At 72.7% G+C, this 57040-nt stretch carries 43 protein-coding genes, 1 tRNA gene and 6 pseudogenes (2 of these 50 cut by a window edge); 24 read left to right on the top strand and 26 right to left on the bottom strand.

The genetic code is table 11. The annotated features are described in order from the left end of the window. From ACIP5W_RS03485 to ACIP5W_RS03470, 4 genes are all read left to right on the top strand, one after another. Nucleotides 1-236: the 3' portion of a PspA/IM30 family protein gene (locus tag ACIP5W_RS03485; RefSeq protein ID WP_401466056.1), read on the top strand. It extends 541 nt beyond the left edge of the window; 236 of the gene's 777 nt are visible here — the last part of the coding sequence; the start codon falls outside the window, past its left edge; the stop codon is at nt 234-236. Next, nucleotides 233-511, top strand: a complete 279-nt coding sequence (locus ACIP5W_RS03480) for a hypothetical protein (RefSeq protein WP_390848353.1) — start codon at nt 233-235, stop codon at nt 509-511. The genes ACIP5W_RS03485 and ACIP5W_RS03480 overlap by 4 nt, the downstream gene beginning before the upstream one ends. 5 nt (nt 512-516) lie before the next feature. After that, on the top strand, nt 517-1419 hold the full coding sequence (gene htpX / locus ACIP5W_RS03475) for a zinc metalloprotease HtpX (protein WP_401466954.1): 903 nt from the start codon (nt 517-519) through the stop codon (nt 1417-1419). 78 nt (nt 1420-1497) lie between these two features. Beyond that, entirely contained in the window at nt 1498-2076 is a 579-nt protein-coding gene (locus ACIP5W_RS03470) for a hypothetical protein (protein ID WP_401466053.1), read from the top strand. Between the two features lie 122 nt (nt 2077-2198). Here the strand turns inward: ACIP5W_RS03470 and ACIP5W_RS03465 are convergent. The 4 genes and pseudogenes from ACIP5W_RS03465 to ACIP5W_RS03450 all read right to left on the bottom strand — a co-directional run. After that, nucleotides 2199-2854, bottom strand: a pseudogene (locus ACIP5W_RS03465) (multicopper oxidase domain-containing protein); the annotation flags it as partial. A 73-nt stretch (nt 2855-2927) separates the two neighbouring features. Beyond that, entirely contained in the window at nt 2928-3374 is a 447-nt protein-coding gene (locus tag ACIP5W_RS03460; RefSeq protein ID WP_401466050.1) for a DUF6153 family protein, read from the bottom strand. Nucleotides 3375-3478: 104 nt separating this feature from the next. After that, on the bottom strand, nt 3479-3814 hold the full coding sequence (locus ACIP5W_RS03455; RefSeq protein WP_401466047.1) for a metal-sensitive transcriptional regulator: 336 nt from the start codon (nt 3812-3814) through the stop codon (nt 3479-3481). Next, nucleotides 3811-3969, bottom strand: coding sequence for a hypothetical protein (locus ACIP5W_RS03450; protein ID WP_401467011.1), 159 nt, complete (start codon nt 3967-3969; stop codon nt 3811-3813). The genes ACIP5W_RS03455 and ACIP5W_RS03450 overlap by 4 nt, the downstream gene beginning before the upstream one ends. A gap of 215 nt (nt 3970-4184) precedes the next feature. Here ACIP5W_RS03450 and ACIP5W_RS03445 point away from each other — a divergent pair, with 215 nt between their 5' ends. Continuing rightward, nucleotides 4185-5630, top strand: coding sequence for an MFS transporter (locus ACIP5W_RS03445; RefSeq protein WP_401466044.1), 1446 nt, complete (start codon nt 4185-4187; stop codon nt 5628-5630). Between the two features lie 145 nt (nt 5631-5775). On the opposite strand, the gene ACIP5W_RS03440 is transcribed toward ACIP5W_RS03445, so the two are convergent. Further along, nucleotides 5776-6000 (bottom strand): hypothetical protein, encoded by a 225-nt coding sequence (locus ACIP5W_RS03440; RefSeq protein ID WP_401466041.1) that lies wholly within the window; start codon nt 5998-6000, stop codon nt 5776-5778. A gap of 369 nt (nt 6001-6369) precedes the next feature. Here ACIP5W_RS03440 and ACIP5W_RS03435 point away from each other — a divergent pair, with 369 nt between their 5' ends. Further along, nucleotides 6370-8100, top strand: a complete 1731-nt coding sequence (locus ACIP5W_RS03435; RefSeq protein WP_401466038.1) for an endo-1,4-beta-xylanase — start codon at nt 6370-6372, stop codon at nt 8098-8100. Nucleotides 8101-8938: 838 nt separating this feature from the next. Continuing rightward, the gene (locus ACIP5W_RS03430; RefSeq protein ID WP_401466035.1) at nt 8939-10291 is read left to right on the top strand and encodes a carbohydrate binding domain-containing protein; all 1353 of its coding nucleotides are present in this window, start codon (nt 8939-8941) and stop codon (nt 10289-10291) included. Between the two features lie 373 nt (nt 10292-10664). Here the strand turns inward: ACIP5W_RS03430 and ACIP5W_RS03425 are convergent, their stop codons facing one another. The 4 genes from ACIP5W_RS03425 to ACIP5W_RS03410 all read right to left on the bottom strand — a co-directional run bounded on the left by ACIP5W_RS03425 (nt 10665) and on the right by ACIP5W_RS03410 (nt 15715). Beyond that, nucleotides 10665-11042 (bottom strand): hypothetical protein, encoded by a 378-nt coding sequence (locus ACIP5W_RS03425; protein WP_401466032.1) that lies wholly within the window; start codon nt 11040-11042, stop codon nt 10665-10667. 288 nt (nt 11043-11330) lie between these two features. Beyond that, nucleotides 11331-13139, bottom strand: coding sequence for a histidine ammonia-lyase (gene hutH, locus ACIP5W_RS03420; protein WP_401466029.1), 1809 nt, complete (start codon nt 13137-13139; stop codon nt 11331-11333). Nucleotides 13140-13909: 770 nt separating this feature from the next. Further along, nucleotides 13910-14326 (bottom strand): AbfB domain-containing protein, encoded by a 417-nt coding sequence (locus ACIP5W_RS03415; protein WP_401466026.1) that lies wholly within the window; start codon nt 14324-14326, stop codon nt 13910-13912. A gap of 429 nt (nt 14327-14755) precedes the next feature. Further along, nucleotides 14756-15715, bottom strand: a complete 960-nt coding sequence (locus tag ACIP5W_RS03410) for a glutathione S-transferase C-terminal domain-containing protein (protein WP_401466023.1) — start codon at nt 15713-15715, stop codon at nt 14756-14758. Nucleotides 15716-16209: 494 nt separating this feature from the next. On the opposite strand from ACIP5W_RS03410, the pseudogene ACIP5W_RS03405 reads away from it, so the two are divergent. Together ACIP5W_RS03405 and ACIP5W_RS03400 are read left to right on the top strand one after the other, a co-directional pair. Further along, a pseudogene (locus ACIP5W_RS03405) lies at nt 16210-16335 on the top strand (TauD/TfdA family dioxygenase); the annotation flags it as partial. Between the two features lie 93 nt (nt 16336-16428). Beyond that, a complete protein-coding gene (locus tag ACIP5W_RS03400) occupies nt 16429-16887 on the top strand; it encodes an RrF2 family transcriptional regulator (RefSeq protein WP_401466951.1) in 459 nt (152 codons plus the stop codon). Here the strand turns inward: ACIP5W_RS03400 and ACIP5W_RS03395 are convergent. Continuing rightward, nucleotides 16877-17173, bottom strand: a complete 297-nt coding sequence (locus ACIP5W_RS03395) for a helix-turn-helix domain-containing protein (protein WP_401466020.1) — start codon at nt 17171-17173, stop codon at nt 16877-16879. The two genes, ACIP5W_RS03400 and ACIP5W_RS03395, sit on opposite strands and share 11 nt — an antisense overlap. Nucleotides 17174-17181: 8 nt before the next feature. Between ACIP5W_RS03395 and ACIP5W_RS03390 the strand changes: the two genes are divergently transcribed. Beyond that, nucleotides 17182-17775: a maleylpyruvate isomerase N-terminal domain-containing protein gene (locus tag ACIP5W_RS03390; RefSeq protein WP_401466948.1), complete on the top strand. Its 594-nt coding sequence runs from the start codon at nt 17182-17184 to the stop codon at nt 17773-17775. An 8-nt stretch (nt 17776-17783) separates the two neighbouring features. Here ACIP5W_RS03390 and ACIP5W_RS03385 read toward each other — a convergent pair. The 4 genes and pseudogenes from ACIP5W_RS03385 to ACIP5W_RS03370 form a co-directional block, all read right to left on the bottom strand. Beyond that, a pseudogene (locus ACIP5W_RS03385) lies at nt 17784-17951 on the bottom strand (ATP-binding protein); the annotation flags it as partial. Nucleotides 17952-18053: 102 nt separating this feature from the next. Further along, nucleotides 18054-18349, bottom strand: a pseudogene (locus ACIP5W_RS03380) (hypothetical protein). Between the two features lie 8 nt (nt 18350-18357). Beyond that, on the bottom strand, nt 18358-19887 hold the full coding sequence (locus ACIP5W_RS03375; RefSeq protein ID WP_401466017.1) for a S1 RNA-binding domain-containing protein: 1530 nt from the start codon (nt 19885-19887) through the stop codon (nt 18358-18360). Continuing rightward, nucleotides 19838-20440 carry a recombinase family protein gene (locus ACIP5W_RS03370; protein ID WP_401466013.1) on the bottom strand — a complete coding sequence of 201 codons (603 nt, stop codon included), beginning with the start codon at nt 20438-20440 and terminating at the stop codon, nt 19838-19840. The genes ACIP5W_RS03375 and ACIP5W_RS03370 overlap by 50 nt, the downstream gene beginning before the upstream one ends. A gap of 713 nt (nt 20441-21153) precedes the next feature. Between ACIP5W_RS03370 and ACIP5W_RS03365 the strand changes: the two genes are divergently transcribed. The 6 genes and pseudogenes from ACIP5W_RS03365 to ACIP5W_RS03340 all read left to right on the top strand — a co-directional run. Further along, nucleotides 21154-21357, top strand: coding sequence for a hypothetical protein (locus ACIP5W_RS03365; RefSeq protein ID WP_401466011.1), 204 nt, complete (start codon nt 21154-21156; stop codon nt 21355-21357). After that, nucleotides 21357-21707 (top strand): hypothetical protein, encoded by a 351-nt coding sequence (locus ACIP5W_RS03360; protein WP_401466008.1) that lies wholly within the window; start codon nt 21357-21359, stop codon nt 21705-21707. Before ACIP5W_RS03365 ends, ACIP5W_RS03360 begins: the two co-directional genes overlap by 1 nt. A gap of 33 nt (nt 21708-21740) precedes the next feature. Then, nucleotides 21741-22199 carry a pyridoxamine 5'-phosphate oxidase family protein gene (locus ACIP5W_RS03355; RefSeq protein WP_401466945.1) on the top strand — a complete coding sequence of 153 codons (459 nt, stop codon included), beginning with the start codon at nt 21741-21743 and terminating at the stop codon, nt 22197-22199. A 422-nt stretch (nt 22200-22621) separates the two neighbouring features. Continuing rightward, nucleotides 22622-22780 carry a hypothetical protein gene (locus ACIP5W_RS03350; protein ID WP_401466005.1) on the top strand — a complete coding sequence of 53 codons (159 nt, stop codon included), beginning with the start codon at nt 22622-22624 and terminating at the stop codon, nt 22778-22780. Continuing rightward, the gene (locus tag ACIP5W_RS03345; RefSeq protein WP_401466002.1) at nt 22777-23550 is read left to right on the top strand and encodes a hypothetical protein; all 774 of its coding nucleotides are present in this window, start codon (nt 22777-22779) and stop codon (nt 23548-23550) included. Before ACIP5W_RS03350 ends, ACIP5W_RS03345 begins: the two co-directional genes overlap by 4 nt. Nucleotides 23551-23599: 49 nt before the next feature. Continuing rightward, nucleotides 23600-23788: pseudogene (locus ACIP5W_RS03340) on the top strand (hypothetical protein); the annotation flags it as partial. A gap of 9 nt (nt 23789-23797) precedes the next feature. Here the strand turns inward: ACIP5W_RS03340 and ACIP5W_RS03335 are convergent. Then, a pseudogene (locus ACIP5W_RS03335) lies at nt 23798-24145 on the bottom strand (SAM-dependent methyltransferase); the annotation flags it as partial. 268 nt (nt 24146-24413) lie between these two features. On the opposite strand from ACIP5W_RS03335, the gene ACIP5W_RS03330 reads away from it, so the two are divergent. After that, entirely contained in the window at nt 24414-25502 is a 1089-nt protein-coding gene (locus ACIP5W_RS03330; RefSeq protein ID WP_401465999.1) for a MerR family transcriptional regulator, read from the top strand. A gap of 97 nt (nt 25503-25599) precedes the next feature. On the opposite strand, the gene ACIP5W_RS03325 is transcribed toward ACIP5W_RS03330, so the two are convergent. From ACIP5W_RS03325 to ACIP5W_RS03305, 5 genes are all read right to left on the bottom strand, one after another. Beyond that, the gene (locus ACIP5W_RS03325; protein WP_401465996.1) at nt 25600-25947 is read right to left on the bottom strand and encodes a deoxyxylulose-5-phosphate synthase; all 348 of its coding nucleotides are present in this window, start codon (nt 25945-25947) and stop codon (nt 25600-25602) included. A 179-nt stretch (nt 25948-26126) separates the two neighbouring features. Continuing rightward, complete coding sequence (locus ACIP5W_RS03320) at nt 26127-28040, bottom strand: ABC transporter ATP-binding protein (RefSeq protein WP_401466942.1); 1914 nt, start codon at nt 28038-28040, stop codon at nt 26127-26129. A 2-nt stretch (nt 28041-28042) separates the two neighbouring features. Continuing rightward, on the bottom strand, nt 28043-29374 hold the full coding sequence (locus ACIP5W_RS03315; protein WP_401465993.1) for an NAD(P)/FAD-dependent oxidoreductase: 1332 nt from the start codon (nt 29372-29374) through the stop codon (nt 28043-28045). Nucleotides 29375-29558: 184 nt separating this feature from the next. Beyond that, the gene (locus ACIP5W_RS03310) at nt 29559-30977 is read right to left on the bottom strand and encodes an FAD-dependent oxidoreductase (RefSeq protein WP_401465990.1); all 1419 of its coding nucleotides are present in this window, start codon (nt 30975-30977) and stop codon (nt 29559-29561) included. 415 nt (nt 30978-31392) lie between these two features. Continuing rightward, nucleotides 31393-32832, bottom strand: coding sequence for an FGGY family carbohydrate kinase (locus tag ACIP5W_RS03305; RefSeq protein ID WP_401465987.1), 1440 nt, complete (start codon nt 32830-32832; stop codon nt 31393-31395). Nucleotides 32833-33128: 296 nt separating this feature from the next. Here ACIP5W_RS03305 and ACIP5W_RS03300 point away from each other — a divergent pair, with 296 nt between their 5' ends. From ACIP5W_RS03300 to ACIP5W_RS03285, 4 genes are all read left to right on the top strand, one after another. Continuing rightward, nucleotides 33129-34124, top strand: a complete 996-nt coding sequence (locus ACIP5W_RS03300; RefSeq protein WP_401465984.1) for a hypothetical protein — start codon at nt 33129-33131, stop codon at nt 34122-34124. 47 nt (nt 34125-34171) lie between these two features. Then, nucleotides 34172-35704 (top strand): amino acid permease, encoded by a 1533-nt coding sequence (locus ACIP5W_RS03295; RefSeq protein WP_401465981.1) that lies wholly within the window; start codon nt 34172-34174, stop codon nt 35702-35704. A 183-nt stretch (nt 35705-35887) separates the two neighbouring features. Then, nucleotides 35888-36979: a mechanosensitive ion channel family protein gene (locus ACIP5W_RS03290; RefSeq protein WP_401465978.1), complete on the top strand. Its 1092-nt coding sequence runs from the start codon at nt 35888-35890 to the stop codon at nt 36977-36979. Between the two features lie 318 nt (nt 36980-37297). After that, the gene (locus tag ACIP5W_RS03285; RefSeq protein WP_401465975.1) at nt 37298-39517 is read left to right on the top strand and encodes an NADP-dependent isocitrate dehydrogenase; all 2220 of its coding nucleotides are present in this window, start codon (nt 37298-37300) and stop codon (nt 39515-39517) included. Between the two features lie 92 nt (nt 39518-39609). On the opposite strand, the gene ACIP5W_RS03280 is transcribed toward ACIP5W_RS03285, so the two are convergent. From ACIP5W_RS03280 to ACIP5W_RS03270, 3 genes are read right to left on the bottom strand one after another with little or no spacing between them, the layout of a single operon-like run. Continuing rightward, a complete protein-coding gene (locus tag ACIP5W_RS03280; RefSeq protein WP_401465972.1) occupies nt 39610-40110 on the bottom strand; it encodes a hypothetical protein in 501 nt (166 codons plus the stop codon). 5 nt (nt 40111-40115) lie between these two features. Then, nucleotides 40116-40754 (bottom strand): RNA polymerase sigma factor, encoded by a 639-nt coding sequence (locus ACIP5W_RS03275; protein ID WP_401465969.1) that lies wholly within the window; start codon nt 40752-40754, stop codon nt 40116-40118. Nucleotides 40755-40761: 7 nt separating this feature from the next. Beyond that, entirely contained in the window at nt 40762-42198 is a 1437-nt protein-coding gene (locus tag ACIP5W_RS03270) for a S8/S53 family peptidase (protein ID WP_401465966.1), read from the bottom strand. Between the two features lie 353 nt (nt 42199-42551). On the opposite strand from ACIP5W_RS03270, the gene ACIP5W_RS03265 reads away from it, so the two are divergent. Beyond that, the gene (locus tag ACIP5W_RS03265; RefSeq protein WP_401466939.1) at nt 42552-45116 is read left to right on the top strand and encodes a CHAT domain-containing protein; all 2565 of its coding nucleotides are present in this window, start codon (nt 42552-42554) and stop codon (nt 45114-45116) included. Between the two features lie 275 nt (nt 45117-45391). Here ACIP5W_RS03265 and ACIP5W_RS03260 read toward each other — a convergent pair whose 3' ends face one another. Next, complete coding sequence (locus tag ACIP5W_RS03260; RefSeq protein ID WP_401465963.1) at nt 45392-47242, bottom strand: LuxR C-terminal-related transcriptional regulator; 1851 nt, start codon at nt 47240-47242, stop codon at nt 45392-45394. 95 nt (nt 47243-47337) lie between these two features. Here ACIP5W_RS03260 and ACIP5W_RS03255 point away from each other — a divergent pair, with 95 nt between their 5' ends. After that, nucleotides 47338-48423, top strand: a complete 1086-nt coding sequence (locus ACIP5W_RS03255) for a M12 family metallopeptidase (protein WP_401465960.1) — start codon at nt 47338-47340, stop codon at nt 48421-48423. 430 nt (nt 48424-48853) lie between these two features. Here ACIP5W_RS03255 and ACIP5W_RS03250 read toward each other — a convergent pair whose 3' ends face one another. Together ACIP5W_RS03250 and ACIP5W_RS03245 are read right to left on the bottom strand one after the other, a co-directional pair. Beyond that, nucleotides 48854-49609 carry a class I SAM-dependent methyltransferase gene (locus ACIP5W_RS03250; protein WP_401465958.1) on the bottom strand — a complete coding sequence of 252 codons (756 nt, stop codon included), beginning with the start codon at nt 49607-49609 and terminating at the stop codon, nt 48854-48856. A gap of 238 nt (nt 49610-49847) precedes the next feature. Then, nucleotides 49848-49924, bottom strand: a tRNA-Pro gene (locus tag ACIP5W_RS03245). A gap of 514 nt (nt 49925-50438) precedes the next feature. On the opposite strand from ACIP5W_RS03245, the gene ACIP5W_RS03240 reads away from it, so the two are divergent. After that, nucleotides 50439-57040 carry the 5' portion of an SDR family oxidoreductase gene (locus ACIP5W_RS03240; RefSeq protein WP_401465956.1) on the top strand. Its footprint extends 301 nt past the window's final position, so 6602 of the gene's 6903 nt are visible here — the first part of the coding sequence; the start codon lies at nt 50439-50441; its stop codon lies off the right edge, out of view.

The following is a 57040-nucleotide window of genomic DNA, read 5'->3' as shown; positions in this document are numbered from 1 at the left end:
TGCAGGCCCGCGCCGGTGCGCTGGACGAACTGCTCGCCTCCGGCGCGCTGGAGGACGCCACCCTGCCGGCCGGCCGTGACGACATCCAGGCCGAACTCGAGCGCGTCACCGCAGGCAGCGACGTGGACAAGGAACTGGCCATGATGAAGGCGCGGCTCCCGGCGGCTTCCACCCCGCCGGCCGTGGAGGGCGGCGGGGCCAGGCAGGCACCGCCGGACCAGGAGGCAACGCCATGATCATGAGGATTCTCGGCGAAGGCCAGTACGAGATCACCGAAGAGCACCTGGACCGGCTCAACGAGCTGGACGCGGCGCTGCAGTCGGCCGCGGACGCGGACGACGAGACCGCGTTCACCGCCGCCCTGTCAGACCTGCTGGACGCGGTACGCAGCCTCGGCACACCCCTACCGGACGAAAGGATCACACCGTCCGATCTGGTGCTGCCCGATGCGGACACCAGCCTCACGCAGGTGCGCGAACTGCTCTCCGACGAGGGCCTGATCCCGGGGTGATGACGATGCGCAGCCGTTTCGAGCCCGACCGGCAGCTGACCGCCCGCATGGCGGTCACGATGTTCCGGCTCGGGCTGGTGTACGTGGCGTTCGTCGCCGCGCTGATCGTGCTGCTCAAGTCCGTCGTCCTGGTGGTCGTCATCGCCGCCGCCCTGCTGGTCGCGCAGTTCTGGTTCTCCGACCGGATCGCCCTGTACGCCATGCACGGCCACCTCGTCAGCCGCGAGGAACAACCCGAGCTGCACGGCGTCATCGACCGGCTGTGCGCCACCGCGGACATGCCCAAACCCCGGGTGGCCGTCTCCGAGATGGACCTGCCCAACGCGTTCGCCACCGGCCGCAACGCCGACCACGCCGTCGTCTGCGTGACCACCGGGCTACTGCGCCGCCTGGAGACCGATGAACTGGAAGGCGTCCTCGCCCATGAGCTCTCCCATGTCGCACATCGCGACGTCGCGGTGATCACCATCGCCTCGTTCCTGGGCGTGATCGCCGGGCTCATCGTCCGCTTCGCCTTCTACTCCCAGCTGTTCGGCGGACGCAACCGCGACCAGAACACCGCCGCCCTGCTCGCGCTCGTCATGGCGGTCTCCGCGCTCGTCTACGCCCTCAGCTTCCTGCTCATCCGGGCGCTGTCCCGCTACCGCGAGCTGGCCGCCGACCGCGCCGCGGCCATGCTCACCGGGAAACCCTCCGTACTGGCCTCGGCGCTGACCAAGGTCAGCGGCGACATCGCCCGCATTCCCACCCAGGATCTGCGCACCGCCCAGGCGTTCAACGCGTTCTTCTTCACCCCCGCCCTCGGGCCCGGCACGGCGGTGGCCAACCTGTTCTCCACCCACCCCAGCCTGGAACGCCGTCTGGAGGCGCTCGCGGCCATCTCAGTGGAGCTGGGTGAGGCGGCATGACCACCCGCCACCGTCCCGGCCGCCCACCCCGGTGTATCCCGCCCGAGCCGGGCCCGGGCAGAAGGAGCTGAGGGCCCCGTGGGTTTCCTGGACGTCCTGTTCGGCCGGTCCAAGCCGGTCAAGCCCGACCTGGACCAGGTCTTCGGCCTGCCCTCGGCCGCGATCACCCTCCAGGCCGCGCTCGGCTTCACCCCGACCGGAGTGGGCTCGGTGTGCTTCGCCGCCATCGAGGGCGGGGCATTCGCCCAAGTCCAGCAAGACGTACGGGCCCTGCTGGACGCGGACTCCGAACGGGCTGGCTTGCCGGTGGAGTTCAGCAGTGACAGCTACGGCTACTCATGGCTGCTCTCCCGTCGCGACCCCGGCGACCTGCCTGCCCTTGTGAGCGACCTGCACGCGGTGAACACCGCCCTGCAGGACAGCGGCTTCGGCCCGCAACTCCTGTGCTCCCTGGTCACGTTCCACGACGCCGAGCTGCGCCCCCTCGCGCTGGTCTACCTCTACAAGCGCGGCACCTTCTACCCGTTCGCTCCGCTACCCGGCCAGAATCGCGACAACCCGCTGGAACTCCAGGTCAAGGCCACCATCAAGGACGACCTGCGCATCGAGGAGGACCTGACCCGCTGGTTCCCGCTCTGGGGCGCCCCCGGCCTGTAAACCTGCGGCCATCTCCTGACGGGTGCACCCGGGCCGCGTTCCGGCGGTCTGAAGCCAACGCGAACCCCGAAGGGAGTGCACGGGGGAAGCGTGGAAGGACGTGTCGTTCAGTGCGGGCAGGCGCCGCCCATGTCCATGCCGCCCATGCCCTGCCTGAGCTCGGCGAAGACCTCGTCGGGGGTACCGGTGACACCGTCGACCCAGTCATCGAGGACGACGACCCATTCGTCGTCGTACGCCAACGGCTCGTGCGGGTCCTCCACGATCAGCGGCGCGTACAGCCCGCGGTCGAGCTGGACGCCGACGTGCGGGTGGAAGAAGTACGTGCCGAGGGCATCGGCGATGAAGCGGTGGGTGAAGGTGCTCCCGGCCCGCACTGCGGTCTGGGTGGCGGACGGTACGCCGTCCATGTCGTTGCGCAACGCGATGCCGTGCCAGTGGATCGAGGTGGTGGTCTTGCCCGGCAGTTGGTTGGACAGCTCGGCCACCAGGGTGTCCCCGGTGGAGAGCCGGACCTCCCTGCCCGGCGTCCGGCCCTCGAAGGCCCAGGTCTTGGTCCTGACGCCACCGCCCAGGTCGAGCCTGGCGGGCGCCGCGGTCAGGGTGATCTTGTGCTCACTGCCGGTGCCGCCCCGCTTTTCCCGGCGGCGGCGATGGCGGAGCCGGAGGGGCCGACCAGGGCGGGGGCGGTGCTGGTGGTGCTGCAGGCGGCGAGCGCGCCCGCGCCGGCGGCGCCGAGTCCGGCGAGCAGGACGGAGCGGCGGTTGATGCTGTTCACGATGTGAGTCCTCTTGTTCGAGCTGCATGTGGGTCGCGGACACAAGACGGCACACGGGTGCCGTGGGCGCGGCCTAGATACGCAGCTGGGAGAGAACCGACAGGTCGGGTGGCGCGCGGCCGATCGTCCCGGCGGACACCGGACCGGATCGGGCCTGGTACGGGTTTGCCGACTGCCCGGCAAACCCCTGCAGCGGCACGGCGAGCTTGACCACCTCGACGCTCGCTGTGGTGCAGTGCTGCATGCCCGTGGTGGCGCAGCCGCTGTGGGGGGAACTGTGCGTGGACGGAATCGCGCCGGGCTCGTCCGCGTGACCGGTGGCGGAACTCGTCGGCATCGCGTCGGCGGGCGAGGATGCCGTGCCCGGCATGACGTGTCCGGCATGCCGGCCGGAGGACGCGGAGGTGACCGCGATCGCGGCGGTCTCATGGTGGACCAGCACGGCCAGGGCGGCACACAGGACGATGACGACGCCGCGCGCCCAGCGCACGGCGCCCGCGCGGGCTGTCTGTGTCGCCATCGCCTCCACCCGGGTTTCTGCCCGGCGAGTCCCGTGAGTGGGGACTCGCCGCCCGCTCAATATACCCCCGTGGGGTTTGCCCGGCTCGTGGATCGCGGAAGCGGTCACAGGCGCAGTGTGCGGCGCAGGGCGAGGGCGAGTTCGCCGAGCTTGGCCTCACCCGCGGCGGGGTCCGAGCGGGCGGCGTCGCTCACGCAGTGCCGCACGTGGTCGTCGAGCAGGCCGAGTGCGACTTCCTGCAGGGCTCGGGTGACGGCGCCGATCTGGGTGAGGACGTCGATGCAGTACCGGTCGTCGTCCACCATCCGGGTCGCCCCGCGCACCTGGCCTCCGGCCTTGTGCAGCCGGGTGAGATGGTCGGACTTGTGGTCGGCACAGCCGTGCGGGGCCGCGCCTCGCGCCGGGTCCGGCGTACCTGCGGGGCGGGAGACGGTGGTCACCTGGTCTCATCTCCTCGTGACGTGCCGTGTGCAGTGGCGGCCTCGTTCTGGGCCTTCGGCTGCAACGTCGCGACCCTGCCGCTCGCGGCCTTCGGGATGCTCAACCCGATGATCGCGGGCGCCGCGATGGCCTTCTCGTCGGTCTTCGTCGTCACCGACAGCCTGCGGCTGCGCTCCTTCAGGTGGCCCCTTCAAATCACTGACCGCCGTTTGGTCGCTGTCCGCGAAGACAGCGACCAAACGGCCTTTTTGCATGGGGAAACTCAAGCCACGACACCCCTTGCATACCCCCTAGGGGTATGTTAACTTCCCGCCTAGATACCCCCCAGGGGTATATAGACGCACAGGTGATCCTGAAAAGGGGAAGGCAATGCCAACCGTCAGTCCCAAGCGCTGGTGGGCACTCGCAGTGCTCGCCACAGCCCAGTTCATGGTGATCATGGACACCTCGATCATCGGGGTCGCGCTCCCCGAGATACAGAAGGACCTCGGCTTTTCCCAGGGCGAGCTGCAGTGGGTGTTCAACGCCTACGTCATCGCCTTCGGTGGTCTGCTACTCCTCGGCGGGCGCCTCTCCGACCTGCTCGGCGCCCGCCGGGTCTTCACTGCCGGCTGGAGCGTGCTCATCGGCGGGTCGATCGTCGCGGCGGCCGCTCAGACCGCCTGGGTCGAGGTCGTCGGCCGCGCGGTACAGGGTGTCGGGGGTGCGCTCATAGCCCCGGCCGCGATGACCCTGTTGATGACTCTCTTCGCACACGACCCGAGGGAACTCGGCAAGGCCATGGCCCTCTACGGCGCCGCCGCGCCGGCGGGCGGCACCGCGGGCGTCTTCCTCGGCGGCGTGTTCACCGAGTGGCTCAGCTGGCCGTGGGTGTTCATCATCTACATACCCATCGGCATCGCCACGCTCGCCGCCACCGGGCTTCTGCCGGCGGTCGCCCCGCGCCGCGGCGCCATCGACGTCATGGGAGCCGTCGCAGTCACCGCCGGTCTCGCGCTCGCCGTCTTCTCCCTCGTACGCGCCCCGGAGATCGGCTGGGGATCCACTCAGACAGTGGTCCAACTCCTTGGTGCCGCAGCCCTGCTGGCCCTCTTCTTCGTCGTCCAGCGGACCGTGCGTCAGCCGCTGATGCCGCTGGGCATCTGGCGCGTGCCGCGGCTCGGCTCGGCCAACCTGGGGATGACGCTGCTGGGGGCCGCGTGGATCCCGATGTGGTACTTCCTCAACCTCTACCTCCAGCAAGTCCTCGGCTACGGGGCATTCGCCTCGGGCGCCGCGTTGCTGCCGATGACCGTGTTGCTGATGGTCTTCATGACCGCGATCACGGCGCGTCTGCTGGGCCGGTTCGGTGCCAAGCCGCTGATCGGCGGAGGGCTGCTGGTCCTTGCTCTGGGTCTGGTGTGGCTGTCGGCAGTGGAATCGGGCGGCTCCTTCGCCGTCGATGTCCTGCCGGCTTCGCTGGTCGCGTCGCTCGGCATGTCGCTGGCGTACATCCCGGCGATGATGGCAGCCATGTCCGGGGCACCGCAGGAACAGGCGGGTCTGGCCTCTGGCATCGTCAACACGACGTACCAGATCGGCTCGGCTCTCGGCCTGGCCGCACTCACCGCACTGGCCACGTCGCAGGGCGCGGGCCGGCTCGGCGATTTGCCGGCCCTGACCGAGGGTTTCAGCGCGGCGTTCACCGCAGCAGCGGTCATCGCCGCGGCCGGTGGACTCATCACTCTGCTGGTGATGCGCACCGAGAAGCCCTCTGCCGCCGCCGGCCAGGAGCAGTCCGAGCAGACGGAGACGGGTGAGCAGGTCGGGGTCTGACCGATGGACTGCCGATCTGAGACAGGTCGACGTCAGGGCCGACGGTCCGCCGGATCCGCACAGAGGTTCGGCGGACCGTCGGCATACACCGGCGTATTAGCGGTTCGAGCAAGCCGACAAGAGCGAGGACCGCACGTGTCCACGATCAAGGGGAAGGTCCACCGGCCTCGGCTTCGTCGGCCTGGACGACCAGCCCGACGACGCCCCCGTGATCATCACCGGCCGCAGGGCCACCCGGAACCACCGACTCACCGATGCCGAGAAGGAAGCGAACCGGCTGATCAGCCGCGAACGCGCCGCCGTCGAGCACGGGTTCGCCCACCTCGAGTCCCGGCGCATCCTGACCGAGGTCCGCATGGACGCCCGCCACGCGACCACCCTCCTGCGGGCCCTCCTCGTCCTCGCGAACACCGGGTCCAGAGTGACCGACGACCACCCCCGCAGTGATCATGATGCCGACCGGCAGGAGTCCGTCACTCCCGGACCACACCAGCCCCACGAGCTGCGGAACCAGGATGAAACGATCCCACCGCCGACCGTACCGACCGCTCTCCGGCCGTCGTTCCCGAACGGTCCTCGGCCGACGGTCCCTCACTCGCACCTGAAACAATGACGATCAGTCACAGCGGGGCGGCGCGATCGGTTGCGCACCGTTCTTGCCGTGGCTGGGGAGGACGGTGCTCGGCGACGGTGTGGCTGAGGGCGGCGATGCCGTCGGAAGACGGGCTGAGGATACGGAGTGCTGCTGTTCATGCGGTTTCGAAAGAACGCTGTCATCGCGGTTGTGTGTGCCTTGGTCGCTGGTGTCCCGGGGGACCGTGCCGGCACCTCCGCGCCCCCGGGGGGACCTGTGGAGGACCTCCTGAACGGCAGGGACTGGGCTCACTTCGCCGGCGGGAAGCCCACGCACACAGGAGTACGGGTCACACCCCTCGACCGGCGCATCACACGCCAGGACGGTACCGGCGGACAGCCGAACCCACCGGTGAACCTGCGCGGTCCCCACCTGGTGTTCCGAGGGGATGTCCGGATCGAAGCCGGCCTGCAGCGCACGGATGACACGGATGCCTACCTGCATCTGTACGGTGAGACGCCGGTCATCTACGACGAATGGCGCTACGAACGGCGCGGCGTGCGCATCGGGGTGGCCGGCGGGAGGCTCCGGATCGACCGCTGGGACGGGGACTCCGACAGACCCGCGATGACCCGGACCTTCGGGAGCGGCCTGGGGCCCGAAGTCCGCCTCGCCGTCGAAGTCCGCGCGAACAGGCTCGTGCTGGAGGCCGACGGCAGGGTCGTGGGAACCGTTCCCGCGCGGGACGTCTTCGGCCACGGCCGCATCTGGTTCGGCGCGGACGCGGGAGCCCGCGGGAAGGGCTGGACCCTCAGCGATCTCCACGCGCGGTCACTGGGGCGGGGCCGGATGTCCGTCGTGGACGCGCCTGGCCTGCGAGTGCCCCGGTCCAGCGATGCGATGCGTGATCTGGCGGCGGTTCTCCCACGCCCGATCCGTATGGGAACCGCCCTGGCCGCGGGCCCCTTGCTGACTGACAGCGCCTACCGCCGGACGGCGGGTGAGGAGTTCTCCATGCTTACGCCGGAGAACGACTTCAAGCCGCAGTTCGTCCAGCCTCGACGCGGCGTGTTCGCGTTCGCGGAAGGCGATACCTTGGTGGACTTCGCCGAAGCCAACAGGATGAAGGTGCACGGCCACACCCTTGTCTGGTTCGAAGCCCTGCCCGCATGGATGCGTGCCGAGATGACGCACGAGCAACGCAGGCGCGTCATGGTGGAGCACATACGCGCGGTAGCGGGCCACTTCCGGGGGAAGGTGGCGGAATGGGACGTGGTGAACGAGCCCATGTCCGACGAGGATGAGGACTACTCCAACGGCAACCGGGGCGTGCGGCCACAGTTGTGGTTCGAAGCGATGGGTGAGCAGTACATCGACATTGCCTTCCGTGCTGCCCGCGAGGCCGACCCGCACGCGGTGCTGTACCTCAACGAGTACGGGGTGGAGGAGGACGGTCCACGCTGGGATGCCCTCTACGCGCTGCTGATCCGGTTGAAGGAGCGGGGCGTTCCGATCGATGGCGTCGGTTTCCAGGACCACGAATACGCCGTCGGCGACCGTACCGACCCCGAGGTCTTCCGACGCAAGGTCCGGGCTTTGGCCGGGCTCGGCCTGAAGGCACGGGTCTCGGAGGCGGACGTCCTCGTCGACGAGGACGAAGAAGACGTCCAGGCCCGCCAGTTGGCGGGGAAACTCGCAGTCTGCGGCGAAGAACCCAACTGCACCTCGTTCTCGACCTGGGGTTTCACCGACAAGTACGGCTCCACGGCTGACCTGCGACACTATCCCCCGAGTCCGGGAAACGCTCTTCCCTGGGACGCGACGTACGAGGTGAAACCCGCCTACTGGGCACTGCGTGACGTCCTGGACGACGCTCACCGCTCAGGTACTGGATAGGTACGGCGAACACCTACAGGTCAGCAAACCCGACACCCTCCGGCCCGATGCTGACCATTTGCCGACCTCGATGCGGCGATCAGGCCCCTGAACTGCGGAAACAATCGAACGCCAGATCTTTTACCGGAACAGAGTGCGCAGCACTTCGGACTCCTGGAAGACGGCTCCCCGAACGGTGCGGCCCGGGTGTCCGACCTGGACCTGACCACCGTGTCACGCGTCCTGATCACACGCCACGGCGCCGCCGGCCCGGTGGAGACCCGGGCCGCCGGCCTCGTCACCATCGACGACGTCGCGTTCGCCGGCACCGGCACACGCCGCGGAGACCCGGTCGCTGAAATTTTCCGCAAGAGCTGCCGACACCTGCTCCCCGTCCGGATTCCGCGTCGGCCGGCCCCGGCCCCCCTCTCCCCGACGGCATGGGCGCCCGTCGGGGACCTGAGCCGCCGCGGACTTCCGATGGCCGGCCTCTGTCCTGCAGCGATGTCTCGAGCGGGCCGTCAGCGGCACGGAGCGCCGACGGCGACCGGAATATGATCGTTTACCTGACGTGTCGTCAATTAGTTTACTCGTCAAGAGACTTGGTGCTGCCGATCCCCTTTACGCCCTTGCCGCGAGCCGGTAATTTCCTGGGCACGCAAGCGCTTGCAGCAAATTTCAGGATCGTCTCGAAGTCGCGGGGCACGGCACAGGAATTCCGCGACGCCCCCGGCTTTCCGCAGGAGTTCAGCACAGGCGTCACACCGGCGCCTGCCGTGTCTGTCGGTAGCCGCGGTCACGACCGCGGCTCTTCCCCCCACCCTGGAGCATTCCTGTGAGACCCCTCATGCACCGGCTGATGAAGCGTCCCCTGGCAGCCGCGGCGGCGGCGTCGGGAGCGATGGCGCTCCTCGCCGCGGTACCCGCCGCCGGCACTGCGACCGCCGCCCCCGCGGCCGGCAACTCGGCGACCGTCTTCTACTCCACCGCCTCCAACTGGACGCAGCACTACCTGCATTACCAACCCGTCGGCGGCGCCTGGACCACGGTCCCCGGCGTGGCCATGGAAGCGGCCTGCACGGGCTGGGTGAAGAAGACCGTCGATCTGGGCAGCGCCTCCGGCCTGCGGGCGACGTTCAACAACGGCTCGGGCACCTGGGACAACAACGGCGGCCGCAACTACTCGCTCTCCTCCGGCATCGTGACGGTCGCGGGCGGCGTGACAGGCTCCACCGACCCGTGCGCCGGTTCCGGCACGGACCCGGCCCCGGACCCCGGGGGTACCGATCCACAGGGCCCGTACTACGCGACCAACCCCGGCGGGCAGGTCGGACGCGCCGCTGCCGTCACGGTGGACGGCAACCCCGCCGAGTGGACCAAGAACATGATCGTCGCCCAGGGCGTCGCCAACGACGACCCGCGCATATTCCGCGGCAGCCACGAGGGGCCGGTCTACGACCTCTACTCCCTCTCCGCTGCCTGGGACGACGCCAACCTGTACCTGATGTGGCAGTTCACCAACGTGACGGACGTGACGGACCCCGCCCAGGGGTACCCCACCAGCGACAACGGCAAGCCGTACCAGGGCGACATCCCCCAGTCCATCGCCCTGGACGTCGACCCGGGGCGGGGCAGCAAGGGGCTGCTGGAGAACGGCCCTGCGGGCCCCTGGGGCCTGCGCACCTCGTTCACCGGCGGCCAGGTCGACCACATCGCCGACTTCTCCAGCAAGCCGGGCGTCGGCCAGCCCGCCCTGTTCTCCCTGAACGCGGCCGGCACCTTCGACTACGCCCCCGCCAACGTCCAGCACTTCACCGCCGCCGGCATCACCTACCGCCACGCCGACGGCCTGGCCTCCGCCGAGGTCACCGGCATCAAGGCCACCGGCAACGCCGGCTATCGCCCCGCCGACCTGGCCGACGCCGGAAAGTACCAGAACCTGCTCGCGGCCGGGCACGACCCGGACCAGGACACCACGTACGAGATGAAGATCCCCCTCACCTCCCTGAAGATCGACCGGGCCACCCTGGAGAGCCGGGGCCTGGGCGTCATGCTCGTCTCCACCTTCGGCCAGTCGGCCATCGGCTCGCTGCCGCACGACCCGGCCGTGCTCGACAAGGCGACCGAGCCGTACAGCTCGGACAACTCCACCTCCCAGGAGAAGGAGGACTACGACGCCTTCGGCGTGCCCTTCGCCCGAGTGGGCCGTTAGCCCGCCGACTGTGACGGCCCGTCAGTGCGACTGACGAGCCGTCACCAAGCTTCTTTCCCGAGACGTTCGCCGCGGTACGGCGGAACTCCCGGCCGACGGAGGTGACTCCCCTCTCCTCGGCCGCACGGCGCATCGGGTCCTGACACTACGGGCGCAACGGTTTCGTGCCGCGAACGACTCCCTTCTTCACCGGGCAGGGCATCGGCGCAGTCACACGGCCTCCGTTTCGTGATCATGTGAGTTCGCGGAGGGGGCGAGCGACCTGCCGGTGTCACGGCGTTGCGCCGGACGCAGGTGGCGGTGTTCGCGTGCAAGGCGGGGCTGGTGCGGCCGAGCGGGCGGTGATCCGTACCGGGCTACGACCGGGTATCGCTCACGAACTCCCGCCGGAGGGGAGGCCGCCGTTTTCGAGAATGTCGTCCAGAGCGTCTCCCGCCGCTTGGTCGATCGCCGCCATGGCGCTCCGGTAGGCGTACCCGTATTCGGTCTCCGACAGCGACTCGCAGCCGGCCGGCCGGTTCTCCGGCGGGCTCGTCCGCGACCAGTCCCCGGTGGCGACCGAGGTGATGCCCGCCATGCAGGCGCGGATCGCCTCGGCGTCGGCCGGGGGCGCGGTGGTGGCCGTGGCGGCCCTCGAGGAGGAAGCCGTGGCACCGTCCGCCGGGCTGCCGGAGTCCCCTGGTCCGTCCGAACAGGCGGCAAGTGTCAGCAGCAGGACTGCCGTGGATATGAGCGCTGCCGTATTCCGCATGACCCCAGCCCCCCAGGTGATGTCGAAGAAGACTTCACATGGTGGCAGATACGAGGAGGGGGCGCACCGGTGTGCGCCGTGCCCGGCCCGCGCTCCGGCAACGGAGCCGGAGCGCGGGAACGGTGGTCGTGGTGCCGGTCCCCTTCGACGGGGACGGCATCGGCGGTCGCTCCTACGGGCGTTGCCGTGACCGTGCCCCACGAGCCGCCCCTGGGCCAGGGGTTCCAAGTGGTCGTGCGACGCCCGGTTGGTGGTGGACCGCAAGCTCGGCGGCGGTGATCCGGGTGCTCAGGCCGCCCGGCAGAGCGCCTCCGGTTCGGCCTCGTGGACGGTCCCGTGGACGGTGGCGAGAAGCGCGTCCCCCTGCACCAACCGGATCATCTCGTTCAGGTCGGGGGACATCCAGCGGTCGTTCCCGAGGGGAGGGATGTGACGGCGGATCTCCCGATGGATGACCGACGTGCCGCACCCCAGGGGAAGTCCGTGCATGCGGGCGCGGATCAGGTCGATGCCCTGCGCGGACATCAGCATCTGCACCGCGAGGACGGTGTCCATGCGGTCGAGGTTCTCGTGGAGGCCGCGGGCGGAGGCCATGGCCATGGTGTTGTGGTCCTCCTGGCCGGCCTTCGCCGGCCTCGACAGCACACTCGGCGGGGAGGCCCGCACCTGCATCTCCGGTACGAGGGCGGTGGCGACGGTCTGCACCTGCACCATGCCGGAGTTCAGGCCCACACGGCCCCCGGCGAGGTTGGCGGGCAGGCCGTAGCTCCAAGCCGGCGCCAGGAGCCGGGCCGACAGTTGCTCGAACAGGACGCCCACGTCGGCGATGTTGCCGTTCAGCCTGTCGATCTCGTGCGCCATCAGGTCGGCGTCGTAGTTCCCGCCCATGACGAACTCATGGCCGCCACCGGAGCGCGGGAACACCAGGGGGTTGCTCGTGGAGGAGTTCACCTCGCGTTCGAGGACCCCGCGCTCGTCGCCGAGCGTCTCGCGCAGCGCGCCGAGGATGTGCGGCGCGGCACGCACCGAGACGGCGTCCTGTACACGGTCGTGGGTCTCCCCGAGCCGGCGGCGCCCCGCCTCGGTCATCCATCCGCTGCCCGCGACGAGCGCACGCAGCCGGGCCGCCACGTCGGTCTCACCGGGAACTCGGCGCTCCTCGTGGGTGCGGGCGTCCAGGGCCTGCTTCTCGGCGCGGGTGGCGTCCATGAAAAGAGCGAGGCCGCCCTCGGTGAGGTCCGCCAGTCGCTCCGCGTGCGCGACCGCATCGGCGAAGGAGGCGGCGACGACCGCGCTTCCGCTGATGATCGGGAGGGCCTCCCCCTGTTCGAGCGTGAAGGAGGGTGTCAGACCCGCCAGGGGCAGCAGCCGCGAAGCCGGGGCCACCTTGCCGTTGAACCGGGCCGGAACGGCCTCGCCCAGGGCGACCAGACCGGCCTCCGCCATCGGCTGGAGGTCGCCGATGCCGAGTGACCCGATCTGCGGCATCTCGGGGACGACTCCGGCGTTCACCAGGTCGAGCAGTCTTTCGGCGAGCTGCGGACGCACCCCCATCCGGGCCCGGGCCATCTGGTTCGCGCGGATGACCAGCGCGAGCCTGGCCACCGCCGGCGGGAAGGCAGGTCCGACGCCCGCCGCGTTGGACAGCAGGATGTTGCGCTGGAACTGGCGCTGCTCGGCAGGGGTGAGCGGACGGTCCTTCAAGGGTCCCAGTGCCTGGTTCCATCCGTAGACGCGCTGGCCGGAACCCAGGGCGGCGATCGCATCCGCGCGGTTCTGCCGCATCCGCTCCCGGGCCTGTGGCGCCAGGCGCACGGAGACCGCGGGGGCGTCGAGGACGGCGAACATCTGCTCGAGGGTCAGGGAGTTGCCGTCGAGGACCACACGCACCGTTGCGGGGCCGCCCGCGGCGGCCGGAATCCGTGCGTGCGGCGCGGCCCCGCAGGTGGTGAGGGAGAAGAGGAGCGTGCCCATGAGAGGCAGGATCAGCCAGGTACGGCGGCGTGTCACCGACTCCTGTCCGCGGCGCCGTCGCGGCGGCGGGCCGCCGCGCCGGGCCGCGCCGGCCCTCTCCTCGTCTATGTCGGCTTTCTCCATGCTGTCCCTCCACGAGAACGGGGTAGGGGGCCGTCGTGTGCCTCGCACTCACTGGACCGGCAGTCCGCGGCCACCGAGGGGTGGGACGGGCTTCGGTCACGGATCGACGCATGATGCCGGCGCCTGCGAGGCTGTGGTCGCCAGGCAGCCGGTGTCGCCCCTCCGGCTACACCGTCGCACCGTGCACAAGGGCCCACAACTCGGTGCAGCCATCCGGGGCAGGACGGCGACGCCCGCCCCGGGGCGTCTGCCTCAACGCGTGCGGACGAGAGGCGTGTTCCGGCGGGCCGGGGGCGGGCGCGATCCGTCCCGGACGCTCCTCAGCCGCACCGGTGGGGACCGTCGAGGGCCCGGATCACCCCAAGGTGCGTCATGACGCCCGGCTTGTCGTCGTCCTGCGTGCCGTATGCCGTAGCCGTCCTCTTCGCGCTGTTCGCCGACGGATTCGCCGGCGTCGCCTTCGAGGACGGTCACGCTCTCGGGGCAGACGTGGGTGCGCAGGGCGATGCCGGCGCCGCCCTCGAAGAGGGTCCGGCCGGCGGGGAAGGCTTCCGCGCCGACGGCCCGGGTGACCAGGGGGACGGTACGGGTGCCGCCGCGGCTGAAGGAGGCCGGGGAGGAGCGCGGCCCGCTGCCGGCGAAGGGCACCGGCCGCGCCCGGCGCGCGCCGTCGTCCAGGAGTGTCGTCCAGGAGTACCGGACCCGAACGATCGGCCGCGCCGGCTCGTCAGCCGGCGCGGCGTCACCGTGGTCCGGTGGGAGGCGAGAGGTCAGGCCCGGGGCTGGGCCACGGCCCAGCTGGTGTCGTCGTTCCAGGAGATGGTGCTGTCCCACTCGTGGGACCCGCCCCGGCCGGCGACGTAGACACCGTGGTCGTAGTGGCGCAGGTAGTCGCTCGGGTAGTTGGCCGAGCGGAAGGAGTAACCATGGCCGTTGTGGCCGGCGTCGGCACAGAACGTGGCGTCCTCGGCGAACTGCGAGGTGCCGTCGTTGGTGCTCAGCTGCACCTTGAAGTTCGCATGACGCAGGTAGTGACCGGGCCTGTTGGCGGATTCCAACGAGACGCAGGAGGAGTTGGCCAGTCCTGCCCGTACGGTCCAGGTGGCGTCGGACTTGGCGGTGAAGCCGCTGGACGCGGAGACCGGCAGCGACGACGACGCCGGAGCCGGCGTCGTCGCTGCCGGCATCGCCGTACGGCTGACTCGCACGGGACTTGACGGCCGATCCGACGCCGTCCATGTCCGTGCCGGCGTCGTCGTGCTGCCGGGCCTGCCCGGTCGTGCCTGCCTTGACCCGGTAGCCGTCCGAGCCCACCCTGCCTCCCCCGGGCTGCGCGGGAGGCAGGGTGGGTGCTCACCGGTCCGCACAGCCGTCCGGGGGCGTGTCGCGCTCCGGCGTGGTGGGCCTCGTAGCGTCGCAGGCTAGGGCGTGTTTCGAAAGTCCCTCCCCCAGAGGGGGTGCCCCCAGCCCGGCGGCGTCTGGCACGCACGCTCGCCGCGTTGTCGGGATCACCCCGATACAACCAGTATCGGGGCGACCCTCCGCCTTGCGATCGCACGCACCAGACGCCGCCGGGCCTGCCCTTCGGGCAGACGACGCCACTTTCGAAACACGCCCTAGGCGGAGCCGGACGGGCGGAGGTGGAGGGCGGGCCGCGGTTCCGTGAAACCGCCGGGGCTCTCCTCGCCGGGCCGGGCGGCGCCGTCCGCGACGTGAACGGCCCAGTCCAGGATCTGCACCGCCGCCCCTGCGGCCTCCAGCCCGTTGCAGCGGGAGTGATGCCTGCGGGCGATGCCGTCGAGGTCGAGGTGGGTGCCGAAGGCGGGGTGGGCGGCCAGTCGCCGTGCGTAGGCCCACAGGTGCGGATGGCCGGCGATGCGGTGGACGGCCGCGGCGTCCAGGTGCTGGCGGTGGACGGTGTCGAGTTGTACCAGGGTCACCCACAACTGCACGTCGGCAGCGGTCATCCGGTCGCCCAGGACGAAGTCCTGGAAGGTGAGCCGCGCCTCCAGTGAGCCCAGCACGCGGAGCAGGCGGTGGAGGGCGGTTCGGCGCACCACGGCGTCGGCGTCGGCCTGCCCGGCGCGCTGTGCGGCCTCGTTGATGCGGTACTCGCAGAGGTGGTCGACGGCCGCGGTCTCCGCCTCCGTGCCGTGCGGGTACAGCGCGGGCCGGTCGGGGCGGTCACCGCCGAAGCGGCGGGCGAGGTCGTGCAGGATGTCGGGGGTGTGCGTGCTGACGATCCGCCCCGTCCAGTCGTCGCTCAGCACCGGTGCGGCGGCAGGTCCGGGATGCCGGTGCGAACTGGTCTCGTACAAGGGGCGCAGAGCGGAGTGTCCCCCGTCGGCCCCGTCGGGCACGGCCGGCAGCAGCGTCACCGGGAGGGCCTCCTGCAGACCGAGCAGGCTGTGGGTGATGGCGATGCGCAGACAGTGGGGGCAGGACAGCGAGAGGTGGAGGCGGTAGCGGCGCGGTACAGCGTAGTAGCCACTGCGCGCGTCACAGCCGATCCTGCCGCGGAACGACGGCACGGAGGAGGAGAGGGACGACGTGATGGTCGAGGGTGCGGCGGGCATGTGTCTCCCTGGGTCCGGGTCCGGCTTCTGGTTCTCAGAGGTGCGGGCGGGCGGCGCGCATGGGGTGACGGGCGCACGGCGGCGTCGGCGCGTACCCGTGGACGGCGGAGCGGGGTGCCGGTGGGCACCGCCGGTTCAGCGCAGGGCGCTCGCCGCGCTGCAGACGCGCAGGAGATCGATGTGGCGGCGGGAGGTCAGAAGGAGAGACGGCCGACTCACACGCGCGGGGCGGTCGGTGGGCGGCTCCGGACGCTCCATCATTTCCTATCCATCCACTAGGGAATATGTAGGGAGTGTCGGGCCGCCTCCGCGCCTCGTCAAGAGGGACGTCACGCGTTCCGCCCGCCGTCTCACATGCTGGGAGCAGGACACGCATCGGACGACGGCGACCGGCAGGTGTTCCCGTCGGCGCGCCGACCGCACAGACCGGTGACGTGTCCGGCGAGTCGTCGGGGGACCCCGCGCAGCACCTCCGGCGGGCCGAAGCCGGCGGATACGGCGACCTGCCCCGCCCGCTGCACCGGGTGACCGTCGCGGGCGACGTCCCCGCCGGTGCCGACGGCGTCCTCAGCCACGCCGCCGAGGGCGACGACGCCTCCCAGCACACCTCCACCGCAGCCCGAGTCCACCGGCCGCCGGGCGCGGGACACCCACCCCTGCCCGGCGGCCCGCCCGCGGCGGACACCGCCGCAGCCGTACGGGATAATGGGCGCATGCGGATCTCAGCCAGGGCGGACTACGCGGTACGTGCCGCGCTGCAACTCGCCGCGTCACGGGATGACGGGCCGCTGAAGGCCGAGGCCATCGCCGCCGCCCAGGACATCCCGCACAAGTTCCTCGAAGGCATCCTGAACGACATGCGCCGGGGCGGTCTCGTGCTCAGTCAACGCGGCGGCAACGGCGGCTACCGCCTGGCCAAGCCCGCGGAGTCCATCAGCATCGCCGACGTCATCCGCGTCGTGGACGGACCGCTGGTCTCGGTGCGCGGGGTCCGCCCCCCGGAGCTGTCCTACACCGGCCCCGCCGAGTCACTGCTCCCCTTGTGGATCGCACTGCGGTCCAACGTGCGCGAGATCCTCGACGGCGTGTCGCTCGCCGACGTCGCCTCCGCCCGGCTCCCCGCAGACGTGTCCGCACTGGCGGAGGTCCCGGGGGCCTGGATCAACCCCTGACTCCCCTCGTGCCGGACGACATCACGCTCGATGTCGCACCGGGCGAGTTCGTCACCCCCTGGGCACCTCCGGAGCGAGGACGCCTCCAGCAAGGCCGCCGGGCCCGCGGGCCGCCCTCGTCCCACATCCGCCGCCATCGCTGCACGAAGCGGACGCTGACCTGCAGGTCCTTGGCGATCACCGAGCTCGCCTCGCCCTGGGCGAACCCATCGGCCGCCTTGAGCCGTAACTCCTCGCGGAACTGCTGCCGTTCGACGGTCAGTCCGCCCCCTTGTGGATACCGCATGCCCCGTGATGTCGCACGGGCGACGAGCCGTCAGCCCCTACGACACCGCGAGTTCAACCTCAGTAGCTCAGTGGGCTGTCAGCGGTCTGGCCGGCCACCTCGCGTATCAGATTTTCAGCGTGGATCCGGCGCTGGAGGGACCTGCCTCTGAGCAGGAACCCATTTCTGTGCTGGAACACTATGCGCGGGCGGTGTGGGTCGACGCGCCGCTCGACGGCGAGATCAGCTCTGGAATCCGAGCGAAGGGCGAGGGCATCTCCTCCGAAGGCGTGCGGCGTCTGGTCGAGCGTGTCCATGCCGCGCTCGACCAGCAGCGCACCGGCCTTGAGGAGGTGCATGGCGACTGGGTGGTGTTCATGCCGCAAACAGGGTGGGCGCTGAGCCCGGACGATTTCCTTGTGACCCGAATGGTCGAGCTCGCTGTGCATATGGATGACCTGGCGGTCAGCGTGGGCCTCAGTGTGCCGGAGCTTCCCGGCGTGGCTCTCGATCCCGTGGTTGCGCTGCTGACCGGGCTTGCCATCCGGCGCCATGGCCGAGCGGCACTGCTGCGTGCCCTGACGCGCGCGGAGCGGGCACCAGCTGCGATCAACGTGTTCTGAACGTGGCGTCAGCTCGCGTCAGCCCGTTCGACCTGGGCTTTGGTGTGGGCGAGGCGGTAGGACTCGGTGCCGGTCTGGATGATGGCGCCGTTGAAGGTCAGCCGGTCGACGATGGCCGCGCAGAGCCGCGGATCGGTGAACGTCTTCGTCCACCCACTGAAACTTTCGTTCGAAGCGGTTCTGTACTCCCGAAGCTGCCACGAAGTGACAAGTAGCTTTCAGTAGTCGATCTGACGTGCTGCTGTCAGGGTCTCAGCGTTTACCCCTGGTCAACCGGGTTAGCGGGCTGTGATCGCACGACGGGCGGCATCCCAGACCTCCTCGAATTCTTGCGCCGTCAGTTGATCGGGTTCATGCCCCTCCCACTGTGAGACTGGGAGCCCAGCGGTAACCCCGAACATTTTTCGTACTCGGCCAGACTCCCTGCCTGCTGGGCACGCTGCCATTCGTCCAGGGACGCAGCCACGATCGGGGTCAGCTCGGAACCCTGGAGCTCGACCTGTCGGGTCACCCAGCCGCCGGCGTCGACCTCGAAGTAGAACCAGATGGCTTCCTCGTCCCAGAAGCACTGCATCCACGTCGTCACCGGTTGGCCTGCCTCTGTGACAGGGCAATACGGCGCCGTACGAGATCGACATCCATGATCTTCACGGTGAGAGAGTCGCCGACCTCGGTGACGTCCTGTGGCGATTGATCCAGTTCGTCGGTGTGCACGAGCCCTTCGAAGCCGTCCTCTCGGTCTTCGATGCGGACGAAGACACCGAACGGCACGATCTTGGTGACCGGCCCTGTGATCACCTGGCCGATCCTCTGCGCTACCTGCGGCCATGGGTCTTCCTGCACTGCTCGAAGCGACAGCGGCACTCGCTCCCTGACCATGTCGACGTCGAGGACCTCAGCTGTGACCTCCTGGCCGACGCTGACGACGTCGGACGGGTGGTTGATCGGACGCCAGGACAGCTCCGGAATGTTGATCATCGCGGTGAAGCCGCCGATGTCCACGAAGGTGACGCCGAAACTGGCGATGGTCGTCACCGTGCCGGTGACGACCTGGCCGCGCCGCAGGGTCTTCAGGAACGCCCAGTCCCGGTCGCTGGGTGTCGGCTCGGTCTGCCAGCGCGCGCGGAGTGCCCCGTCGCTGTCGGGCAGTACAGCGGTGAACAGCGGGAGATCTTCACCGGCGTACATGGATACGACGCCGGCAGCACTCGCGCTGGCAAGCTGGGAGGTCACGTCCTCGAACTGGGTCTCGTCCACGACTGTGCTGGCGATCTGGCCGTCTTCCTTCTCCCAGATGATCCCCACTAGCCCTTCGTCGGGCAGGGCGGCCACGGCCGTGTCAACGTCGGTGAGCAGGTCCGGCCAGACGGACAACTGTGCGCGTGGGGTCAGCTGGGAGCGCACGGTCTTGATGTTGTCGCGGCGCAGGCGGTGCCATCGGGAGGCATTGAGGGCGAAGGTCTCCTCCAGGAACGTGGCGCGGTGGGCGCTGACGGTCCAGCCAAGGCGGGCCCAGAAGTCGGCGTCGGCAGGGCGCTGCACGTATGCGGGGTCGTCGGGGGCGAAGTCGTACGGCGATGCGTCCAGGCGTTGCGTGAACAGGCCGAGTGCTCGGGTGCGGGTCAGCGCGGCTTCGCAGGGCCGGCTGCTGCTGAGGTAGAGGTACTGATCCCAGCCGACGTGCACTGTGAACTCTCCCTCCGCTTCCAGGCGGCACCAGGCGCCGTTGTCGCGGAGCATCGCTCGGACGAGTTCCAAGCCGACACCGATCGGCACCAGTGCCCCGTCGTGGAACCCGGCGGGGCCGGCGGGGAAGAGGCCGGCCAGGCCGTAGCCGTCGACTGGTGGTTCCAGGCCGAAGTGGGCGAAGCCTCCGAGCTGCGGCTCGCGGACGGCCAGCTGGTCGACGCCGCTGTCTTCGGCGAAGGCCGCGACGGCCTGCAGGTAGGCGGTTTCGACCGGCCCGTGGTCGCTGGTCGTGTCCTCAGTGCCGGCGTAGTGGCCGTGCTGGTCGCGGTCGGCGGGGTCGTACTTGGCGACCTGATAGACGTAGGGCAGCACGTCACTGCCCACCGGGAGTCGACGGCGCGGCTGCGTTCTGGTGGCGTTCAAGGACGCGGTAGACCGTGGCGCGGCTGACGGAGAAGAGCTCGGCGAGGTCGGCGATGGTGTGTTCGCCGGACTGGTGCTGCTGGACCAGGTGGCTCTGCCGGCGGGCGGTGAGCTTGGGCGGCTTCCCCTTGAGCTTGCCCTGGGCCCGCGCCACCGCCATGCCTTCACGGGTGCGCATGCGCAGGAGATCGACCTCGAACTCGGCGAAGGTGGCCAGGATGTTGAAGAACATCTTGCCCATCGGGTCGGCGGGGTCGTAGAGCGTGCCGCCGAGCGAGAGCTTGACGCCGCGGGAGGTGAGGGAGTCGCCGATGTCGCGGGCGTCGGGTACCGAACGCGCAAGGCGGTCGAGCTTGGGGACGACGAGGGTGTCGCCGGCACGGACCGCCGCGAGGGCCTGGGCCAGGCCGGGCCGGTCGCGGTTCGTTCCGGTCAGACCGTGGTCCAGGTAGATCCGGTCGTCCGGGACGTCCAGACCGAGCAGGATCCCGCGCTGGGCGGTGAGGTCCTGCTTGTCCGGACTGCATCTCGCGTAGCCGACGCGTTCACTCATGCCGGGAACGTACGGTAAGCCCCTGCTCAGCGTACAGATCACCGGACACCCTAAATGAGACACCGTCAGCGCAGGTAGCTCTCTTCCGCCAGGCAAGATCATCATTGTTTGTTGAGGGTCCCCAAGCGGACACACCCGACAGCCTCGGTCAGGGCCCTGACGCGGTGACCACTGGCGCCTTGACGAGATCCGCGAGCGGCACCGTCGATCTGCCTCAGCTCCCACTGCGGAATCGTGCCGCGCTGCTCCGCATCATGAGTCACAACACGTCAGGCGTGGAACTGGCGGTTGCGATACTCCTCGCGCGGCAGCACGTCCCATTCGGTATTGGCGCCGTCGCGCGTCACCATGAACAGGGGACCCGATCGACAGCATGCGCACGGGGTCGGTCTCCGGCAGGGTCTGCATCACGCAGGACCGTACGCCGATCTCGCTGCGCAGGCGGTCGATGTGACCGAATAAGCCAGCAGAATCGGTAACAGCGTTCTTACCGGCACCCCAGGTCGGCGTATGCGCCCGGAGACAGTCACCGCCCGGGGCGCTCACGGCCACGCAGCAACACTCCACGGAACAGGGCCACTTCCGCGGGGATACCTCGCGGGCCTACAGTTGCCGTCGCCCACGGGCCATCGTTCACGAACGCACGGCGCACTTGAGCGCAAGGGGCAGGTGATCCTGCACGGGCCGCCCTGCACGGGCAAGACGCGCAGAACATGTTCATCGCCTCGGAGTACCCGGCCCAGCTCAAGGCGGAAAGCGAGTTCACCGACGTGCCGGCCGAGGAGATGACACCGGCCCAGTACCAGGAACTCGCCGCGCGTTACGACGGCGGGCCGTACTGGCAGACCGACGGCGCCCAGGCCTACGGGCGTGGGTTCGCGCACAATCTGGACGAGGCAAGGAACGCACTGCGCTGATGACCGGCCCATCCTCCGTGGACGACGACCGCGGCTGTCTCTGTGCGGTCCTCGCCGTACCGCTCACCCTGCTCACCCTCATCGCCGCGTACTTCTGCTGGACGGCACTGACCATCAGTCCATCAGGCGCCTGGGACGACGACGCGTACGCCGGGATCGTCCTGTCGTGCGTCGTCACCCTCGCGGCCTCCGGAACCGCGGTGGCGCTGTGGCTGGTGCCTCCGGTGCGAAGGGCCGTGTCGTGGTGGTGGATCCTTCCGGCTCTGCTGCTGGGCGTGGTCTCGGGAGCGCGATGGGCCGTGGGGGGGGTAGGGCGTGTCGCGAAAGCGGTCGTGGACCTTTGCCCGTGAAATTACTGGGCGGCCATGGGCGTTGATCACTCCATGACTCAAGGACCAGCGCCTCGCCCACTGTCCGACGCAGCCCTCTCCAGCCTGCTTGGCAAGCAGCAGTTCGGCACACTGGCCACCGTCAAGCGCAGTGGCCACCCCCACCTGACCACCATGCTGTACAGCTGGGACCCCGAAGCCCGCATGGTGCGATTCTCCACGACGGCCAACCGGGTCAAGGTCGGGCATCTGCGGCGCAACCCGCGTGCGGCGCTTCATGTGCAGGGTGGCGACGTGTGGTCGTTCGCCGTCGCTGAAGGCGAGGCCGAGGTCTCCGAGAGCACGACCGTTCCCGGCGACGCCGTCGGGCGGGAACTGCTTGAGATGATCCCGCAGGCCGCGAAGCCAGAAGACGAAGGTGCGTTCCTGGAGCAGCTGGTTGCCGAGCACCGGGTGGTCATCCGGTTGAAGGTGGACCGCCTGTACGGCACGGCGCTCGACGTCGACAGCTAGGACATGTTGCGTCCGTGCTGCTCACAGCCATTCGTTGAGGACTGCGACCAGCACGGACGCCCAGCAGCGGACGGCGAGCCGGTCGTACCTCGTGGCCACGACCCGGTGCCGCTTGAGGCAGTTGATTCCGCACTCGACGGCATGCCGCTCGCGGTAGTCGGTCTTGTCGAACTTCGGCGGCCGACCGCCTCGAGAACCGAGCTTCTGGCGGTTACGGACACGGTCCGCAGGGACCGGAACGGTCGCCTAGATCCCGCGTCTTCGCAGGCAGGTCCGATCGCTTCGGTAGTCGTATGCCTTGTCGGCCCGTACCCGGTCCGGCCGCCTGCAGGGCCTGCCGGCACCAGGACGAGGCACCCGGATCGCCGCCTGCCCCGCCTGCCCCGCCTGCCCCGCCTGCCACCGAGGCGTACCCGCACCGAATGGACGCCCGCCGCTACCGCATGGTGGTCACCAGCCGGACCGACTACGTGCGGACCGGTGCACTCGTCGACGAGAAGCTGCGCCACTGGCTCGCCCAACCACCCAAGCGCTACAACGTCGACACGTTCGCCGAGGGCCGCAACGAGCCCGCGGAGTGACTCTCGACCACGACTCCGTCACGGGGGCCACCGGCACCTACGGACGGTGGCGGCTCCGGGAGACCGCACCCGGCGGCACCTGGCAGACCACCGTCGTGACCCGGCAGATCGCCGACGGGCCGACCTGGGTCCAGCTCGATGTCGAACACCTCCCCGACGACGCGGAGGCGCCCCCGGTGCCCGCCAAGACGCCCCGGCTCGCGAGGCATCTGCTGGAGGCGCTCGTCAACGCCCGGTACCAGCATGCCCTGCATCTCGCCCGCGCGGTCCTGGACGGCGTCTCCGCCGAGCACGCTCCCGGCGGGTTGTGCATCGACGGGTTCCTGTTCGACATGAACAAGCTCTTCGAGGACTTCGTGACGGTCGCCCTGCGGGAGGCCTTCCAGACCGTGGGTCCGGGTCACACCGTCCGGCTCCAGGACCCGCACCACCTCGACGAGGCCGCCGCGATCCGCATGAAGCCGGACTTCGTGCTGTACGGGCCGGACGGCATGCCGTGCGCGGTCGTGGACGCCAAGTACAAGGCGGAGAAACGGGGCGCCTACCCGGACGCCGACCTGTACCAGATGCTGGCGTACTGCACGGCACTCGGCCTGCGCGAGGGCCACCTCGTGTACGCGAAGGGCAATGCCCCGCACGCCGCCCACCGGGTGCGTCACGCGGGCATCGCCATCCATCAGCACGCCCTCGACCTGGACCAGGAGCCCGCCGGACTGCTCGCGGAGGTCGAGGAACTGGCCGAGCGGCTGGTGAGCACCCCGCGCGTATGATCGACTGCGGAGTGTCCGTTCAGGGTGGGGAGTTCACCTCGTGCCGCAGCTCGCGTTCGCCCGCGAGGTGACCCCGGCCTGTGTGGCCGCGCTGCGGCGCGAGTCGGATCTGCTGCGGGAGCGGTGCCTGCTGTTCGTCGCATGCACGCGCGCGCGGGAGGCTCTGGCGGTGACCTGGAGCGGGTCGGCCGGCTCGTTCGTGGCCCGGTCGCATCAGCTCACGGGCCAGGCCGTCTGACGCTCTGCGTCACCTTTCCGGGGCGAGCGCGCCGTTGCCGAGGCCGTCCCTCGCCAGGGCCGCCGCGTCCCGGCTCGGCTCCATCACCCTCCGGGCCCGCTCCTCGAACTCCTGGAGCGCGCGGAAGGCCGCCCCGTAGCGCCGTTGCTCGGTGATGTCCATCTGCGGGACGCGGGCGCCCCTGCCGTCGAGGCGGAACGTTCCGCTGGCGCTGGTGGAGCGCCGGGTGTTGGCCGCGCTGCGCAGGAAGCCCCGCAGGTAGTCGGTGTCCAACTGGTCGCTGATCGACACCGGTTCCGGATCGCCGTACTCGACGAGCCCCGCACGCGCGAGGTCGGCGACACTCACGGTGACTCCTGCGAGCCTGGCGATCTCCGAGCCGGTGACCAGCGCGCCGGCCTTGGGGGCAGGGGTTTCCGTCATACCGGCAACCGTACACGGATGAATCCCACAGCCCAATGCATGATTTTGTTGACGACGTTAACAATAAAAGACTTGTCCGCGACGTATACCTGGACGGTGCGAAGCCGGTCACCTTCTCGCGTGCACGCGTCGTCATGGGACGAAACCCGGGTTTGACCCTCGACCTGGTCGAGGGGTCAGAGTCCCGGATGTGGAGAGCGAGATGCGCAGCATTGGCGAGATGGCCCGGGACAGCGGGCTCGGGGTGAGTGCCCTGAGGTTCTACGACCGGGCCGGGGTGCTGGTGCCGGCCTGGGTGGACCCGGTCAGCGGGTACCGGTGGTACGGGCCCGAGCAGCTCGGGGAGGCCCGGCTGCTGGCGCGGCTGCGGCGGGCCGGGATGCCGTTGGCCGACGTGCGGCTGGTGCTGGCCGGCTGGTCCGGCGCGGACACCGACCTGGTGCGCAAGCTGCTGCAGAGGCATCTGCGGCGGCTCGAACTCGGGCTGTCCGACGCCCGCAGGGAGTTCTCCACGCTCCGCGCCCTACTCGACCGCAGGGAGAACCCCATGACCTCGCCCCGTACCACCGCCGGCACCGCCCGGCTGACCGTCTCCGCCTCCGGGCTGGCGGCCGCGCTGGACGCGGTCCGCTTCGCGGTCGGCTCCGATCCGGAGCTGCCGATGCTCGGTGGCGTCCTGTTCGACGTGGAGGACGGCGTGCTCCAGGTCGTGGCCACCGACCGCTATCGCATGGCGGTCGCGCGGGCGGACATCGCAGGGCACGGTGGTCCTCGCGCCCAGGTCATCGTGCCGACCCCGCTCGTGGACGCGATGCGGGCGCTGCTGGACGCCGGGGAGTCGGTGGAACTCGCGCTGGACGGTGCGCGGGTCACGCTGGAGGCCGGGGACCGCCAGGCCGCCGGCCAGTGCCTCGACCACGACTTCCCCGACTACCGCCGCCTGGTCCGGCTGCCGGCCGGGCGGCGCGCCCTCGTCGACGTGCCCGCCTTCCGCAATGCGGTGGAGACCGGGCCCGTACGCATCGGCGAGGCGCCCGGGGAGGACGGCGTCTCCCCCGAGCTGAGCGTGCTCAGGGTGGCGGACGACGGCACGGTGTCCATGAGCGAGGACGCCGACGACGACCCGGACGACGTCGCGGTGAACCGCGCGTTCCTGCTGGACGCCCTCGCCGCCGGAGCACGGGAGCGGCTCGTCCTGGAGTTCGGCTCCCCGACGGCGCCTCTCGCGGTCCGCCGTCTCGACGACGAGGGGACGTTCTCCCTGCTGATGCCGGTCCGCCTGGAGAACTGACCACAGGACACGGCGCGTACCCGGCGGCTCGCCGTGTCCCTGCCGGACGCCGCGGGAGCCTTCTGCGGCACGGACGGCGAAGGCTCCCGATCTCCCGTCACGGCACCTCGTGGCGCACGAGCGCCTCGGCGAAGGGCTCGCCGGTACGGCGGGCGTACGCCATCCGCTCGCGCACCTCCCTCAGCGTGCGCGGGCGGTAGCCGGGTCCGCCGCAGCAGCTCTTGTGGAAGCGGACCCCCGCGTGCAGCAGGACGGAGAGCACCCGCCAGGCCTCGGTGTCCCGGCGCGACGGCGCGGCGAAGGCCGACCCCACGTGGATCAGCGGCTCCGCACAGCGCGGGCAGATCCGCCGCCCGTCCCCGCCGTGCGGCCCGTACGACGGGTGCGGCTGCTTGTACGAAGCCCGGCAGGGCAGGCAGACGTAGGAGGTCTTTCCGTGGGCCATGCCGTCAGGGTAGGCGGCGCGCCGGCGGAACTCGACGGGTTTTCACCGCCGGACGCCCGGGGGTGCGCGCGCCCTCGGTGACCGGTGCGAGGGCTGCCACCGCGTCATTCGGGGTGCGGCTGGGGAGGGCGGGACGGCGACTCGGGGAGGCTCAGCCCGGCACCGCCGTCCCGCCCGCCTCACGCCGTCGTCGCCACCTCCGTCACCGCCGTCGCCGCCGTCACTGCCGTCGCCGTCCCCGGCTTCTCGAACTGGGTGCGGTACAGCTGTGCGTACCGGCCGTCCGCCGCCAGCAGGGCCTCGTGGGTGCCGCGTTCCACGATGCGGCCGGACTCCACGACCAGGATCAGGTCGGCGGACCGCACGGTGGACAGGCGGTGGGCGATGACGACGGCGGTGCGGCCCTGGAGGGCTTCGGTGAGCGCTTCCTGGACGGCCGCCTCGGAGGTGTTGTCGAGGTGGGCGGTGGCCTCGTCGAGGATGACGACCCGCTGGCGGGCCAGCAGCAGGCGGGCGATGGTCATGCGCTGGCGTTCGCCGCCGGAGAGGCGGTAGCCGCGCTCGCCGACGACCGTGTCCAGGCCGTCGGGCAGGGAGCGGACCAGGTCGTCGAGGCGGGCGCGGCGCAGGGCGTCCCACAGGTCGTCCTCGGGGGCCTCGGGCCGCGCGAGGAGGAGGTTGGCGCGGACGGTGTCGTGGAAGAGGTGGCCGTCCTGGGTGACCATGCCGAGCGTCGCCCGCAGGGAACGGGCGCTCAGGTCGCGGACGTCGGTCCCGCCGATGCGGACGGCGCCCTCGTCGACGTCGTACAGGCGCGGGAGCAGTTGCGCGATCGTCGACTTCCCGGCGCCGGAGGAGCCGACGAGGGCGACGGTCTGGCCGGGTTCGGCGCGGAAGGAGACGCCGTGCAGGACCTCGGCGCCGTCGCGGGTGTCGAGGGCGGCGACCTCCTCCAGGGAGGCGAGGGAGACCTTGTCGGCGGAGGGGTAGCCGAAGCGGACGTCGTCGAACTCGACGGCGACCGGGCCCTCGGGCACCTCGCGGGCGTCGGGCTTCTCCTCGATGAGCGGCTTCAGGTCGAGCACCTCGAAGACGCGCTCGAAGCTGACCAGTGCGCTCATCACCTCGACGCGTGCCCCGGCGAGCGCGGTGAGGGGGGCGTACAGGCGGGTCAGCAGCAGGGCGAGGGCGACGACGGCGCCGGGGTCGAGGGTGCCGTTCAGCGCGAGCCGGCCGCCGAGGCCGTAGACGAGGGCGAGGGCGAGGGCCGACACCAGGGTGAGGGCGGTGATGAACACCGACTGGGCGGTGGCCGTGCGGACGCCGATGTCGCGGACCCGGGCGGCGCGCTCGGCGAACTCGGCGGACTCCTGCTCGGGGCGGCCGAAGAGTTTCACAAGGGTGGCGCCGGGCGCGGAGAAGCGTTCCGTCATGCGGGTGCCCATCACCGCGTTCAGTGCGGCCGCCTCCCGCTGCATCTCGGCCATCCGGCGGCCCATGCGGCGGGCCGGCACCACGAACACCGGCAGCAGGGCGAGGGCGAGCAGGGTGACCTGCCAGGACAGGGTGAGCATGACGGCGAGGGTGAGGACCAGGGTGACCAGGTTGCTGACCACTCCGGACAGTGTGTTGCTGAAGGCGCGCTGGGCGCCGATGACGTCGTTGTTGAGGCGGGAGACGAGCGCGCCGGTGCGGGTGCGGGTGAAGAAGGCGACCGGCATCTGCTGCACGTGGTCGAAGACCGTGGTGCGCAGGTCGAGGATGAGCCCCTCCCCCAGGGCCGCCGAGAGCCTGCGGCCCAGGATGCCGAACGCCGCCTCCAGCACGGCGATCAGCGCGATGAGCAGCGCCAGCCGGACGACGGTCGCGCCGTCGCCGTGCGACACGATCGTGTTCACGACACGGCCCGCGAGGACGGGCGTGGCCACGGCGAACAGCGCGGTCACCACCCCGATGAGGACGAAGGCGGCGATACGGCGGCGGTGCGGGCGGGCGAAGGCGCCGATGCGGCGCAGCGTGGCACGGTTGAAGGGGCGGCGTTCGTGCCGGGCGTGCATGACGCTGTACAGCTGCGTCCAGGCGGTGGTCTCCATGCTCATGGGGAGACCGTAGGACCTCGACCGGAGTTGAGGTCAACACGACGTCGGGTGGACACCGTGCGGGGCTGGACACCGTGCGGGGCGACCGTCACCCGGACCGGCCCGGCGTCGGGGTCGACCCGGTGGGTCCAGTCGGCGGGCAGGCGCAGGGTGCGGTTCGGCAGTGCGGTGCGCAGCCGCTCGCGGTGCAGGACACGGCCGTTCTGGGTGACGTGGAGGACCGGGCGGGTGAGTTCCGTCGCCGTGCGCAGGACGTACGGGAGCCGGTCGGCCGGGGTGACGAGGTTCGGGGCGATCCAGCGCAGGGGCGGGGCCACGATCAGGGGGACGGCGGGCGGACGTCCGGTGCCGACCGGCGGGCGTCCGGTGCGGGTGCCGGCATCGGCGAGGTGGTCCAGGACGGCGCCCGCCGCGTGGACGCCGTCGCGGGCCGCGGTCGCCGCGCTCTCCGCGGGGTGCAGCAGGCTGCCGGCGGCGAAGACGCCCGGTCGCGAGGTGTGCAGGGTGCCGTCGACGGCGGGACCGCGGGTGCCGGGGTCGAGCGACAGGCCTGCGCGGCGGGCCAGTTCGTGGTCGGGGACGAAGTCGCCGGTGAACACGACGGTGTCGCAGGGCAGTACGGCCGTCCGGCCGTCGCGGTGCCGGACGCGGACGCCCGACAGGCTTCCGTGGCCGAGGAGTTCGGCGACGGTGGTGTGGGTGAGGAGGGGTACGCCGTGGCGCAGGCGGGAGTCGGCGGCGCGGGCCGCGGCGGTCTGCGGGCGGGCGTGCTCGGTGAGCATCGCCACCACGGTGGCGCCCGCGGCCCGTACGGTGTCGGCCGCCGCGTAGGAGACGTCCTCGGCGCCGACGACCACGGCCCGTGTCCCGATGTGCTGTCCGTGGAGGTGGACGGCCCGCTGGAGTTCGCCCGTGGTGTGGACGCCGGCCGGGCGGGTGCCGGGCACCAGGCGGGCGGCGCGCGGGCGTTCGTGGGCGCCGGTGGCGAGGACGACCGCGCGTGCGGTGAGTGTCTCGGGGCCGTCGGGGCTCACCGTGTGCAGGGACAGCGGGCCGGCCCAGTCGAGGGCGGTGACGCCGGGGCGGACGGTGGCGCCGGCCCGCCGGGCGGCGGTGACCAGCAGGCGGGCGTACTCCGGGCCGGTCAGGGGGTGCAGGAGGGTGCCGTAGCCGCCGTGTGCGCAGTGGCGGGGTGTTCCGCCGGGCTGCCGCTCGCGGTCCAGGACCTCGACACGGCCGGCGCCCGCCACGGCGAGGCGGGCGGCGGCCGCGAGTCCGGCGGGGCCCGCGCCGACGATCAGGACGTCCACCTCGCGTGCGGCCGTCATGCCGGCCTCGCCTCCCCCGGCCGGGGCGGCACCGCCTTCACCGGCGGGGCCGCCACGGCCGTCGCCTCCGCCGGCAAGGACCGGGCGGAAGCACCGCCGTGGGTTCCGCGGCCGGGGCTGCGGGAGGCGCCGGGCAGGTCATGACCCGCGCCGGGCCCCACGACGTCGAAACCGCGGGCGGCCGTCACACCGGCCTCGCCTTCCCCGGCGGGGCCGGTACGGCCGTCGCCTCCGCCAGGAGGGCGCGGACCTCGGGACCGCAGTGCGTGCCCTGGCAGCGGCCCGCGCGGGCACGGGTGCGGCGGCGCAGGCCTTCGAGGGTGCGGGGCGGGACCGTGCCGGCGAGGGCGTCGCGGATGTCGCCGCGGGAGACGTGCTCGCAGTGGCAGACGAGGGTGCCGTACTCCGGGTCGGCGGCGATGCGGTCGGCGGCGGGGCGCAGGTCGCGCATGCGCACCGGCTCCAGGGGCCGGGCGGGGCCGAGGTCGAGGCCGGTCTCGTCGGCCAGCAGGGCGGTGACGTGGGCGGCGATGGCGAGGGACGCGGTGAGGCCGGTGGAGCGGATGCCGCCGACGGTGACGTGTCCGGCGTCGGGGTGGGCGGTGATGCGGTAGTCGTCGTGCTCGGTGGCGGCGCGCAGGCCGGCGTAGACGGCGGTGACCTCCTCGTCGAGGAGGGCGGGCAGGATGCGGGCGCCCTGGGTGCGCAGGGCGGCGAGGCCCTCGGCGGTGGATCCGGTGGCCCTCTTGTCGTCGAGGTCCTCGGCGGTGGGGCCGAGCAGGACGTTGCCGTACACGGTGGGGGCGACGAGCACGCCTTTGCCGAGGGCGGTGGGGACGGGCAGCAGGATGTGGCGGACGAGGCCGCGGGCGAGGGTGTCGAAGACGATGAGCTGGCCGCGGCGCGGGGTGACGGTGAAGTCGTCGTGACCGAGGAGGGTGTCCAGTCCGTCGGCGTGCAGCCCGGCCGCGTTGACGAGGCGACGGGCGCGCAGGGTGCCCCGGCCGGTGCCGAGAGCGTGGCAGCCGTCCTGTCGGCTCACGTGTGTCACCGGGGAGTTGAGGTGGAGGTCCACTCCGTGCCGGACCGCCTGGGTGGCGTACGCCAGCGGGGTCGTCCACGGGCAGACGACGCCCTCGCCGGGCACGTGCAGGGCGCCGAGCGCGCCGGGGCCCAAGTGGGGTTCGCGTGCGTAGAGTTCGGCCGGTCCGAGGAGGCGGGCGTCACGGTACTCGTTGCGTTCGGCCTTCTCGGCGAGGCGGGGCAGGGCGGCGAGCTGTTCGTCGTCCCAGGCCACCAGGAGCGCGCCGACCGGGTCGAAGGGGATGCCGGACTCGGCGGCGTACGCGGTGAGCAGCCGCGCTCCCTCGCGGACGAGCCGTGCCTCGAGGGAGCCGGGCACCGCGTCGAAACCGGTGTGCAGGATCGCGGTGTTGGCCTTGGAGGTGCCCTGCCCGATGTCGTCCTGGGCCTCGACGAGGGCGACCTTCAGGCGGGGCCGGCGGGCCAGTTCGCGGGCGATGGCGCAGCCGACGACACCGGCGCCGACGATCACGACGTCGTACGGGTCCGTGGGCAGCGGTCCTTCGGCGGTCACCGTCATGCCGGGGCACCGCCCGGCAGAGCGTCCGCGGTCGCCACCGTGCCGGAGACACCACCCCACGGGCCTTCAGCGATCGCCGCCGTGCCGGAGACACCACCCGGCAGAGCATCCGCGGTCGCCACCGTGCCCGAAGCACCACCCCACGGGCCCTCAGCGATCGCCACCGTGCCGGAGACACCGCCCGGCAGAGCATCCGCAGTCGCCACCGTGCCCGAAGCACCACCCCACGGGCCCTCAGCGATCGCCACCGTGCCGGAGACACCACCCCACGGGCCTTCAGCGATCGCCGCCGTGCCGGAGACACCACCCGGCAGAGCATCCGCGATCGCCACCGTGCCCGAAGCACCACCCCACGAGCCCTCAGCGATCGCCGCCGTGCCGGAGGCATCACCCCGCGGACCGTCCGCAGTCTTCGTCACGTCGGGGCACCGTCCAGCAGGGCCGTCACCGCGGCGCGGAAGCGGCCCAGGCGGTCGGCCGCCTCGTCGGCCGTGATGCGGGGTTCGTACACCGCCGACGGCTTGTGCTCGGGGAGCGCTTCGGCGAGGGTCGTGCCGTCGGCGGCCCCGAGGCGGGCCAGGGCGCCCACGCCGAGGGCGGTCGCGTCGGGCAGGGCGGACACCTCGACCAGGCGTTGCAGCAGGTCGGCCTGGGTCTGCATGAGCAGGGCGGAACGGGTCAGGCCGCCGTCGACGCGCAGCAGGGTCAGGGGGGTGCCGAGGTCGGCCTCGGCGGCCTCGGCCAGCTCGACGACCTGGGCGGCCAGGCCCTCGCACAGGGCGCGCACCAGGTGTCCGGGGGTGGTGTCCAGGCCGAGTCCGGTCAGGGAGCCGCGCAGGTCGCCGCGCCACCAGGGGGCGGCGAGTCCGGCGAGCGCCGGGACGAAGGTGACGCCGCCGCTGTCGGGTACGGCCGCGCCGACGGTGTCGAGGTCGGCGGCGCCCGCGATGACGCCGAGGTCGGTGAGCCAGCGCACGGCGGAGGCGGCGGTGTACACCTGGCCGTCGAGGCAGTGGTCGGTGCGTCCGGCGAGCCGCCAGGCGACGCAGCTGACCAGGCCCGAGGCGCCCCGTCGGGGGGTGCCGCCGGTCGGGGCGAGGAGGAACGCGCCGGTGCCGTAGGTGCACTTGGCGGTGCCGGGTGCGGTGACGCGCTGGGCTAGGAGGGCGGCCTGCTGGTCGACGGCGAGGCCGGTGAGCGGGATGTCGTATCCGAACTCGCTTGTCGTCCCGACGATCTGGGCATTGTCGACGATTTCCGGGAGCCGCTCCCCGTCCAGCCCGTGGAGGCCGAGGGCGCGAGGGGACCAGGCGACCTGGTCGAGGTCGAGGAGCTGGGTGCGGCCGGCGGTCGCCGCGTCGGTGACGAAGGCGCCGGTGAGGCGGTGCGTGAGCCAGGCGTCGCTGGTGGTGACGACTCCCCGGGCGGTCAGGTGACGGCGGATCCAGGCCATCTTGGGGGCGGCGAAGTAGGGATCGACGGGCAGACCGGTCAGCTGCCGTAACTCTTCTGCGTGCGGGGCGAGTTCGGCACACAGGGCGCCCGCGCGGCGGTCCTGCCAGACGAGGGCGTCGGTGAGGGGGCGGCCCGTCGCCGGGTCCCAGGCGAGGACGGTCTCGCCCTGGTTGGCCAGGCCGAGCGCCATGACGGGCTCACCGGCCTCGGCCAGCGCGCTCCGGCCGGCGTCCAGCACCGAGGCGTACAGTTCGGCCGGGTCCACCTCGACGAGGCCGCCGGGCAGGTGGCGGGGGCGTACGGCCGCGAACCCGGTTCCCAGGACGCCGCGTTCGGGGCAGAGGACCAGGGCCTTGGTGCCGGACGTGCCCTGGTCGACGGCGAGTACCGGACCCGTCATCACGCCCCTTCCTCGGTGATCGGCGGCCTCAGCCTGCCGTCGGGCCGCCCGCCCCGTCAAGAGGCGCCGGCCGCCGCCGCCTGCATCGATCCGGCCACGCCAACGCGGTCTTTTCATGGCTCAGTTGCAGTATCACCAAGCCTGGTCGGATCGATCCGGAAACGGGTGTGTGGGGTGCGGGCCGGGCCCTATAGTGACCGCCGACCGAGGCGATCTCCTCATCTGCCGCCCCGAGGAGGGCTGTTGTTACTCCACCCTGTCGTCCCGTCCCGTCCCCGACCGGGGGCGAGCGGCTGATGGCCAGAGACGGAGCACGCCCCGCCTACGATCCCGCGGGCCACGACGGCGAACTGCGGTCGGCCCTCCAGGAGGTGCGCACCGGCCGCTGGCTGTCGATGCGGACCCTGCTGGAGCGCACGACGCAGTGGTGGCAGTGGACCCGGCGCACCCAGGTGCTCGCCGCGGGGGCGGCCGGGACCGATGTGGTCCGGGCCTGGCTCGCCGAGGAGCCGGACAGTGTGCCGGCCGCCGTGATGACGGCGCGGGTCGCCGTCGAGCGGGCACTGCGCGCGCACCGCGAGCGGCACCGCCGTACGCACGAACTGTGGATCGAGGCCTGGGACATGAGCCAGAGCGCCGCCCGTGCCGCGCCGGCCGACCCGGTGCCGTGGGTGTGTCTGCTGGCCCTGGCCCAGCTGGACCGTGAGCAGTCGTGGGAGGAGCACCGGGCGCCGCCGCCGGACCCGGCCCTGCCGCCCGGCCCGTGGGGGCTGCTGGAGGCGGCCGTCGAGCGCGACCCGCACAACCGCGAGGCCCACCACCGCATGCTCCAGTTCCTCTACGCGCGTGCGGCGTCCGGGCGGCTGGCGGAGGCGGCCGGATTCGCCCAACTGGCCGCCGGGAGCGCCCCGCCGGGATCGGCGCTGCACGTCCTGCCGCTGTACGTCCGGGTCGAGCGCTACCGGCGCGGCGGCGGGCGGCAGGCCGCCCTCGATCTGCACTGGGTGGCCGACGACGCCGCCCGTGAGGCGCTGCACGCGCACACCGCGTGGTTCGGGCACAGCGCCGCCGCCGAACGCTCCCCGCTCGATCTGAACCACCTCGCCCACGCGCTGTGGGGCGCACACCGGTTCGCCGACGCGGCAAGGGTGTTCGACGCGATCGGCCCGTACTGCACGCCCCTGCCCTGGGCGTACCGCACCGCGGTGCCGGGCGATCACGGCCAGGCCGCGCAGGTGTTCCTCCAGGCCCGCACCCGCAGTCACCGGGCCGTGCGGCCCGTGCCCGACTGACGGTCCGTCATCACGTATTCGTCCGACCACCCTTCGGAGGATTTGGCATGTCCGGCACTCCCGAACCACCGTTCGCCACCCCCGTCCCGCGGCCCGACGAGGAGCAGCGGCTGCGCGAACTGGGCTACCGGCCCGTGCTGGCCCGCCGCATGGGCGGCTTCGGCAACTTCGCGATCAGCTTCTCCGTCATCTCGATCCTCTCCGGCTGCATGACCCTGTACGGCTTCGGCATGGGCGCGGGCGGTCCCGCGGTGATGCTGTGGGGCTGGGCCGGGGTGGGACTGTTCGTGCTCTGCGTGGGGCTCGCGCTGGCCGAGGTCACCAGCGCGTATCCGACGTCCGGCGCCCTGTACTACATGGCGGACCGGCTCGGCGGGCGCCGCTGGGGCTGGTACACGGGCTGGCTGAACCTGCTCGGGCTGCTCGGCGCGATCGCCGGCATCGACTACGGCGCCGCCCTGTTCGCGGGGGCGTTCGCCAACCTCCAGTGGGGCTTCGAGCCGACGCCGGAGAAGACGATGCTGATCTTCATGGCGATCCTGCTGCTGCACGCCGTGCTGAACCTGTTCGGGGTCCGTCTGGTCAGCGTCCTGAACTCGGTCTCCGTGTGGTGGCACCTGGCCGGGGTGGCGCTCATCGTCGGCGCGCTGGCCGTCGTCCCCGACCACCACCGCTCCCCGTCCTTCGTCTTCGGCGAGTTCGTCAACGACACCGGCTGGGAGAACCCGGTGTACGTGGCGGCGATCGGCCTGCTCCTTGCCCAGTACACGTTCTCCGGCTACGACGCCTCGGCGCACCTGTCGGAGGAGACCGCCAACGCGTCGGTGTCCGCGGCGCGCGGCATCGTCCGCTCGATCTGGGTGTCCTGGGCGGCGGGCTTCGCCCTCCTGGCGGGCCTCACCTTCGCCATCCAGGACTACGACGCCACGCGCGCCACCGCGACCGGCGTGCCGCCCGCGCAGATCCTCCTGGACGGGCTCGGCACGGACGGGGCGAGCGCGCTGCTGCTCGTCGTGATCGTCGCCCAGCTGTTCTGCGGCAACGCCGAGGTCGCCGCGGCCAGCCGGATGGTGTTCGCGTTCAGCCGGGACGGCGCCCTGCCGGGCTCGCACCTGTGGCGCAAGGTCAGCGCCCGCACCCAGACCCCGGTCGCCGCGGTGTGGCTGTCGGTCGCCGTCGCCTGCCTCCTGGCCCTGCCGTCGCTGTACTCCGCGACCGCCTACGGCGCGGTCACCGCGATCAACGTCATCGGCATCACGCCCGCGTACGCCATCCCCGTGCTGCTGCGTCTGCGCGCCGGGGACCGTTTCCGGCCGGGTCCCTGGAACCTGGGCCGCTGGAGCAGGCCGATCGGCTGGACCGCCGTGGTGTGGGTGGCCTGTGTGACGGTGCTGTTCTGCCTGCCGCAGTCCTCACCGGTGACGGCGGACACCATGAACTACGCGTCCCTCGCCCTCGTCGTCGTGCTGCTCCTCGCCACGGTGTGGTGGTTCGTGGCCCGCCGTTCCTACGGCACGCCCACGGCGGCGGCGTACGGCTCGGACCGGGAGCAGGCGGAGCTGGCCGAAGGCATCGTCTGAGCCGGTCACCGGGTACGAACAGGCGTCGCGCATACGGCAGGATGAGCGGTCGCGTCCGTGCACGGGACGGGCGCGACCGCACTTCGCACTTCCCGGAACCGAGCAGGTGACCCAAGTGACGACACATCACATCCGGCCGTCGGCGCCCCCCTTCGCCACGGACCGTCCCTCCGGAGGCGACCGGTGAACCGCACGCCGACCCTCGACGACGCCGTCCTCGCCGGAACAGCCCTCGCCGCGGGCCTGTTGGTGGCGTTCGCGTCGCGGACGCTGCTGCGCTGGCTGGCCAAGCACGCCAAACGCACCAAGTGGAGCGGCGACGACGTCGTCGTGGACGCGCTGCGCACGGTCGTGCCGTGGGCGGCGCTGGTGGGCGGCGGGGCGGCCGCGGCGGCCGTACTGCCGCTGACCAGGCCCGTCCAGCACACCGTCAACCAGAGCCTGACCGTCCTGCTGATCTTCGCGGTGACGGTGTCGGCGGCCCGGGTGATCGCCGGTCTGGTGCAGAGCGTCACCCACGCCCGCTCCGGTGTGGCCGGATCCGCCACCATCTTCGTGAACATCACGCGGGTGCTGGTCCTGGCGCTCGGCTTCCTGGTCGCGCTCCAGAGCCTCGGCATCTCGATAGCGCCGATGCTGACCGCCCTCGGCGTCGGCGGTCTGGCCGTCGCGCTGGCACTCCAGGACACCCTCGCGAACCTCTTCGCGGGCATCCACATCCTCGCCTCCAAGACCGTGCAGCGCGGCGACTACATCCGGCTCAGCAGCGGTGAGGAGGGCTACGTCGAGGACATCAACTGGCGGCAGACGACCGTGCGCGCCCTCTCCAACAACCTGGTCGTCATCCCCAACGGGGAGCTCGCCAAGTCGAACATGACCAACTTCATGCGTCCCGAGCAGCAGCTGACCATCCTGGTGCAGGTGGGCGTCGCCTACGACAGCGACCTGGAGCACGTCGAGCGGGTCACCTGCGAGGTGGTGACCGAGGTGATGACCGAGATCACCGGCGCCGTGCCCGACCACGAGCCGCTGGTCCGCTTCCACACCTTCGGCGACTCCCGGATCGGTTTCACGGTGATCCTCGGCGTCGGCGAGTTCAGCGACCAGTTCCGGATCAAGCACGAGTTCATCAAGCGCCTGCACCGCCGCTACCGCGCCGAGGGCATCCGCATCCCGGCGCCCGCCCGCACCGTGGCGCTCCAGCAGGGCGCGGTGGTCATCCCGCAGCAGCGCACGGGCGACGACCTGGTGCCGCCCACGGCCCTGCACGACTGATCCCGCCGGCCGTCCGGGACGGCCACACGTCCGGGACGGCCTGCACGTCCCCGACAGCCCGGACGGCCCCGACGGCTTCGGGCGCGGCGGCTTCGGGCGCGGCGGCTTCGGGCGCGGCGGCTTCGGGCGCGGCGGCCGGTCCGGCCGGGGCCGGCCGCCGCGGGGCGTCGTGGGCACCGTGGTGGGGTCGTCGTGGGAACCGTGAGTCGCCATGGGGTCGCCGTGGGGTCGCCATGGGGGTCGGGGTCCTGTCGAGTCCGGGTCGGTCACGAGATATCTTGATGTCGAGCAATGTTGCAGACGTGGAGCGGAGCACCGGTGACTGACTCGACCATCATCTATACGCACACTGACGAGGCCCCGGCCCTGGCGACGTATTCCTTCCTGCCGGTGGTCCAGGCGTACGCCTCGCAGGCCGGTGTCTCCGTGGAGACGCGGGACATCTCGCTGGCCGGGCGCATCATCGCCGTGTTCCCGGAGTACCTGACCGAGGACCAGCGGATCCCGGACGCCCTGCACGAACTGGGCGAGCTGGCGAAGACGCCCGAGGCGAACATCATCAAGCTGCCGAACATCTCGGCGTCGATCCCGCAGCTCAAGGCCGCGATCGCCGAGCTCCAGGCGCAGGGCTACGCGCTGCCGGCCTACCCGGACGACCCCAAGACCGACGAGGAGCGGGAGATCCAGGCCCGCTACGACAAGGTCAAGGGCTCGGCCGTGAACCCGGTCCTGCGCGAGGGCAACTCCGACCGGCGCGCCCCCGCGTCGGTCAAGAACTACGCCAAGACCCACCCGCACCGCATGGGCGCCTGGACCGCCGAGTCCAGGACCAACGTGGCGACCATGGGCGAGAACGACTTCCGCTCCACCGAGAAGTCCACCGTGATCTCCGAGGCCGGCGCGCTGCGCATCGAGCTGGTCGGCGAGGACGGCACCACCACCGTCCTGCGCGAGTCCGTCCCCGTCCTGGAGGGCGAGGTCGTCGACGCCTCCGTCCTGCACGTGGCCGCGCTGCGCGAGTTCCTGACCGCGCAGATCGCCCGCGCCAAGGCCGACGACGTGCTGTTCTCGGTGCACCTCAAGGCCACGATGATGAAGGTCTCCGACCCGATCATCTTCGGTCACGTGGTGCGCGCCTTCTTCCCGAAGACCTTCGAGCGGTACGGCGCGACCCTGGCCGCCGCCGGCCTGACCCCGAACGACGGTCTCGGCGGCATCCTCAAGGGCCTGGAGGGCCTGCCCGAGGGCGACGCCGTCAAGGCCTCCTTCGAGGCCGAGCTGGCCGAGGGCCCGGCCCTGGCGATGGTCGACTCCGACAAGGGCATCACCAACCTGCACGTGCCGTCCGACGTCATCGTCGACGCCTCGATGCCGGCGATGATCCGCACCTCCGGCCACATGTGGGGCCCGGACGGCCAGGAGGCCGACACCCTCGCGGTGCTGCCGGACTCCTCGTACTCGGGTGTCTACCAGGCCGTCATCGAGGACTGCCGCGCCCACGGCGCCTTCGACCCGTCGACCATGGGCTCGGTCCCGAACGTCGGCCTCATGGCGCAGAAGGCCGAGGAGTACGGCTCCCACGACAAGACCTTCGAGGTCAAGACCGCCGGCACGGTCCGCCTGGTCGACCTGGCCGGCAACGTCGTCCTGGAGCAGCCGGTCGCCGAGGGCGACATCTTCCGCGCCTGCCAGACCAAGGACGCCCCGATCCGCGACTGGGTCAAGCTGGCCGTCACCCGCGCCCGCGCCACCGGCGCCCCGGCCGTGTTCTGGCTGGACGGGACCCGCGCCCACGACGCGCAGCTCATCGCCAAGGTCGAGGCGTACCTGGCGGAGCACGACACCGAGGGCCTGGACATCCGGATCCTCGACCCGGTCGAGGCCACCAAGCTGTCGGTGGAGCGCATCCGGCGCGGCGAGGACACGATCTCGGTCACGGGCAACGTCCTGCGCGACTACCTCACCGACCTGTTCCCGATCCTGGAGCTGGGCACCAGCGCCAAGATGCTGTCGGTGGTCCCGCTGATGGCGGGCGGCGGCCTGTTCGAGACGGGCGCCGGCGGCAGCGCGCCGAAGCACGTCCAGCAGCTGGTGAAGGAGAACTACCTGCGCTGGGACTCCCTCGGTGAGTTCTTCGCGCTGGTGCCGTCGCTGGAGCAGTACGCCGACTTCACCGGCAACTCCCGCGCGAAGGTCCTCGCCGACGCCCTCGACCGCGCCACGGCGACCTTCCTCAACGAGGACAAGTCCCCGACCCGGCGCGTCGGCGGCATCGACAACCGCGGCAGCCACTTCTACCTGTCCCTGTACTGGGCGCAGGAGCTGGCGCGGCAGACCGACGACGCCGACCTCGCGAAGGCCTTCGCCCCGCTCGCCGAGACCCTCGCGGCGAACGAGCAGAAGATCGTCGAGGAGCTGAACGCCGTCCAGGGCGAGCCGGCCGACATCGGCGGCTACTACCAGCCCGACCCGGCGAAGGCGGCGGCGGTCATGCGCCCGTCGGCCACCTGGAACGAGCTGCTCGCCTCCCTGAGCTGACGCCCGCCCGCTGAACCTCCGCCCCGACCGGCGCACCGCCCGGCCGGGGCGGAGGCGCGTGCCGGACGGCCGCGGTCACGTGGCGGACGGTGTCAGGCGCGCATCCACTCGGTGACCACCACCTCGCCGCCCGCGCGCAGGCGCAGGGCGAACGGGCCGGTGGGCCGGGCCTCGCTGGTGAAGCGGCCCATGTCGTCGGCGGTCAGGGCCGCTCCGGCGCGGGGGCCGTCGAGGACCTCGACGGAGGCGGACTGCGGGGGCAGCAGCTGCCCCATGATCCCGTGGGAGGTCACCTCGACGTCGACGGTCAGCCCGCCGGTGTGGAAGGTGAGCATCCGCGGGACGTCCACCGCTCCCCTGACCGGGATGGCGTCGACCAGTGAGTCGAAGGTCAGCTCGGCGACCTTCGCGTCGAGGTCGTGCAGCGCGTAGGCCTCGACGGCGAGCAGGCGCAGCCCGGCGGGCACCGGATCGAGGATCGCGGCGGCCTCGCGGAGTTCCGCCTCCAGGCCCGCGTGGTCGGACCGCGCGTCGTGGCGGGTGTCGTCCAAGGCGTTGTCGTCGAAGGCGTTGTCGTCCATGTCGTCGTCCATGTGGCTCACAAGGCTCCCCGTGCGTCGAGTCGGGCCCGCAGGCGGCGCAGGCATCGCTGGCGCATCGGTCCGATGCTGCCCACGGCGATGCCCAGGGCGGCCGAGACCTCCTGGTAGCTGGGCGGTGGCGAGGAGATCAGCACCCGCAGCAACTGCCGGCAGCGCTCACCGAGCGCCTCGAACTCCTGCCAGAGGTGGCGGACGCGCTCGCTCTGCGCGGCCGCCTCCTCCGAGTCCAGCACCGACTGTTCCGGCGTACGGTCCTCGCTGACCCGGTCGAGCAGCTGGGGATCGTCCGTCGGGGTGAGCCGGCGCAGACTCCTGATCACTTTCAGGCACTCGTTGCGCGTGGTGCTCGCCAGCCAGGAACCCGCCTTGTCGGGTTCGCGGATCCGCCCGAGGTGCTGGGCGAACCGGAACCACACGGTCTGGTACACCTCGTGCCCGTCGGCGTCGGAGAGCCGGTGTGCGCGCACGACGGACCACACCAGCGGGCTCAGCCCTTCCACGATCGCCTTCCAGGCCGCCGTGTCACCGTCGACGGCGGACCGGACGAGCGCGCCGACTTCACTACGGTCCACGGTCCCACCCCTTGTGTACGGCACGTCATCGTACGCCGTGACGGGGCCGGACCCGGACCTCATGACGCCCTCACGCCGGCACGGCCGGCTGCCCCACGGGCACCGGTGTCCAGGTGGCCGGCAGCAGTGCCGGCACGGGGGCTCCGCGCACCTCGGCCGACTCGGCGTGCGCGGCGAGCAGTTCGCGGGCGGCGGCGCGCGGGTCGGTCAGGCCGTCGGCCGTCATGTGCGCGGCGACGAGGCCGGCCACGACGGGCGTCGCGAAGGAGGTGCCGCTCCAGGAGGCCAGTCCTTCGAACATGACCTGGTCGGGCTTGCCCGCGCCGGCCGCCCGCTCCTCGCTCAACACCCCGGTGTGGCGCGGCGACTGGCAGGTACAGGCGTAGGTGAAGCCGTAGCGGCAGGCGTCGTAGGTGGAGTGCTGGTACACGTACGGGACGGGGCTGCCGAAGCCGGTGAGGGCGCTGGTGAGGCGCTCGCCGGGGGCGTAGACCCTTACCCAGGGGCCGTGGTTGCTGAAGCAGGCGCCGAACTCCCCGTCGCCGCGCAGCGCTCCGACCGACAGCACCGCGTCCGCGTACTCGGGCAGGGCGGCGTAGGCGGCGGGCCAGAAGGGCGTGGCACTGGCGTTGTTGCCCGCGGCGGCCACCAACAGGGTTCGCTGCGCGCGGAGTTCGTCCATGAAGGCGGCCACGCCGAGCAGGCCGTCGACGCGGCCGTTGGAGGTGCCGGCGGAGAGGCTGAGGATGTCGGGCCAGCCGCCCTGCTCGACGGCCTCGAACAGCTTGTCGCCGAAGTCGTACTCGAGGATCGCACCGGCGTCGTTGAGGGTGTTGCGCACGGTGATGTCGGTGTTGGGGGCGACGGCCGCGACGAGCCCGGCGATGAACGTGCCGTGGCCGACGTACTGCTGGAGGACGCCGTCGTCGTCGGTCTCCCGGATCTGCGCGTCGCCCTCGGTGTGGGCGAGGAGGGGGTAGGAGCGGTGGTCGTGCATAAGGCCGGTGTCGACGACGAGCACGCCGACGGCGCCGGCCGGGTCGTGGGCGGTCCGGGCCGCGGCCGGGTTGGGCAGGGCGTTGTAGCCGGCGGGCACCGGCTCGTCGCCGGGACAGGCGTTGACCGCGATGGACACCACGTGGTTGCGGCTGACCAGCCGGCGGCCCACGCGGTCCTCGGTGCCCCGCAGGGCGCGCAGGGCGCCCGCGACGGCGCGGTCCGTGCCGGGCACGCCCTGGCCGGGATCGGCGACCCGGATGCGGGTGATGCCGGAGCGGTTGGCCTGCGGTCCGGCCCGGCGCACGTGGTCGGGGGTGAGATCGGGGGCCGCGGTGAAGTGGGTGCGGACGGCGTCCTCGACGACCCGGGCCTCCTCGCCGTCGCGCGCGAGGACGACGCCCTTCTCGTAGATGAACTCGGCGGAGTCGTCCGGGCCCATCGCCAACGGCACGCCCGGCAGAGCGCGTTGGATCTGACCGAACTGTTCGTGGAATCTCTGTGGTGCCATGACCCGTCCTCCCCTGAACCCGATGGTCGTCTATCAGACCCGCGGAACCCCTGTCTGATACAGGTGGTGCGACGACAGCGGGGAGGGGCGCGGTTGCGACCGCGCGCCCTCGGCGTGCGCGGCGGTGCACGGCAGTGCGGTGCAATGCGGGGCAATGCGCGACGGTGCGCGGCGATGTGCGACGGTGCACGGCCTCGCTCCGGGGGACGCAGGGCGGGCGGTGTGCGCGTCCCGTTGACGCGGCGTCTCACAAGTACAACCTGAAACGACCTCAGCCCTGTGTGACATGCGACCGGAGCACTACCATCCGTGGGGTGACAGCGGGAAACGACACGGTGCTCGAGCTGCTGCCCATGGTGTTCGCCGCCCCCAACGACGCCCTGGCACGGGCGGAGGGAGTGCTCCACACCGATCCCCCGCCCCTGCACGCCTCGGTCGCCCACCAGGTGATCGGCATCTGGCAGCGGGACTGGGGCGACCTGCGTCTCGCCCTGGACCACCTGCGGCGCGCCCGCACGCTGGCGGCGCGCGCCGACTCCGCGGAGCGGGAGGCGGACGTCCTGGCCACCCTCGGCGTGGCCCTGGTCCACGCGGGCCGCACCCGGCAGGGCCTGACGGCGTTCGAGCGGGGCATCGAGCGCGGTACGGGGCACACCCGCGCGCGCGTGCGGTACCGGCGGGCGTACTCCTGGTGGGTGCTGGGCCATCACCGCGAGGCGCTGGACGACCTGCGCCGGGCGATCACCGTGCTGCGGCAGGCGGACGACGTCATCTGGACGGCGCGCGCCCTCACCCTGCGCGCCACCGTGCACCTGGCGCTCGGCGCGGTGGAGCGGGCCGACGCCGACTTCACGGCGGCCGAGGCGCTGTGGGACACCACCGGCCAGGAGCACGACAAGGCGGACGCGGTGGAGAGCCGGGGGCTCGCCGCGTTCCGCTCGGGGGACGTTCCGGCGGCGCTGCGGCTGCTGGACGAGGCCGAGGAGCGGTACGCCAAGCTGGGCACGCCCACCTTCATGCTCGACATCCGGCGCTGCGAGGTGCTGATGGCGGCCGGGCTGGCGCCCGAGGCGCTGGCCGAGGCGGACGCGGCGATCACGGTCCTCGACGGGATCGGCGGGCAGTCCACCCGCAAGGCGGAACTGCTGCTGGCCGCGGCGAAGGCGGCCCGGCTGGCGGGCGATCCGGGCACGGCGACCGCGCGGGCGGCGCTGGCGGTGCGACTGTTCGCCGGACAGCGCCGGACCTGGTGGGAGGCGCACGCCCGACTCGTCCTGATCGAGGCGCGGGTGGCGACCGGACGGAGTTCGGGGCGGCTGGTCGCGGACGCGGTGCGGGTGGCGGAACGGCTGTCCTCCTTCGGGGCGCCCGCCGCGCCGGAGGGCTGGCTGCTGGCGGGCCGGATCGCGCTGGACCTGCACTGGGCCGAGGACGCCGAACGCTATCTGGCGGTCGCCGCGCGCAGCCGGCGCAGCGGGCCGCCGCTGGCGCGGATGACGGGCTGGGCGGCGCAGGCGCTGTGGGCGCGGGCGACCGGTTCGGGGCGGGGCGTCCTGGAGGCCTGCCGGCGCGGCCTCGACGTCCTCGACGACCACCGCACGACGCTGGGCGCCTCCGAACTGCGGGCCCGTGCCACCGCCCAGGGGGCCGAACTCGCCGCGCTCGCACAGCAGGTGAGCCTGGAACGGGGCGGCCCGCGGCGACTGCTGGTGTGGAGCGAGCGCTGGCGGGCCACCGTGTTGTCGGCGCCGCCCACCCGGCCGCCCGCCGATCCCGCGCTGCTCAGCGGGCTGACCGCCTACCGCGAGATCGCCGCCCGCGCGCAGGGCGCGCGGATGGACGGCCGTCCGGTGCCGACGCTGGAGCGCGAGCAGCGCCGTCTGGAGCGGGAGATCCGCTCCCGCACCCTGCACATCCGGGGCGATTCCCCCGGGGACGGCGACCGGTTCGACGTGGGCCGGCTGCTGGAACGGCTCGGCGACGGGCGGCTGGTGGAGATCGCCGTACTGGACGGGCGGGTGCAGGTGCTGCTGTGCGGGGGCGGGCGGGTGCGCAGGTTCGCGGGCGGGCCGGTGGCCGAGGCGGAGCGGGAGGCCGAGCATGTGCAGGCCGGGCTGCGGCGGCTGGCGCACCCCGGCGCGGACGCGCGGCTGCCGGTGGTGGAGGCGGCCGGCCGGCGGCTGGAGGACCTGCTGCTGGGCGAGGCAGCCGCGCGGCTGGGGCCCGGCCCGGTCGTGATCGTCCCCCCGGCCCGGCTGCATCAGGTGCCGTGGGCGCTGCTGCCGGCCCTGCGGGAGCGGGTGCTCAGCGTGTCGCCGTCGGCGAGCAGCTGGCTGCGGGCCCGGGAGACCGACCCCGTGCCGGGCGGGCGGCACGTGCTGGTGCGGGGGCCGGGTCTGGCGTCCGGGGGTGCCGAGGTGCCGGAGGTGGCGGGCCGGTACGGCGGGCCGACGGTGCTGGAGCACGCGGACGCGCGGGTACCGCGGGTGCTGGAGGCACTGGACGGGGCCGCGCTGGCGCACATCGCCGCACACGGCACCTTCCGGGCGGACAGTCCCATGTTCTCGTCCCTGCGCATGGCCGACGGCCCGCTGATCGTGCACGACTTCGAGCGCCTGGCCCGCAGTCCGTACCGGATCATCCTCTCCAGCTGCGACACCGCCCGCCTCGCCTCGGTGGGCGCCGACGAACTCCTCGGTCTGGTGACGGCGTTGCTGCCGCTCGGCACGGCCGGGGTGGTGGCGAGCAGCGCACCGGTCAACGACGAGGCGGTGGTCGCGCTGATGCTGGCCCTGCACAAGGGGGTCAGCGCCGGCCTGTCCCTGGCGGAGGCGCTGCGCGACGCCCGCGCCGCCCTGCCGGGGGACGCGCTGCACCAGGCGACGGGGTGGGCGTTCACCGCCTTCGGAGCCGCGTGACCGCCCGTGGCCGGGCGGACGGGGACCCCGTGACCCGGCGGACGGGGACCTTCGTGGCCCGCTTGATGTGAGCGCCCACCGCCCGGCGGAAGCGAACCTCCGCCGCCCGGCGGCCCAGGCCGTCCGGGCGCAGGGCAGGTCCACCGGCCACGGCAGTGCCACCGCCGTCGCCCCCACCCGCGACCGCGACCAGGCAACGGGACGGACCCCCGCCACCTCCCGAACCGCACGAACGCCCACCGCCCGGCGGATACGGCCTCCCGCCGCCCGGCGGCTCAAGCCGTCCGGGTGCCGGGCAGGTCCACCAGCCACGGCAGTGCCGCGCGGTCGCTCGCACCGAGGCGGGTGTACGCGCCGTACAGGTGATTGCCGACGGTGCGGACGGACAGGGTCAGCCGCTCGGCGATCTGCCGGTTGCTGAGGCCGGCCGCCGCGAGCGTGACGATCTGGCGCTGCCGGGCGGTGAGTTCGCCCAGCACCAGTCCCGCCAGGGCGGGGGTACGAGCGCCCTGGCACCGGCGGGCCAGGGCGACGGCACGGGTGCGGGCGGTGCGGGCCACGCGCGGGTCCCGGTGCAGTTGCGCGGCCTGTGCGTGCGCCTCGGCCGCGAACAGCAGGAACCCCCGCTCCGCCAGCTCGGCGGCGACCCCGTCGAGTCCGGGCCCGTCCCCGCGGGCCAGGGCTTCGGCGTGCCGCGCGAAGACGCCGCCTTCGGGAGCGGCCTGCCGTACGGCGTCACCGGCGCTCACCCGGTCCGGCGTCGCGGACGGCGCTCCCGGCCCCACCGCGGCCCGGCTCTGCGGGGTGGAAAGCGGCCGTCGCGGCGAGTCGACCCGTCCGGCCTCCGAGGACGAGGCCCGTTCAGGGCCGGGGGCGGGGGCGGGGGCGAACTCTTCCCCCAGCCCCTCCGTCGCGCAGCCCAGTTCGGACAGACAGCCCGCGTCCCCCGGAGTCCCCGCCAACCCCTCGCGTGCCCAGGCCACCGCTTCCCGCAGTTCCCCCCGCAGCCGGGCGAACCGCGCCCGCACCGCCGCGTACCCGGCCGGAACCGGTTCCCCCTCTCCCACCAGCCAGTCCCCCACCGGCGCCGCCGCCGACCGCACGTCCGCCGCGTCGATCCGCCGCAGCAACTCCGCCGCCTCCGCCTCCAGCGCCGCCCCGCACGGCGGCCGTCCCGCCGCCAGCCGTCGGGCCCGCAACCGCCCCGCGGCCGCCCGCAGCAGCGGGCCGTGCAGCGGATGGGCGAGCCGAACCGTGGCGTCGTCGTCGGCACGGACCAGCCCGTCGGCCTCCAGCCGTTCGAGAACATCCAGGTCCGGCCCTGCCACCGCCGCGGTCAGCGGCAGCGGCTCCGCGAAGGCGAGCCGGTCGAGGACCTCCCGCTCCTCGGGGCGGGACCGGCCGAGCACGGCGGCGGCCCGCTCGCGCAGGGCGGGCGTCACCGGGACCGGCCCCCGCCACCTCCACTCCTGACCGTCCGGCACCCGGTCGAGCCGCTCCCGGTCCCGCAGCGCGTCCAGCAGGTCACGCAGCAGACCGAGGTCGCCCCCGGCCAGCCGGTGCAGCCGGTTGACGGTGAGCGGCTCCGGACCGGCCCCGGCGACGGCGGCCAGCAGCTGGGCCACGTCCTCGCGGGGCAGGGGCTCCAGGGCCAGCCGCGGCAGGAGGTCACCCGAACGCAGACGGGCCACGGCATCCGGCGCCGACGCGCCGTCCGCGACGAGGACCAGCAGCCGGGTGCGTCCCCGCACCGCGAGCTGGTGGACGACGGCGGCGGAGTCGTCGTCCAGCAGCTGGGCGTCGTCGACCAGCAGCAGCCGCACACCGGACAGCAGGTGGACCGCGCGGTGCAGGGTGACGCCCTCGGGAAGGAGGTGGGCGAAGGCGGCGAAGGCGGTGCCGCGGGTCTCCGGCGTGCCGGCCACCCGCACGCACTCCGTTGCGCGCACCGCCTCCGCGGCCAGCCGGCTGCGGCCGACGCCGGGCGGTCCGGTCACCACGACGCCCGGCCGCCCGGCGCCCAACGCACCTCGCAGCAGCTCCAGTTCGTCCTCGCGGCCGGTGAACGGCCATGGCGGCGAGGAGAGCGGCCGAAGGGTCCTTGTGTCATGTACGGAGGTCGTCACGTCTACAGGAGTCCGCATACTCATGCCTGATACAGGGCGACTTGAGTAGGCCCCGACTCAGGCCCCGGACGGTGCCGCGGGGCAGTCTGGTGACCATGACCGCCCGTTACTGCTCGCTGACGCAGCAGCCGGCCCCCGCGTTCGCTCCGGGGCTGGCCGCCGAGCGGCTCGGCGCGCTGATGAGCGGACGCCGGATGTGGGTCAACCGCACCGTGCTGCACTACTGCTTCCTCGAAGGCGAGAGCGACGGGTCGGTCATCGCGGTGCCGGGTTCCGGGGGGACCCGGTGGGTTTCGTGGGTCGGGGACGAGGCCCAGCGGAAGGTGGTGCGCGACGCCTTCCGCGAGTGGGCGGATCTCGGCATCGGGGTGGCGTTCGCCGAGGTCGGCGACCGCTCGGAGGCGGAGCTGCGCATCGGGTTCCAGCAGGGTGACGGCTCCTGGTCCGCGGTGGGCCGGGACGCGCTGCGGGCGGGCCTGAACGAGCGCACCATGAACTTCGGCTGGGACCTGACCGCGCCCGGGGAGCGCGGGACGGCCCTGCACGAGATCGGGCACGCGCTCGGCATGCAGCACGAGCACCAGAGTCCGTTCGCCGGCATCCACTGGGACGACGAGGCGGTGTACGCCGACCTGGCGGGCCCGCCGAACCACTGGAGCCGGGACCGCACCTACTTCAACGTCCTGCGCAAGCTGGACCCGGCCGAGGCCAACGGCTCGGTGTGGGACCCGCAGTCCGTGATGGAGTATCCGTTCCCGGCGGGACTGATCCTGGAGCCGGAGCAGTTCCGCGGGGGCGTGCACCCGCCGGGTGCGCTGTCGCCGATGGACAAGGAGTTCGTGCTCCGCTGGTATCCGCCGCCGGCCGCGCCGCGGCCGCCCGCACTGGTGCCGTTCCGTTCGGTGCCGCTGTCGCTGGCGGCGGGTGAGCAGGCCGACTTCACGATCGAGCCGCCGGAGACCCGCGAGTACGTCTTCGGCACCTTCGGGGACGGTGACGCGGTCGTGGTGGTCTTCGAGGAGCGGGACGGCGAGCCCCGCTTCCTGGCCGGGCAAGACGACGGGGGCACCCCGCGCAACGCCACCGTCAGGGCCCGGCTCGTCAAGGGCCGACGTTACTTCGTCCGTGTCCGGCTGTACTGCGGCTGGGGCGCGGGAGAGACCGCCGTCATGTGCTGGTGACGGCACGGGACGGCGCCGTAAGCGCCCGGGGACCACAGTCCGGCGCCGGGGGAAAGGGCCGGCGTCCGTAGCCTTCGGGGGAGGGAGACGGACGCCGGCCGCACCCGGCGCGCCACGGGGCCGTGGGGCGTGGGCACGGCCGCCCTGTTCGCACGGCCGGAGTCCTTCGGCTGGTGCTGTGGCCGGAAAGGTTTGCCGGAAAGCTCGCGGCGTCCGGTGCGGTGCATCGCAGGGCGGAGCATTGCCCGCGTACTGGATGTACTCGGGTGATGCGACAACGCGGCGGTGGGGGGCGAGCCGTCCCCGGCCGTCGTCGAGGGGTGTCCACGAGGTGAGTCGGGGGGAGTCCGTGAGGAGGGACCGCGCCGAGGCCGGTCCGGGGTCGGCACCGGGGGGCGCGGAGCGGTTCGCGCCGGGGCCGCCCGGCGGTTCACTCCGCGGTCGCGGGGCCCGGCAGCCGGTACACCGACACGTGGGACCGGGACTCGGCGGTGAACTCGGAGCCGGTCCAGTCCGCGTGCCGTGACTCCAGTCCGAAGCCTGCCAACTGGGCCATGAGGTCGAGTTCGGCGGGCCAGACGTAACGGTGCGGGCTGCGGTCCAGCCGCGCCTGCCGGCCGCTCCCCTCGAACCTGAAGTGGTGCGAGACGACGTGCTGGCGCAGGACGTCGTAGGTGTCCAGGCCGATGTAACCGGGCTCGGCGTGCCAGACGGTGGCCTCCTGCCCCGGCGGGAGCCTGCGCAGTTCGGGCACCCACAGTTCGACGACGAACCGCCCGCCGGGTCCCAGGTGGCGGGCGGCGTTGCGGAAGCACGCGACCTGCTCGGCCTGGGTGAGGAGGTTGGAGATCGTGTTGTAGACGAGGTAGACCAGCGTGTACTCCCCCGGCGCGTGGGCCGTGGCCATGTCCCCGACGACCACCGGGATCGCCGACTCGTCGGCCTTGGTGCGCAGTTGTCCGATCATCGGTCGGGACAGCTCCACGCCGGTGACGGGCACGCCCCGCGCGGCGAGTGGCACCGCCACCCGCCCGGTCCCGATCGCGAACTCCAACGCCCTTCCACCGGAAGCGAGTTCGGCGAGCCGGTCGACGGCCGGTCCGAGGACCTCGGGGGCGAACATGCCGGTGCCGGGAGTGTCGTAGCGGCCCGCGGCGTCGGCGTCCCAGATCTGCTGCTGCTCCATGGGCCCCACGATGGTCCGGCGTCCGGGAGCTGTCCAACGGTTTGCCGCCCGCGGCGGCGACCGTCGGCCACGGAGCAGGGCGGCCGCGCGACTCGGCGCCCCGCGAGCGCCGGACAGGAGGCCGGGCGACCGCGCGGGCCGGGGCCACGCGACCGCCGGGCCCGGGCCGCGCGACCGGACCCGGGCACGAGGAAGGCCGCCTTCTCGTCCGAGAAGACGGCCTCCGACCACATCGTGCTGGTCGGGACGACAGGATTTGAACCTGCGACCCCTTGACCCCCAGTCAAGTGCGCTACCAAGCTGCGCCACGTCCCGTCGCGTCCCGCACCGGTGAACCGTGGGAACGCGCAGGTAAACACTACCGCACGCGCACCGGTGCCGCGGTCGCGGCCGGACGGGGCGCCGGGACGGGCGGATCCGGACCCTTCCCGGTCACTCGGACGCGACACGCGGATTTTCCCCGCGGGCCACATTCGGGCGGACCTTCCGGCCCCGCTTTCCGGACATGCACTCCAAAGGAACCCATTTCCGCCGCTCGTGCGTGTTTCAACAATGTGTGGACCGGATGAACGGGGTCAGCGAGAAAAGCAATAGATCCGTTTTCCTACACCGTGGCCTTTTCCCCGGAGGTGACCGAATCAATACGGCAGGAAACCAAGCGGTCGTTCAAACGTTGACTGGCGAGTAATAAGCCCACTACCTTTCAACGCGCTTCGAAAAAGCGCTTTCCACGGCCTTCCGCGGTGCTCTTCTCCCGCCGGGATCCCGGTGTACGCCTTTGCTGTCCCGAACCCCCCACCGTGCGGTTTCACCTTGATTCGGAGAATCAATGACGTCCGCTGTGCGCTCCGAGGACATGATCATCGGCATCACTCCATTCGGCGAACCCGATGCCGGGCTCGCCCTCGCGATCGCCGGGGCCGGCGGCCTCGGCGTGCTCGATCTCGGGGACGGCGGCCGAAGATCGCGCGAGGCGCTGGCCCGATTGCGGCGCTCGGCGCCGGGCGGCTTCGGGGTCAGGGTCGGCCCGCGCTGCCGGCTGTCCCCGGCCGACCTCGAAACCGGCGGCCCGCACACGGTGGTGCTGGCCGCCGACTCGGCCTGGCCGCTCGGCGAACTCGTCGCCCGGCACCGTGTCCTCGTCGAGGTCACCGATCTGCCGGGCGCGCGGGAGGCCGCCCGCGCCGGCGCGCACGGTCTGATCGCGCGGGGCGCCGAGTGCGGCGGCCGGACCGGCACGCTGAGCACCTTCGTACTGCTCCAACAGCTGCTTTCCGCACCGGAGTCGGACCTGCCGGTGTGGGCCTGCGGGGGCATCGGCCCGCGCACGGCCGCCGCCGCGGTGGCCGGCGGGGCGGCCGGGGTCGTCCTCGACGGGCAGCTCGCGCTGCTGGCCGAATCCGCGCTGCCCGAGGCGACGGCCGCCGCCCTGCGTCCCCTGGACGGCTCGGAGACCGTCGTCGTGGCCGGTCACCGGGTGCTGCTGCGCCGGGGGCCCGACGCCCCGCCGCTCCCCGGGGACGCCGGCCCCGAGGAGGTGGCGGCCCTGCTCGGCGGGCGGGACCCGCGCACCCAGCTGCTGCCGGTGGGTCAGGACGGCTTCCTCGCCGCCCGGTTCGCCGACCGCTGGGGGGACGCACGGCGAACGGTTCGGGCGCTGCGGGACGCGGTGCGCGACGCCGTGGGCGACGAGGGGACCGTACGGGCGGCGGCGGAGGCCTCGCCGATGAGCCGCGCGCTGGGCACCCGGCTGCCGGTCGCCCAGGGACCGATGACGCGGGTCAGCGACGAGGCGGGGTTCGCGGCGGCGGTCGCCGCGGACGGGGCGCTGCCGTTCCTGGCGCTGGCGCTGGCCGACGGTGAGCGGACGCGGGCGATGCTGGCCGGGACGCGGGACGCGGTGGCCGGCCGGCCCTGGGGGGTCGGTGTGCTCGGCTTCGCGCCGGAGGACGTACGGGCAGCGCAGCTGGAGGCCGTACGCGAGGTGCGGCCGACGCACGCGATCATCGCGGGCGGGCGGCCCGCGCAGGCGCAGGCGCTGGAGCGGGACGGGATCCGGACCTTTCTGCACGTGCCGTCGCCGGGGTTGCTGCGGCAGTTCCTCCAGGCCGGTGCGCGCCGGTTCGTGTTCGAGGGCTCGGAGTGCGGCGGGCATGTCGGACCGCGTGCGAGTTTCCCGCTGTGGGAGGCCCAACTCGCGGTTCTGGAGGACTACGTGGAGGACGGCGGCGACGCCGGTGACCTCGAGGTGTTCTTCGCGGGCGGGGTGCACGACGAGCGGTCCGCCGCGATGGTCGCCGCGCTCGCCGCGCCGCTGACCGCGCGCGGGGCGGCCGTCGGCGTCCTGATGGGCACGGCGTACCTGTTCACCGAGGAGGCGGTGGCGCACGGGGCGATCCGGCCGCTGTTCCAGCGGCAGGTGCTGGCCGCCGACCGCACCACGCTGCTGGAGTCGGCGCCGGGGCACGCCACGCGCTGCGTGCCCAGCCCGTTCGCGGCCGGCCACCGCGCGGAGGAGGCCCGGCTGCGCGCCGAGGGCGTCCCGGACCGGCGGATCTGGGAGGAGCTGGAGCGGCTCAACGTCGGACGGCTGCGCCTGGCCAGCAAGGGGGTGACACGGGAGGCGGACGGCGCCCTCGCGCCCGTCGACGAGCAACGACAGCTCGCCGAGGGGATGTTCATGGCGGGCGAGGTGGCGGTGCTGCGCTCGGCGACCACGACGCTCGCCGCGCTGCACGCGTCCGTGACGACGGGAGCGGCCGCGTTCCTGTCCCGGCGGGCCGCCGAACTCGGCGTCGAAAAGGCGCCGCGGCCCCCGGCGCCCGCACCGCTCGACATCGCCGTCGTCGGCATGGCCTGCATGTTCCCGCAGGCACCCGACCTGTCCACGTTCTGGGCGAACGTCGTGGGCGGCGTGGACGCGGTCGGCGAGGTACCGGCCGACCGCTGGGACCCGGCCGTGCACCACGGCGCGTCCACCCCGTCGAAGTGGGGCGGCTTCCTGCCGCCGATCCCCTTCGACCCGCTGCGCTACGGCATCCCGCCCGCCTCCCTCGGCCACGTCGAGCCGGTCCAGCTGCTGTCCCTGGAGGCGGCCCGACGGGCCCTGGAGGACGCCGGATACGGCGACGGGGGAAGGGAGTTCGACCGTTCCCGCACCTCGGTGGTGTTCGGCGCGGAGGCCGGCAGCGACCTGTCCAACGCGGCCACCCTGCGGGCCGTACTGCCCTCCTACTACGGGACGGTGCCGCAGGGCCTGGACGAGCAGCTGCCGCGGCTCACCGAGGACTCGTTCCCGGGCATGCTCGCCAACGTCATCTCCGGCCGGATCGCCAACCGGCTCGATCTCGGCGGCGCCAACTACACCGTCGACGCCGCCTGTGCCTCCTCGCTGGCCGCGGTCGACGCCGCCTGCAAGGAGCTCCTCGCCGGCACCAGTGACGTCGTGCTGTGCGGCGGCGCCGACCTGCACAACGGGATCAACGACTACGTCCTGTTCTCCTCGGTGCACGCCCTCTCCCCCACCGGCCGCTCCCGCGCCTTCGACGGCTCGGCCGACGGCATCGCCCTCGGCGAGGGCGTGGCCTGTGTGGTGCTCAAGCGGCTCGCGGACGCCGAGCGCGACGGCGACCGGATCTACGGCGTCGTCAAGGGCCTCGGCTCCTCCAGCGACGGCCGCTCCCTCGGACTGACCGCACCCCGCCCCGAAGGCCAGCGGTCCGCGCTGGAGCGGGCCTACGCGAGCGCGGGCGTCTCTCCGGCGCGGGTCGGCCTCGTAGAGGCGCACGGCACCGGCACGGTGGTCGGCGACCGCACCGAACTCGCCGTTCTGGACGAGGTGTTCCGCGAGGCGGGCGCCGAGGCGGGCGGCTGCGTGATCGGCTCGGTCAAGTCGCAGATCGGGCACACCAAGTGTGCGGCCGGGCTGGCCGGCCTGATCAAGGCGGTGCTCGCGCTGTACACCGGTGTCCGGCCGCCGACGCTGCACGTCGAGGCGCCCAACGCGGCCTGGGACGCGGACCGCAGCCCGTTCGCCTTCCACACCGAGGCCCGGCCGTGGGCCGCTCCCGCCGGTGAACGCCTGGCCGGGGTCAGCGCGTTCGGCTTCGGCGGCACCAACTTCCACGTGGTGCTGGCCGCCCACGCCGGCGGGGTGCCGCCGGCGCGGGGACTGGACGCCTGGCCGGCCGAGCTGTTCGTGTTCCGCGGCCGGGACGAGAAGTCGGCCCGGCACGCGGTCGAGGAGCTGCTGCGGACCGCCGGGACGGACGGCCGCCCGTGGCGCCTGCGCGACCTGGCGCTCGGTGCGGCACGGCGCTCGGACGCGAGCACCGACCCGGTACGGATCGCGGTCGTGGCGAGCGACGTGGACGACCTGACCGGGAAGCTGCGGGCCGTGCTCGACGCCCCGGCCGGCGCCGGCCCCGCCGTCCGCGGGATCCACCTGGCCGGTGCCGGGGGCGCCGACGGCGGCAAGGTCGCCTTCCTCTTCCCCGGGCAGGGCAGCCAGCGCCCCGGCATGCTCGCCGAACTGTTCGTCGCCCTGCCCGAGTTGCGCCCGCACCTGGAACTGGGGCGGGCGCACGCCGACGTGCTGTACCCGCCGGCCGCGTTCGACGACGCCGCCCGGGACCGGCAGCGGGCCGCCCTCACCGACACGAGGGTGGCGCAACCGGCCCTCGGCGTGGCCGGGCTCGCCGCGCACGCCCTGCTCACGGCCGTCGGCGTGGAACCGGACATGGCCGCCGGCCACAGCTACGGCGAGCTGGTCGCCCTCTGCGCCGCCGGGGCTCTCGCCCCCGAGACGCTGCTGGAGCTGAGCGGCGAACGGGCGGCGGCGATCCTCGGGGCCGCCGGGGAGGACCCGGGGACCATGGCCGCGGTCGTCGCCGGCGCCGAGGAGGTGGAGCAGGCCCTCAAGGCGGCCGGCGCACCGGAGACCGTCGTCGTCGCCAACCGCAACTCCCCCCGTCAGACGGTCGTCTCCGGTCCGACCGACGCGGTCGCCGAGGCCGTACGACTGCTGCGCGAGGCCGGTCTGGACGCCCGGCGGATCCCGGTGGCGTGCGCCTTCCACAGCCCGCTGGTGGCCGGCGCCGGCCACCGCTTCGCCGAGGCGCTCGCGGCCCGCCCGGTGCACGCCCCCGAGTTCCCGGTGTGGTCCAACCGCACGGCCGCCCCGTACGCCGCCGACGCGGACGCGGTCCGGGCCGAGCTCGCCGCGCAGATCGGCGCCCCCGTCTCCTTCGTCGAGCAGATCGAGTCGATGTACGAGGCGGGCGCGCGCGTCTTCGTCGAGGCCGGTCCCGGATCGGTGCTGACCCGGCTGGTCGGGCAGATCCTCGGCGAGCGCCCGCACACCGCGGTCGCCTGCGAGCCCCGCCCCGGCGGCGGCCTGCGCGACTGGCTCGACGCCCTCGCCCGGCTGGCCGTCGCGGGGCTGCCGGTGCGCACCGGACGGCTGCTGCGCGGCCGGGACGCCGTCGACGCGGTACGCGCCCCCGCACCCGAGGTTCCCGGCTGGACGGTGGACGGGCAGCTCGTCCGCACCGCCGCCGGCGCCCTCCTCCCCGGTGCCCTCGCACCGGCCCGACGAGTCGCGGACACCCTGGAGACGACTGTGACGACCAACCCCCCGCACGGCCTGCCGTCCGACCGGGACGCGCTCGTCGCCGAGTTCCTGCGCACCAGCCGGGAGATGATCGCGGCCCAACGGGACGTGCTGCTGACCTACTTCGGCGGCGTGCCCGGCGCCCCGGTCGCCGTGCCCGTCCCCCCGCAGGCGCCGCTGCCCGCGGTGGTGGCCGTGCCGCGGGCGCCCGGACTCCCGGCCGTGGCGGCGCCGCCGGAGGCGGAGCCCGCGCCGGAGGCCGCCGGGCCCGTGGACGTCCAGCGGATGGTCCTGGAGATCATCAGCGAGCGCACCGGCTACCCGGTCGACATGATCGAACCCGACCTCGATCTGGAGGCGGACCTCAGCATCGACTCCATCAAGCGGGCCGAGATCGCCGGCGAGCTGGCCAGGCGGCTGGGCGCCGGGAGCGGCGCGGACCTCACGTCGATGGCCGACGCGGAACTGGAGGAACTGGCGAAGGCGCGTACGGCGGCGGCGGTGACCGGCTGGCTCACGGCCCGGCTGGGGACACCCGCGGCACCGCAGACGCCGGGAACGCCCGCGGCACCGCAGACACCCGCGGCACCCGAGGCCCCGGAGACCCCGGAGATCCCGGAGACGCGGACGTCACCGGACGGGCCCGTGCCCGCGGAGGCCGTGACCGGTGAGCCGCCCCGCCGGCACGTCCTGCGCCCGGTGCTCCTGGACGGACCCGGCGGCGCCGGCCCCGCCGACCTGCTGCCCGGCACCCGCTGGCTCGTCCTCGGTGACGCCCCCGAAGTGGCGGCCGCGATCGCGGCGTCGGGCGCCGAGGTCGTCGTACGCGGCCGGGATCATCTGCCCGGTGACGGGGACGGGCCGGTGGACGGGGTGCTGTACCTCGGCGCGCTCGCGGACGACGGCACGTCCGTGCTGCCGGACGCGTTCCCGGTGCTGAAGGCGGCCCTGGCACGCGGGCCCAGGTGGCTGCTGGCCGTCCGGCCGGCCGGCGGCGACACACGGTCGGCGGGGCTGCGCGGCCTGTTCCGCACCGTGGCCCGGGAGTACCCGGAGACGGTGGCGCGGGTCGTCGACCTCGCCGACGTCTCGCCCGCCGCGGTCGCGGAGGCCGTGGCGCTGGAGGCCGCCGCCCCGGACCGTACGCCGGTCGTGGTGCGGTCGGCGGCCGGGCGGCACGGGTTCGAGCTGGTGGAGGCGCCGCTCGGCGCCCTCGCCGGCACGGGCGCCGGACCGGCCGGGGACGGCGCGGCCGAGGCCGCCGCGCTGGGCCTGGACCGGGACTCGGTGGTGGTGCTGGCCGGAGGGGCGCGGGGCATCACCGCGCAGTTCGCCGCGGTGCTCGCCGGTGCGGCCCGCTGCCGTCTGGAACTCCTCGGCCGCACCCCCGTGCCGGACGGTCCGGAGGACGCGGACACCGCGGCCGCCCGCACCCCGGCGCAGCTGCGCGCCGCGCTCGCCGCGCGCGGCGGGGCGACGCCGGCCGAGATCAACCGCGCCGCCGAACTCCTGCTCGCCCAGAGGGAGATCGGGGCGACCCTGGCGGAACTCGCCGCGCTCGGCAGCCGGGCCCGCTACCGCTCGGTCGACTTCCGCGAACCGGACGCCGTCCGCCAGGCGGTGAAGGAGATCCACGCCGAGCACGGCCGGCTCGACGGCGTGGTCCACGCGGCCGGGGTGATCGAGGACCGGCTCATCGCCGAGAAGAGCGCCGAGTCCTTCCGCCGGGTCTACGGCACGAAGGCCGGCGGTGCCCGGGCGCTGCTCACGGCGTTGGAGGAACTGCCCGCCGCGCCCGCGTTCACGGTGCTGTTCGGCAG

Source organism: Streptomyces sp. NPDC088766 (assembly GCF_044750845.1).
In the GTDB taxonomy this organism is placed as follows: Bacteria; Actinomycetota; Actinomycetes; order Streptomycetales; family Streptomycetaceae; genus Streptomyces.
This window is presented reverse-complemented; position numbering and strand designations above follow the sequence as displayed.

Excerpts from the sequence above, each read along its gene's own strand:
- ACIP5W_RS03480 (WP_390848353.1), top strand. The coding sequence starts at position 233 with ATGATCATGAGGATTCTCGGCGAAGGCCAGTACGAGATCACCGAAGAG.
- htpX (WP_401466954.1), top strand. The coding sequence starts at position 517 with ATGCGCAGCCGTTTCGAGCCCGACCGGCAGCTGACCGCCCGCATGGCG.
- ACIP5W_RS03460 (WP_401466050.1), bottom strand. The coding sequence starts at position 3,374 with ATGGCGACACAGACAGCCCGCGCGGGCGCCGTGCGCTGGGCGCGCGGC.
- ACIP5W_RS03445 (WP_401466044.1), top strand. The coding sequence starts at position 4,185 with ATGCCAACCGTCAGTCCCAAGCGCTGGTGGGCACTCGCAGTGCTCGCC.
- ACIP5W_RS03430 (WP_401466035.1), top strand. The coding sequence starts at position 8,939 with ATGAAGCGTCCCCTGGCAGCCGCGGCGGCGGCGTCGGGAGCGATGGCG.
- ACIP5W_RS03425 (WP_401466032.1), bottom strand. The coding sequence starts at position 11,042 with ATGCGGAATACGGCAGCGCTCATATCCACGGCAGTCCTGCTGCTGACA.
- hutH (WP_401466029.1), bottom strand. The coding sequence starts at position 13,139 with ATGGAGAAAGCCGACATAGACGAGGAGAGGGCCGGCGCGGCCCGGCGC.
- ACIP5W_RS03415 (WP_401466026.1), bottom strand. The coding sequence starts at position 14,326 with ATGCCGGCAGCGACGACGCCGGCTCCGGCGTCGTCGTCGCTGCCGGTC.
- ACIP5W_RS03410 (WP_401466023.1), bottom strand. The coding sequence starts at position 15,715 with ATGCCCGCCGCACCCTCGACCATCACGTCGTCCCTCTCCTCCTCCGTG.
- ACIP5W_RS03400 (WP_401466951.1), top strand. The coding sequence starts at position 16,429 with ATGCGGATCTCAGCCAGGGCGGACTACGCGGTACGTGCCGCGCTGCAA.
- ACIP5W_RS03395 (WP_401466020.1), bottom strand. The coding sequence starts at position 17,173 with ATGCGGTATCCACAAGGGGGCGGACTGACCGTCGAACGGCAGCAGTTC.
- ACIP5W_RS03390 (WP_401466948.1), top strand. The coding sequence starts at position 17,182 with ATGTCGCACGGGCGACGAGCCGTCAGCCCCTACGACACCGCGAGTTCA.
- ACIP5W_RS03370 (WP_401466013.1), bottom strand. The coding sequence starts at position 20,440 with ATGAGTGAACGCGTCGGCTACGCGAGATGCAGTCCGGACAAGCAGGAC.
- ACIP5W_RS03365 (WP_401466011.1), top strand. The coding sequence starts at position 21,154 with ATGTTCATCGCCTCGGAGTACCCGGCCCAGCTCAAGGCGGAAAGCGAG.
- ACIP5W_RS03360 (WP_401466008.1), top strand. The coding sequence starts at position 21,357 with ATGACCGGCCCATCCTCCGTGGACGACGACCGCGGCTGTCTCTGTGCG.
- ACIP5W_RS03355 (WP_401466945.1), top strand. The coding sequence starts at position 21,741 with ATGACTCAAGGACCAGCGCCTCGCCCACTGTCCGACGCAGCCCTCTCC.
- ACIP5W_RS03350 (WP_401466005.1), top strand. The coding sequence starts at position 22,622 with ATGGACGCCCGCCGCTACCGCATGGTGGTCACCAGCCGGACCGACTAC.
- ACIP5W_RS03330 (WP_401465999.1), top strand. The coding sequence starts at position 24,414 with ATGCGCAGCATTGGCGAGATGGCCCGGGACAGCGGGCTCGGGGTGAGT.
- ACIP5W_RS03325 (WP_401465996.1), bottom strand. The coding sequence starts at position 25,947 with ATGGCCCACGGAAAGACCTCCTACGTCTGCCTGCCCTGCCGGGCTTCG.
- ACIP5W_RS03320 (WP_401466942.1), bottom strand. The coding sequence starts at position 28,040 with ATGGAGACCACCGCCTGGACGCAGCTGTACAGCGTCATGCACGCCCGG.
- ACIP5W_RS03315 (WP_401465993.1), bottom strand. The coding sequence starts at position 29,374 with ATGACGGCCGCACGCGAGGTGGACGTCCTGATCGTCGGCGCGGGCCCC.
- ACIP5W_RS03310 (WP_401465990.1), bottom strand. The coding sequence starts at position 30,977 with ATGACGGTGACCGCCGAAGGACCGCTGCCCACGGACCCGTACGACGTC.
- ACIP5W_RS03305 (WP_401465987.1), bottom strand. The coding sequence starts at position 32,832 with ATGACGGGTCCGGTACTCGCCGTCGACCAGGGCACGTCCGGCACCAAG.
- ACIP5W_RS03300 (WP_401465984.1), top strand. The coding sequence starts at position 33,129 with ATGGCCAGAGACGGAGCACGCCCCGCCTACGATCCCGCGGGCCACGAC.
- ACIP5W_RS03295 (WP_401465981.1), top strand. The coding sequence starts at position 34,172 with ATGTCCGGCACTCCCGAACCACCGTTCGCCACCCCCGTCCCGCGGCCC.
- ACIP5W_RS03280 (WP_401465972.1), bottom strand. The coding sequence starts at position 40,110 with ATGGACGACGACATGGACGACAACGCCTTCGACGACAACGCCTTGGAC.
- ACIP5W_RS03275 (WP_401465969.1), bottom strand. The coding sequence starts at position 40,754 with ATGAGGTCCGGGTCCGGCCCCGTCACGGCGTACGATGACGTGCCGTAC.
- ACIP5W_RS03270 (WP_401465966.1), bottom strand. The coding sequence starts at position 42,198 with ATGGCACCACAGAGATTCCACGAACAGTTCGGTCAGATCCAACGCGCT.
- ACIP5W_RS03265 (WP_401466939.1), top strand. The coding sequence starts at position 42,552 with ATGGTGTTCGCCGCCCCCAACGACGCCCTGGCACGGGCGGAGGGAGTG.
- ACIP5W_RS03255 (WP_401465960.1), top strand. The coding sequence starts at position 47,338 with ATGACCGCCCGTTACTGCTCGCTGACGCAGCAGCCGGCCCCCGCGTTC.
- ACIP5W_RS03250 (WP_401465958.1), bottom strand. The coding sequence starts at position 49,609 with ATGGAGCAGCAGCAGATCTGGGACGCCGACGCCGCGGGCCGCTACGAC.